The following is a 43405-nucleotide window of genomic DNA, read 5'->3' on the forward strand; positions in this document are numbered from 1 at the left end:
TGTACGGCAAGCACACCGGCAACACCCCCGACGGCCGCCGTGCGGGTGCCCCGTTCGCGCCCGGAGCCAACCCGATGAACGGCCGCGACCGGCACGGCGTGGCCGCCTCGGCCCTCTCGGTGGCCAAACTCCCCTACGAGCAGGCCCGGGACGGCATCTCGCTGACCACCACGATCACGCCCGAGGGACTGGGGCACGACCCGGCCGAGCGGTCGGGCCATCTGGTCGGCATCCTCGACGCGTACATGGCGTCCGGCGGCTTCCACATGAACGTCAACGTCCTGGACCGGGCGACGCTCCAGGACGCCATGGAGCACCCGGAGAAGTACCCGGAGCTGACGGTCCGCGTCTCCGGATACGCCGTCAACTTCGTCCGCCTGACCCGCGAGCAGCAGCTCGACGTGATCAGCCGCACCTTCCACGGAGCACTGTGAACACCACCATCGCGCCGGTCACGGGCCGCATCCACTCCTGGGACCTGTCCACGGGAGTGGACGGTCCCGGGACCCGGTTCGTGCTCTTCCTCAGCGGCTGCCCCCTGCGCTGCCTGTACTGCGCCAACCCCGACACCTGGCACATGCGCGACGGCAAGGAGGCCACCGTCGACGAGGTGACGGCCGAGATCGAGAAGTACCGGGCCTTCATCTCCACCGCCGGCGGGGGCGTGACGCTCACCGGCGGCGAGGCGCTGCTGCAGCCCGCGTTCACAGCCGGGATCTTCCGCCGCTGCAAGGAACTCGGACTGCACACCGCCCTGGACACCTCCGGCTTCCTCGGCGCCCGGGCGACCGACGAACTGCTCGCAGACACCGACCTGGTCCTGCTGGACATCAAGTCCTTCGACGTCCGGACCTACCGGAAGCTGACCGGCGGCGACCTCGCCCCGACCCTCAGCTTCGCCACCCGCCTGGACCGGCTCGGGGTCCCGGTGTGGATCCGCTATGTCCTCGTGCCCGGCTGGACCGACGACCCGGCAGCTGTGGACGGGCTCGGCGCGTTCCTGGCCGGGCTGGGCAATGTCGACCGGGTGGACGTCCTGCCGTTCCACAAGCTCGGCGCCCACAAGTACGACGCCTTGGAGATCCCCTTCCCCCTGCGCGACACACCCACGCCAAAGCCGGAGCTGACGGAGAGGGTGCGCGAGCAGTTCCGGGAGCACGGCCTGCGGGCGCTGTGAACAATGGTCCCGGGGACGAGGCATCCGTATCGAGGAGCGGACGGCGGACGGGAGGTTCGTGCTGCCGGCGGACCTTCCGGCCTCGACCCGGACGAGGAGAACAGCGTCCTGACGATCATGGTTCCGGTGCAGGAGACGAGACTGGACCTGGTCCAGGCGGTGCCGCCCCGGTTGAGAGCGGCGTAGGGGAAGAGCAGCACGCGGCCCCGGAACGGGCGATCGATGCGGCCCACGGCCGCACCCGCTCGTGTCTGGAGGTCTGTCCTGAGGCGGGCGGCGGTGGCAGCCTGGAGGTGTAAGGGTCCGGAGACGTACTCGCCCAGGGGCTCGGGGGTGCTCCAGAGGGGAGGACTCGGTGTCGACGCACACGCTCACCCGGGAGACGGTGACCGCTCTGGTCCACAACGCGACGACCGCACCGTCCGTGCACAACGCGCAGCCGTGGCGGTTCCGCTGCTTCCTCGGCACCAGCACCCTCCATCTGCGCTCGGATCCCCAGCGCGCCGTACCGCACACCGACCCTCATGGCCGTGCCCTCCACCTCGGCTGTGGCGCCGCGCTGATGAACCTGCGGGTCGCGGCCGCGCATGAGGGGTGGCATTTGGAGGCCCGGCTGCTGCCGGACCCCTGGGACTCCGAGCTGCTGGCCGCGGTGCGGCTGACAGCCTTCGGGAGCGGCAAGGAAGCCCTCGGCGCGCTGTACCCGGCCGTTCGCCGTCGGCACACGAGCCGGTATCCGTTCGAGGAGACGGAGATCCCCGAGGCCGTCCGATCTGAGCTGGCGGAAGCTGCTCGTGACGAAGGCGCCGCGCTGATCTTCCCCACCGGATGGCATCTGCAAGAAGTGGTGGAGCGGACGCAGGAGGCCGAATCCCGCAACGTCACCGATCGTGGCATCAGTGAAGATCTGAAGCAGTGGACCCACGGTGGTGTCCCCTTCGATCACACGGCCGCCGCAGGGGTGCCGGAGTACGCCTTCGGTCCGCGCAGACTCGGCGGAAGGGCGCCGATGCGTGACTTCGCCGGCGGGCGGGCGGTGTCAGGCCGTGCCGCTACCGCATTCGAGCACCATCCTCACTTGGCCCTCCTGAGCACGGCACTTGACCGTCCGGAGGACTGGTTGCGCGCCGGCCAGGCGATGGAGCGGGTCCTTCTGCTGGCCACCCTGAAGGGCCTGTCCAGCTCCTTCGCCGCCCAGGCCCTGGAATGGCCCGACCTGCGCCGGCCACTGCGCGACCCGGCGACGGGCAGCGGGCACGTGCAGATGATCCTGCGGCTCGGCTACGGCCCGCCCGGCCCCGCGACACCTCGTCGCCCTATGGGCGATGTGCTCGACATCGAGCCCTGACCAGTCACGCCGCTGCCCTCGGCCCCCTTCGGGCCCTGGGCACTACTCGCCGGATACGCCATCCGAGGCGTAGTAAGCCGCGCGCATGATCTCCTCCATGTCGTCGAGCATGGGCATTCGCGGATTGGCGGGCGCGCACTGGTCCTGATAGGCGTTCAGGGCCTGCTGGGGGAGCGCGTCGAGGAAGCTGCGCTCGTTCACGCCGAGCGCCTGGAAGGACGGCTCGATACCGACCGCGCCGCGCAGACGCTCGACGGCGTCGGCGAGGGACTCCACGCCCTCGGCCGGGGTGGTGGCGGGCAGGCCGAGGGTGCGGGCGATGTCCTGGAAGCGGTCGGGGGCGCGGTAGTTCTCGTACTTGGGCCAGCCGGTCAGCTTGGTCGGGACCGTGCCGTTGTAGCGGATGACGTGGGGGAGCAGGACGGCGTTGGTGCGGCCGTGGGCGATGTGGAAGGTGGCGCCGAGGGTGTGGGACATGGCGTGGACGATGCCGAGGAAGGCGTTGCCGAAGGCCATGCCCGCGATGGTGCCGGCGTTGTGCATCTTCTCCTGCGCGTCCGGGCGGGCCGCACGGTCGTTCACGGCCGCTTCGATGTTGTCGAAGATCAGGCGGATCGCGTGCAGGGCGAGTCCGTCGGTGAAGTCGTTGGCGTAGACGGAGACGTACGCCTCGATGGCGTGAGTGAGGGCGTCGAAGCCGCTGTCGGCGGCCAGCACCGGGGGCAGTTCGGTGGCGAGCAGCGGGTCGACGATGGCCACGCTGGGGGTGAGGGCATAGTCGGCCAGCGGGTACTTCTTGCCCGTGGCGGGGTCGGAGATGACGGCGAAGGGGGTGACCTCGGCGCCGGTGCCGGAGGTGGTGGGCACGCACACCAGGCGGGCGATCTTGCCGAGGACAGGGAAGCGGAAGGCACGCTTGCGGATGTCGGAGAACTTGTGCCGCATGTCGGCGAAGTCGATGTCCTTGCCCTCGGCCTGCTGCTCGTACAGCAACCACATCACCTTGGCCGCGTCCATGGGGGAGCCGCCGCCGAGCGCGATGATGGTGTCGGGGCGGAAGTCGCCCATGAGGCGGGCGCCGCGGCGGACGGAGTCGATGCTCGGCTCGGGCTCGACGTTGTCGATGATCTGGACGGTCACCGGCTCGCGGCGGCGCTGCAGGACGTGGGTGACGCGGTCGACGAAGCCGAGACGGGTCATGGTCGCGTCGGTGACGATCGTGACGCGGTGGATGTCCGGCATGGCCTGCAGGTAGCGGATGGCCTGCGGCTCGAAGTAGATCTTCGGCGGGACCTTGAACCACTGGAGGTTGTTGCGGCGGGTGCTCACCCGCTTGACGTTCAGCAGCTGGGGAGCGGAGACGTTGTTGGACACCGAGGTGCTGCCCCAGGAGCCGCAGCCCAGGGTCAGGGAGGGCAGCAGGTTGTTGTAGATGCCGCCGATGGCGCCTTGCGAGGAGGGCGAGTTGACGATGACCCGTACGGTCTTCATGCGCTTCCCGTACGCCTCGGCCAGTTCGCGGTCCTCGGTGTGGATGACGGAGCTGTGGCCCTGTCCGTGGAAGGCGACCATGTCGGCGGCGAGATCGAAGCCCTGCTGCTCGGAGCAGGCGCGCAGCACGGCAAGGACCGGGCAGAGCTTCTCGCGGGTCAGCGGCTCGTCCGGGCCGACCCGCTCGGCCTCGACCAGGATGACCGAGGTGTCCGCGGGCACGGTGAAACCGGCCTGTTCGGCGATCCACTGAGGGCTCTGGCCGACCGCCGCCGCGTTCACCTTGGGCTCGCAGCCCCTGTTCGAGGCGTCGGCGGGGAAGAGGAACCGCTCCAGCTTCGCCTTCTCCTCGGCGGTCGCCAGGTGGGCGTGCAGCGTGCGGAACTCGGCGAGGGCGGCGTCGTAGATCTCCTCGTCCAGGATGATGGCCTGCTCGGAGGCGCAGATCATGCCGTTGTCGAACGACTTGGACAGCACCAGGTCGTTGACGGCCCGGCGCAGCTTCGCGCTCCGGTGCAAGTACGCCGGGACGTTGCCGGCGCCCACGCCCAGGGCGGGCTTTCCGGCCGAGTAGGCGGCCTTGACCATGGCGTTGCCGCCGGTGGCGAGGATGAGGGAGACACCCGGGTGGTGCATGAGTGTCCTGGTCGCCTCGACGGACGGGGTCTCGATGAACTGGACGCAGTGCTCCGGCGCGCCGGCGGCCAGGGCGGCGTCGCGCACGATCCGGGCCGCTTCGGCGCTGCAGTGCTGGGCGGAGGGGTGGAAGGCGAAGACGACCGGGTTGCGGGTCTTCAGCGCCATCAGTGCCTTGAAGATCGTGGTGGAGGTCGGGTTGGTGACGGGCGTGATCGCGCACACCACGCCGACCGGTTCCGCGATCTCGACGATGTCCTCGATGTCGTCGCGGGCGATGACGCCGACAGTCTTCATGTGGCCCATGCTGTGCGTGACGTGCTCGCACGCGAACATGTTCTTGGCGGCCTTGTCCTCGAAGACCCCGCGTCCGGTCTCCTCCACCGCGAGCCGTGCGAGCGTGGTGTGACGGTCCAGGGCGGCGACCGATGCCTTGTTGACGATGTGGTCGACCTGCTCCTGGTCGAGCCCTTCATAGTCGGCCAGAGCCTTGAGCCCGTTCGTGACCAGCCGGTCGACGGCGACGGCGATGTCCGACGGCGCCTCGGCGGGGGCAGCGGTCGCGGTTCGGTCGGCGTGGCGGGTCATGTGTGTGCCTCCGTGGTCGAGAGGTGAGGCCGCACGGTCTGCGGCCCGTACAGGAACGGGTACTCCGGGGAAGCGGTCTGGCTCCACCAGCAGCGTCTCTCCGGCGCCGCTTCGCTGTGCAGGTCCTGCGGGTCCTGGGCGGGCGTCTGACCGGCCCTGATGACCCGGGCCGGGTGGCCCCACCGTGCCGTGCTCGCGTGGTGGGCGGAGCGGCGCGGAGCTTGCGGGAAAGAGCGTTTCCGCCGTCGGCGGACCCCGCTGCCTGTAGCCGGATACGGCGTGGTGCGGACGGGGCCACATCCCGGTCCGGGCCCAGCGGGCATCGTCGGCTGAGAAGGGCTTCCTGGGCTGGAACGGTTGGACAGGAGCTTCGGCCATCCACATCGCCCCGTTGACGGACCAGGCGGTTCAGCAGCAGGTCGGCCGCGGTGAGGGCTGCTCGCTCGCACCGCGGCCGTGGACGAGTGGCCGGCTTACTCGTGTGGGTGCCGGGCGCCCCGTCACCTGCTGTCGCTGTCCTCCGTCTCCGAGAGGGCAGCACGCCCGGCCTCCAGACGCGCGACCGGGACGCGGAACGGTGAGCAGGAGACGTAGTCGAGCCCCGCAGTGTGGAAGAAGTGCACTGACTCCGGATCTCCGCCGTGCTCGCCGCAGACGCCGATTTTCAGGTCGGGCCGTGCGGCGCGGCCCTCGGCGACGGCGATGTCGACCAGGCGCCCCACACCGTCGCGGTCGATCGTCTCGAACGGGGAGACCTTGAAGATGCCCTTGTCGAGGTAGGCGGAGAAGAACGCCGCCTCCACGTCATCGCGGGAGAAGCCCCACGTGGTCTGGGTCAGGTCGTTGGTGCCGAAGGAGAAGAACTGCGCCTCCTCGGCGATACGTCCCGCGGTGAGGGCCGCCCGGGGCAGCTCGATCATGGTGCCGACCGGGCACTCGACGGTCACCCCGGTGGCTTTGCTCACCTCGGCCAGGACCTGCTCCACCTCCTCGCGGACGAGCCGCAGCTCCTCGACCGTGTCGACCAGGGGCACCATGATCTCCGCCCGCGGATCTCCACCCGCCCGCTTACGCTCCACGGCCGCCTCGGCGATCGCCCGCACCTGCATGGCGACCAGACCCGGCGCCACCAGACCCAGGCGGACGCCGCGCAGGCCGAGCATCGGGTTGTCCTCGTGCATGCGGTTGACGGCGTCGAGCAGTTCGGCGTCGTGCGGGTCGGTCCGGTCGCCGTGGGCTTCGGCCGCGGCGATGCGTACGGCGAGTTCGGTGCGGTCGGGCAGGAACTCGTGCAGGGGCGGGTCGAGGAGGCGGATGGTGACCGGCAGGCCGTCCATCGCCTCCAGAATGCCGACGAAGTCGTGCCGTTGCAGTGGCAGCAACGCGTCGAGGGCCCGCTCGCGTTCCATGTCGGTGCGAGCCAGGATCATCGCCTCGACCAGTTGCCGGCGATCGCCGAGGAACATGTGCTCGGTGCGGCACAGGCCGATGCCCTCGGCTCCGAACCGGCGGGCGCGCGCGGCGTCCTCGGGTGTGTCCGCGTTGGCCCGGACCCCCAACCGCCGCACGCCGTCGGCATGGTGCATGGATCGGGCCACGGCGCCGCACACTCCGGCCGTGACGTCACCGGTCTCGAAGTACCGCATCACCGCGGAGTCCACCAGCGGGGCCGCGCCCGGGTAGACGGCGCCGTCGGAGCCGTCGACGGAGATGACCGTGCCCTCCTCGATGATGGTGCTGCCCACGCTGAAGCGGCGCTGCTGCGGGTCGACGGAGATCTCTTCGGCACCGCAGACGCACACCTTGCCCATGCCGCGGGCGACCACCGCCGCGTGACTGGTCTTGCCGCCGCGGCTGGTCAGCACGGCCTGGGCGGCGACCATGCCGGGCAGGTCGTCGGGGGTGGTCTCCTGCCGTACGAGGACGACCTTCTCCCCGGCGGCGGCCCGCCGGACCGCCTCGGCGGAGTCGAAGACCGCGGCGCCCACGGCGGCGCCCGGCGAGGCCGGGATACCGTGGGCCAGCGCCTCACCGACGGCGGAGGTGTCGAAGCGGGGGAACATCAGCCGGGCCAGGCCGTCGCCGCTGACCCGCGCCAGCCCCTCGTCGGGGGTGATGAGTCCCTCGTCCGTCAGCTCGGCGGCGATGGCGAACGCGGCTTCGGCGGTGCGCTTGCCGACCCGGGTCTGCAGCATCCACAGCCGGCCGCGCTCGATGGTGAACTCGATGTCGCACAGGTCGCGGTAGTGGGTCTCCAACAGCCCCATGTGGTCACGTAGTTGGACGTATGCCACGGAGTTCAGGTGCTCGAGGTCGGCCAACGGCACGGTGTTGCGGATGCCGGCGACGACGTCCTCGCCCTGGGCGTTGACCAGATAGTCGCCGTACAGACCGCGGCGGCCGGTGGCCGGGTCGCGGGTGAAGGCGACGCCGCTTCCGGAGTCGGGCCCGAGGTTACCGAAGACCATGGTCTGCACGTTGACCGCGGTGCCCAGGTCATCGGGGATGTGCTCGCGGCGCCGGTAGAGGCGGGCCCGCTCGCCGTTCCAGGACTCGAAGACGGCCAGGACCGCCCGCCGCAGTTGCTCGGCCGGGGACTGCGGGAAGTACTCGCCGGTCTCCTGGCGGATCAGCTCCTTGTACGCCTCGACCAGCTCGGCCAGATCGACCGCGTCCAGGTTCAGGTCGTCCACCGCGGCGCGGGCTTCCTTCAGGCGTGCCATGACGTTCTCGAACAGGGCGCTGTCGACGCCCATGACGGTGCTGCCGAACATCTGGACGAGGCGGCGGTAGGAGTCCCAGGCGAAGCGTTCGTTGCCGGAGGACTTCGCCAGGCCGAGGACGGATTCGTCGTTGAGGCCGATGTCGAGGATCGTCTCCATCATGCCGGGCATGGAGAAGCGGGCCCCGGAGCGGACGGAGAGCAGCAGCGGGTCGTCCGGCTGCCCCAGCAACCGCCCCGCGGCCTGCTCCAGAACGGTCAGGTGGTGGGAGATCTCGCGGGCCAGGCCCTGCGGTTCGGAGCCGGTGGCGAGGAAGGCGCGGCAGGCTTCGGTGGTGACGGTGAAGCCGTGCGGCACCGGCAGACCCATCCGGGTCATCTCGGCCAGGTTGGCGCCCTTGCCGCCGAGCAGGTCGGCCATGTCACGGCCGCCCTCGGTGAACGCGTACACGTAACGGACCATGACAGTGCTGTTCCTTCCTGCTGAGCAGGGGCAGGTATGCGCCTAGCCGCCGACCGAACTGCACCCGAGAGGTGCACGAGGCGCGGCGGCCATGCGGGAGGGTCACATCTCGAAGACGATGCGCGCCTTGATCTGGCCGTTCAGGACTTCTTCGATGGACTCGTTGACGGTCTCCAGCGGCCGGGTCTCGTAGATGACCTTGGTGCGTCCGGCGGCGTGCAGCTGGAAGACCTCGTCCAGGTCCTGGCGGGTGCCGACGATGGAGCCGATGACGGAGGTGCCGTTCAGGACGGTGTCGAAGATCGGTACCCGGATGGTGCCGCCGGCGGGCAGGGCGACCATGACCAGCTTGCCGCCGCGCCGCAGCCCGCCGTACACGGAGGCGAACGCCTGCTCGTTGACGGCCAGCGCGATCGCCGCGTGCGCGCCCCCGTGCCGCCTGAGCACCTCGGCCGGGTCCTCCTTGCGGGCGTCGATCAGGATGTCGGCGCCGAGCTCCCGGGCCAGTTCGAGCTTGTCGTCGGTGACGTCGATCGCGGCGACCGTGGCCCCGGCGATCTTCGCGTACTGCACGGCCAGGTGGCCGAGGCCGCCGACGCCGGAGATCGCCACGAGCTGGGTGGGCCGTACGTCGGCGACCTTCAGCGCCTTGTACGTGGTCACGCCGGCGCAGGTCAGCGGGGCCGCGTCGCGCGGGTCGACGCCCTCGGGGACCACAGTGGCGAAGTCGGCCGGGGCGAGCATCTTCTCGGCGTACCCGCCGTCCACGCTGTAGCCGGTGTTCTGCTGCTGCTCGCACAGGGTCTCCCAGCCGGACAGGCAGTGCTCGCACCGCCCGCAGGCCCAGCCCAGCCAGGGCACGGCCACTCGCTGGCCGACCGCCAGGTGGGTCACGCCGTCGCCGAGCGCCTCGACGACGCCGACGCCTTCGTGGCCGGGAACGAACGGCGGGGACGGCTTGACGGGCCAGTCACCGTGCGCGGCGTGGATGTCGGTGTGGCACAGCCCGGACGCCTCGACCCGGATGCGGGCCTGGCCCGGACCGGGCTCCGGATCCGGACGCTCCTCGATCACCAGCGGTTCGCCGAAGGACCGGACGACTGCTGCCTTCATGGACTCCTCCTCAGACTCTGTCGGCGCGATGCGGTTCCAGAGTCGGCCGCCGCCCGGTACTGCGGCAGGTGCTGGACGTCCTCGCGAGTGGGGCCGGTCGGCCCTGAGCCGCGCGGCAACGGACCCCTCGGTCCGGCGGAATGCGCTGCCGTGGGATGAGCCACGGCGTTCGGTGGGCGGCATGATGCAGTGCCGCCGGCCGCGCCCTCGTGTAGATCCGGCCCGCCGGGCGACACCCAGGCCGCCGGGCTGATCCGCTGCGAGTCCAGCCGTGCGGTGCCGTGATACGCGGGACGGCCACGGCGTAGCCGGCCACCCGGCCCCATCGGGAGCGGCGGGCACACGCCGCCGGAGGCGTGACCGAGCCCGACCGTCCGGACGACCGAGATGTGGAGATCCGATGGGGTACCCCGCGGGAGGACAGGGAGGTGCCAGTAGGGCCGACCGGCCCTGGCCCTTTGGCCCGGGATCGCGCAAGATCTGCGGTAGGCAAGGACCGGTCGCACTCATGGGCGAAGTCCGGTACGGGACTTAAGACGGCGCAGAACGCAGAACAAGGAGTATCTGATGGCGGACGGCGAGCAGCCCGGCCCCGACAACCCGATCCGGGTCTTCCTGCTGGACGACCACGAGGTGGTACGGCGCGGGGTGCACGATCTGCTGGACGACGAGCCGGACATCACCGTGGTCGGCGAGGCCGCCAATGCCGATCAGGCCCTGACCCGTGTGCCCGCGCTGCGCCCCCAGGTCGCGGTGCTGGATGTGCGCCTGCCGGACGGCGACGGGGTGAGCGTGTGCCGGGAGCTGCGCTCTCGGATGCCGGAACTGGCCTGCCTGATGCTGACTTCGTTCGACGACGAGGAGGCCCTGCTGGACTCGATCATGGCCGGGGCGTCCGGGTACGTACTGAAGCAGATCCAGGGCTCGGACCTGGTATCGGCCGTGCGCACGGTGGCCAAGGGCCAGTCCCTGCTCGACCCCAGCGCCACCGCCAAGCTGATGGCCCGGTTGCGTCAGGGCCAGGAGCCGGAGCCCGAGCCGGACGCCCTGCCGGGCCTGACCGACCGGGAGCGGGAGATCCTGGCCCTGATCGGTGAAGGACTGACCAACCGGCAGATCGGCCAGCGGCTCTACCTCGCCGAGAAGACGGTGAAGAACCACATCTCCCGGCTGCTGGCCAAACTCGGGGTGGAGCGCCGCATCCAGGCCGCCGTCATCGCCACCCAGGCCCAGGACCGGCTGAAGGAACAAGGCCACTGAGACCCGCGCGGCGAGCTGTGGGGCCGAACGTCCCCCGGCTCGCCCCCGTACGGCCCATGCCCGATCGCATCCCCGGCCAGCAGGCTGGCAGCGCAGACAGACGCGGATCGATCGGGAGGACGACGGACATGAGCGTGCGCGTGGGCATCAACGGCTTCGGCCGCATCGGACGCAACTACCTGCGCTGCGTGCTGCAGCGCGCGGAGACCGAGGCCGGTACGGCCGTCGAGGTCGTGGCGGTCAACGACCTCACCTCGCCGGCCGCGCTGGCCCATCTGCTGGCCTACGACTCGACGTACGGCCGCATCGGCCGCACCGTCGAGCACGACGACACCTCGATCACCGTGGACGGGCACCGCATCGCGGTGACCGCCGAACGTGACCCGGCCGCCTTGGACTGGGCCGGCCTCGGCGTCGACATCGTCATCGAGTCCACCGGCCGCTTCCGCACACGCGAGCAGGCCGGCCTGCACCTGAAGGGCGGTGCCCGCAAGGTGCTGCTGTCCGTGCCGGGCAAGGGCGTCGACGCCACCGTCGTGATGGGCATCAACGAGGACACCTACAACCCGGAGAGTGACCACGTCATCTCCAACGCCTCCTGCACCACCAACTGCGTGGCCCCGATGGTGAAGGTCCTCGATGACCGCTTCGGCCTCGTCAAGGGGCTGATGACCACCATCCACGGCTACACCAACGACCAGGTCGTCCTCGACGGCCCGCACAAGGACCTGCGGCGCGGCCGCAGCGCCGCCGTCAACATCATCCCCACCAGCACCGGCGCTGCCCGCGCCGTCGGCCTGGTCCTGCCGGAGCTGGCCGGCACCCTCGACGGCATCGCCGTACGCGTCCCGGTCGAGGACGGCTCGCTCACCGACCTGAGCGTGGTCCTCGACCGGCCGGCGACCGCCGAGGACGTCAACGCCGCGTTCCGGGAGGCCGCCGACGGGCCGCTGAAGGGCATCCTGCGCGTGTCCGACGCCCCGATCGTCTCCCGCGACGTCGTCGGCGACCCGGCATCCTGCGTCCTGGACGCCCCGCTGACCCAGGCGCACGGCGACCTGGTGAAGGTGTTCGGCTGGTACGACAACGAGTGGGGCTACACCAACCGGCTGGTCGACCTCACGGAGTACGTGGCCGACACGCTGCCTCGCAACTGACCGAGTGGTCCGGGGGCCGAGCGCTCTCACCTGGCGGGCCGGTATTGCACGACGCGCCAGGCCGCGCCGGCCTCCCCCGCATCCGTGGCATTTCGCCAGGTCTCGGCGTCGGCCCGGATCTCGTCGATCCGCAGGAGGTGCCGACTCTCTGGGGCCTGGCGGATGCTCCACGGGCTGCCGCCCGGCGCGGGCGCCGTTCCGCCGGGGACGGTGAGCCCCTCGCGGTGGCCGATCCCGGCACCCGAGCCTCATCCAATGATCGCTGCGGGACCACGGGGGTGAGAGGGACGAGCGGCCCCGGACCGGGGACGATGAGGGCCTGGCGCGTCGCGGTCGCGGTCTGTCGTGCTGCTGGGCGTGTCGTCGGCATCCACGTCCGCGCCGGCGTCCACGATTTCGGGAGACGCCCGGTGCCCCTCGGGCGGACACTGGAACTGGCTCGTCGGGCGCGGACTGATCGCGGTGGTGACCGTGGTGCCGGACCGTCCACCATGTGGCTCATCGGGGTACACGCCGAGGCAGACCCCGCGGTGTGTCCGCGACAGTGAGGAGGATTCCATGGCTTCGCGGCAGCTTGATGATGAGAAGACCGTGACGGGGCTGGTGGCCGATGCCGCTGCGGCACCGTCCATGCACAACGCGCAGCCATGGCGCTTCCGCTACCTGACCGGCGAGCGTGTCCTTCTGCTGCGCGCTGATCCCGAGCGGGCCATGCCCCGGTCCGACCCCGACAACCGCGCCCTGCACATCGGCTGCGGGGCGGCCGTGTTCAACCTGCGTGTCGCCGCCGCGCACGTGGATCTCGTCCCGGAGGTCCGGCTGCTGCCCGAGCCGCAGGACCCCCTGCTGCTCGCTGCCGTCCATCTGGCCGACGAGGCTGGGCGCCAGCGGGACGAGGACCTGGCGCGGCTGCACCCGGCGATCCGCGAGCGGCACACCAGCCGCCATCCCTTCGCCGAGAAGGAGGTCCCCGAGGACGTGCGGGCCACCCTTCAGGACGCGGCCGAACGGGAGGGGGCCGTGCTGCTCTTCCCGGGAGCCTGGCACGCCGAGACCGTGCTCGACCTGATCCACGACGCCGAGAGCCGGGACACCCTGGATGCGGAGGCGAGCGAGGACCTGGTCCGCTGGACCCGGCTCGGGCCGGAGGCGGACACGGCCGTCGACGGCGTCCCCGAATACGCGTTCGGCCCGCGCAAGCGCGACGGCAAGGCCCCGGTGCGCGACTTCGCCGGACGGCGGCCGGTCGCGGACCGCGGCACCACCACGTTCGAGCACACCCCGCACCTGGCCCTGCTGAGCACTCCCGGGGACGGACCGGCCGACTGGCTGCGCGCAGGCCAGGCCCTGGAGCGCGTCCTGCTGGAAGCGACCCTCGCCGACCTCGCCACCTCCCTGACGTCCCACGCCCTGGAGGACCGCGCGCTGCGGCTGCTGGCCCGCGACCCCGCGTCGGGCACGGGACAGGTGCAGATGGTGCTGCGCCTGGGGTACGGCCCGAAGGGTCCGGCCACGCCCCGCCGCCCGGTACGGGACGTGCTGGAGATCGTGTAAGCAGCCGTCCCCCGGGCTACCCGGCGGCGTGCTTACGCGGGCCGGTGGCCTCGGCGGGCGTTGAACTCTTCCCAGGCCCGGTCCCACTGCGCCCTGCGACGCGCATCCAGCCGTACCCGGACGGCCCACCAGACGCCTGCCACCAGGACGCACACGCCTGCCCCGGCGGCCGCTCCGAGGGCGGCTCCCTGGGCGCGGGCCTGGACGGCCGACGACGTCGACGGTCACGCCCAGGCGCACGTCCCCGCCGACGACGACCACACGGGCCGATGGCCATGCTGTGGCGGACCGTGCTGTCCGCACTCCAGGACCCCGCCGCCCCCGCCCGCGAGGAGACCATCGCCCGCGGCGCCGCCGCGCTCGCCCTCAAGCGGACCCCCGAGGCCACCATCGACGACGCGCTGGAGAACGGGCTGTACGAGTTCGGCGTCGTTATCGAGCCGCCGACTGCGGCGGCCGCGCTCGCCGCGCAGCGGGTGACCGAGTCCGCACAGGAATGTTGAACCGGCGACGACCACCGGCTCCCTCCCGGTCACACCCCCCGCTGCTGCCGGACCGAACGGCCACGGTTGGGCCCCGCCCGGTCCGGCAGCCGCCTCACATGTCGCCGTCGATCTCTGGGCGCAGGCTGTAGGTGTTGGTGAAGGATCCGACGGACACGCAGCCGGCGCGGTCGTTGAGGTTCAGGGTCTGCTCGGTGATGCCCCACTTCTTGTCCTTGGTCCAGCGGCCGTTCTTGTAGAAGTAGCCGTACCGCTTCGCCCGGCCGTTGTGACCCCGAAGGACGTTGTACGCCTCGTTGCGCCGGAAGGAGATGGCTTCGGCTTCCCGGTCTCCCTCGAAGCCGCACTGGTAGTCGGGGAACAGGTAGGCGGTGTCCGAGCCGGTGCCCGGGGCCTTCAGGTAAGCCGAGGTGGGCTGGTTCGCGGCGGCGTGGCCGCGCAGGGAGTAGTCGGTACGCGCCTGGGTGAGGGGGAAGACCCAGATCCGGGCCGTCTCGTTGTTGTTGAGATCGTTGTGCTCGTACAGGCACAGGCTCCTGTCCGGGCAGGCGTCCGACCCCTTCCCGATGAGTTCCTGTACCTGCGGGGCAGGCTCGCTGCCCTGCGCGATGCCTGGCAGTGCCAGCGCGAGAGTAGCGGCAGCGACGGCGGTGGCCATGATCCTCTTCATGATCCGCTTAACGCCACAACCCCTCGCGTGGTCACCGTGCAGCCCGGGAAGCCCGGCATGCGAGTGCGCACCTCACTTCGTGCGACCGCTGCCACTGCAAGTGGCAGAACGACTGACGTTCTTGTGGCAGACGACATGGACTTCCTGGGCACCGAGCCACTGACTGCGGCCATCGCCTCACTGGAGCGTGGTCTGGCGGGCAGGCCCGCGGGGGAAGTCGGTGACCTGGCCGCAGCCCGGGGCATCAGTCCGGAGCTGATGGTGGCGGCCCTGACCGTTCGTGACAGCCTCGGCCGGCTGAACGACCTCAACGACCCGAACCGGCCGTTCGACCTGGAGACGGACCGGCGGGTGGCCGAGTTCAAGCTCGCGCGATGGCGCGGCGCCGACGCCACACGCAAACGGCAGACGTTCAAGGACCTGGTCCTGCTTGCCGCCGACCGCACGGGCCGCCGCGCCGAGCTGTTCGTCGTCGGGCCCGAGCCCGGCCGTTTCCTGCGCACCTCACGCGCGACAGCGGCCTGGGCGCTGAACCGCACCCCGCACGCGCGCCGCGTGTTCGAGGAGTCCTTCGGCTCCCTGGACGTTTCCGTCGCGCAGTTCACGGCGCGCCACGCCGGCCATGTCCGGGTCACTGACCTGTGTGAGGTGCTGCCGCCCACGGTGGCAGCGGCGCTGGTGCGCTGAACAGGCAGGGCGCCCGGCCGCGTGTCGGTCATGCTGCGGATGGCGCTCCGGATCCGGACGGCTCCGCGGCGGGCAGCATGGTCAGCAGCATGACGCTGGGCTCGGTGGCGCGCACGCTGTGCGGCAGCCGTGCGGGCAGATGGATCCAGCTGCCCGGCGTCGCCTCGGTCTTCTCCTCGCCCAGGACGAGGTTGAGGCGGCCGGAGACGACCTGGATGACCACGGGCAGGGCGGAGGTGTGCTCGGTCAGTTCCTGGCCGGCGGCGAAGGCGAAGCCGACCACGCGCAGGCGGTCGTCGCGGTACAGGACCCGGCTGAGGGTGCCGTCCTCAGGTACGGCCAGTTCGGTGGCCAGGTTGGTGATCACGGTGGCGGGCATGGGGTGCCTCCTCAGGGCTGGGACGGGGCGGGGGTCGGGACGGCGATCAGGCTGATCGCGCCAAGGTGGGCGCTGTGGCGTCGGAAGACGCGGCGCATGTGCACCACACGGCGCAGGGCGGCCGGGTCCCGCAGCGCCCGGACGGCGATGCGCAGCGCGGGGATCAGCCCTTCGTCGTCGACGAGCCGGCGCGGTTCGAGCAGCGCCATCGGTGCGGTCTTCTGGGCGGTGACGGTGAAGCCCTCGTCGGCGAGAAGTTCACTCCAGCCGGTGGGGGTCAGGGGGCGGGCGCCGACGTGGATGGCGTCCCGCAGGTCTGCGGTGATCCGCTCGGCGAGGGCCGGGGCGAGGCCGTCGGGCAGCAGGCACAGTTCGTGGATGGCGTAGCGGCCGGTGGAGTCGTCGAGCAGGCGGCGTGCTTCCCGTACGACGCGTCGCTTGGCCGGTTCGGGTTGCATCGTCAGCATCGCCTCGCCGTACACGACGGTGGCGCCGCCGTCCGGCAGCCCGGTGGCCGCGGCGTCCGACCGTACGGCGCGTACCTCGGTGGGGCCGGGGCCGGTGAGCGTGCTCAGCGTGGCCACGGCGGCCGGGTCGCGGTCGACGGCGGTGTAGGTGGCCGGGCGGCGGGCGAGGGTCAGCCGACCGGTGGCTCCCAGGCCGGCGGCCAGCTCCACCACGCGGTCTTCCGGGTCCACCGCCAGAGCGTCCAGCATCCACCGGGTCAGCTCTACACCGCCGGGGCGCAGGACGCGCTTGCCCAGGCGCGCCAGCAGCCAGTGGCCGGGCATACGGGCGGCGTCCAGTCCGTCGCCGGGAAGGGAGATGTTCTGCTGCAGGGCCGGAGGGTCCGTCGATGCCATGGTCGTACCTCGCTCTCTGCCTGAGTCCGTGCTACTTAGGTGAACCTAACTTGGAGTGATGGTGGGGTGCGGGGGGCCGAACGTCCCGGATTTCAGGGTCCAGTGGGTCAGTTCAGCCATGGCGGGAGGACTCCGCGACGCCTCCTACTCGTCGTGGAACAGGTCCGTGCTGAGGCAGCGATCTCCGGTGTCGGGCAGGACCACGACGATCAGGGCGCCCTTGTGCTATGCGGCCCCGGGGCTGTGGTCGGCCTCATCGGCCCACCGGGCGGCGAGTTCTCCGGCGCGCCGGGCTGCGTCGGCCACCGCGTCCGGCCCGCCGCCTGCGAGGGCGAGGAGCAGGGCCCGGTCGACTTCGAGGTCGACACCCAGGTCGGCCTGTACCGCAGCCGTCCATTCCCTCAGTACGTCGTCCATGATCACCCTTCTTGGTCCGTGAGGGGGTGGTGCGCAGTGCCGTGGTCGGTCACAGGAGGCTGCTCCAGTAGGACCAGAAGCGGGTGAGCACGAGCAGGGTGATCACTCCGTACCAGGCGCCGAGGAGCATCCAGTGCGTGTCGCGGACGATGTCCAGGACACCCCGGGGCACCGGGACGATCCCCCGTTCCAGGCAGTGCAGGGTGACGTACCAGAACAGGGCGATGGTGACGACCCAGACGACGGCACAGTAGGGGCAGAGCTTGTTGAGTTCGTACAGCGACTGCGCGATCAGCCAGTGCGCGAACACCACTCCCACCAGCGCCCCGGCGTCCAGCGCGAGCCACAGCCGGCGGTGCAGACGCGCGCCGGAGAGCACGGCGACGCCCAGGGCGGTCACGGCGGCGAAGGCGCCCAGTCCGAGCAGCATGTTGGGGAAGCCGAGCAGGCTCCCTTGCGGGCTGGACATGACGCTGCCGCAGCTCACGACGGGGCTGATGTTGCAGGGCGGCTGGTAGGCGGGATCCTGCAGCAGCCGCCAGTCGTCCACGGTGAGCTGGAAGGAGGCGAGCCAGCCGACGGCGCCGGCGAGGACCATCACCCATCCCGTGCGGCGGCTGCCGCCGACTGTGGGCCGGCGCCGGACGATCGTCGCGTCCGGCGCCGGCATGGGGACGTGGCTCATGCGGCTCGCCGTGAGCCGGAGGCGGGCCGGGGCCGGCCCGCGCCCGCCGGGGCCGCGGTGGCCGTACGTGTCGTGGCTCGCCGCCGGTAGACCAGGTACGGGCGGGCCAGGTATCCGATTGGGGCGCTCCACACATGCACCAGGCGGGTGAACGGCCAGGCCGCGAAGAGGAGGAAGGCGCTCATGGCGTGCAGTTGGAAGAGGAGCGGGGCTCCGGCGATCGCCTCGGGCCGCGGCTGGAGGACGAACAGGCCGCGGAACCAGACGGAGACGGTCGAGCGGTAGTCGTAGCCGGCCCCGAACATGTTGTGGGCGGCGGTGGCGGTGATACCCAGCACGACGGTGGCGGACAGCAGCGGGAAGAGGAGTTTGTCGCTGCGGTCGGTGCCGAGGCGGATCTGGCGGGTCAGCAGGCGGCGGGCGCACAGCATGCCCAGCCCGGTGACCATGGCGACGCCCGCGACCGAGCCCGCCCACACGGCCGTGCTGTGGTAGGCGTGCTCGGAGATGCCGACGGCTTCGGTCCACGCGTCGGGAATGGCGAGCCCCACGACGTGCCCGGCGATCACCATGAGGGCGCCCAGGTGAAACAGGGGGCTGCCGAAGCGTAGCCAGCGGTGTTCGAGGAGCTGGGTGGTGCGGGAGGTCCAGCCGAACTGGTCCTGCCGGTAGCGCCAGATGTGCCCGACCACGAACACGGCGAGGCAGATGTAGGGGACGGCGACCCACAGCAGCAGGTCGGCACCGCTCGCCGAGGCGGCGGCCGAGGAGGAGAGCGAGGCGTTCATCGGGGGCCTTCCGTACTGCTGGTCGGGGCGAGTGGCACATGGGTCGGCGGGGCCTGCATGGGTGGCACGAAGGTGCCCGGCGGGGCGAACTCGCCGTCCCCGTAGGGGTCGAGACCGACCTCCTCGTTCGGCGGGCCCTCTGCGACGAGCTGGTCCACCGCCGCGCGGTCCGCGTCGGTGGGCGGCGGCAGCAGGGTGAGCAGCGCGGCCAGGACGTGCCGGTAGGGGGAGTCGGAGTCGGTCAGCGCCCGGTGGATCAGCTCCAGTCCGCGCCGGTGCTGGCGCAGCGGCGCCTCGCCGCTACCGGGGCCTGCCAGGGCGGCGAACTCAAGGACGACGGGGAGATGGTCGGGCAGTTCGCCGCCGTCGGTGTCCCAACCCGCGGCGCGATAGCGCTGGTTCAGGGTGAGCAGCGCCATGCCGCGCCGGCGGGTGTCGCCGTGCAGGTAGTAGGTGAGGTAGAGGCTGCTCTTGCGGCGCAGGTCGAACATCTCGACGTAGTGCCGCTCCAGCGCCTCGGTGTCCTGTCCGGCGAACCAGTCGGTGAACCGGGCCAGGTGCTCCGCCGCGGGCATGGCTGGCAGGGCCTCCACGACGGTCGTCAACTCAGCCCGGGCCGAGGTCAGTTCGGAGTCGGGGTACTGCAGGAGCAGCGACACGAGCCGCAGGGCCAGCGCTCGGCCCGCCGTCTCCTCGGGGGTGAGCCGGGCCGGGCGGCGTACGGCGGCCCGGACGCGGGTGCGGACGAGGGCGGGGATGGTTGCCGGCAGCGGGCTCATCGGTGGTCTCCGGCAGTGGTGTTGCGGCGCAGGGTGGGGATGCCGAGCATGATCTTGCGGGGCTCAGGGGCGCCGGACGTCTCGACCGGGCAGCGATCCTCCATCGCGGTCAGGGCGGCGGCGTCTTCCTTGTGGGCGGCCGGAACGACGTACCGGTCGGCGTACTTGGCGACGGCGAGCAGCCGGTGCAGGTCCTCCGCCTCGCGCACGCTGAGCCCGACGGCCTTGAGCACCTTCTCGTCGCCGTCCTCGCCGAGGGTGCGCTCCCGCATGTACGAGCGCAGCGCCGTGAGCTTCATCAGCACCCCGGCGACCACATCCGTGTCTCCCGCGGTGAACAGCTCCGCCAGGTACTCCAGCGGGATGCGCAGCCGGGTGACGGCCGCGAAGACATGGTCGGGGTCGTCCTGGTTGCCGCCCGCCGCGTCGACGGCGTCGAGGACGGGGGACAGCGGCGGCACGTACCAGACCATCGGCATCGTCCGGTACTCCGGGTGCAGCGGAAGCGCCACCTTGTACCGCATCACCAGGTCGTACACCGGGGAGCGGCGGGCGGCGTCCAGCCAGTCCTCGGGGATGCCGGACTCGCGTGCGGCCGCCCGCACTTCGGGGTCGTGCGGGTCGAGGAAGACCCCGCGCTGGGCGTCGAGCAGGTCGCGCTCGTCCGGGGTGGCCGCGGCCTCGCCGACGCGGTCGGCGTCGTACAGCAGCAGCCCGAGGTAGCGCAGCCGGCCGACGCAGGTCTCCGAGCAGACGGTGGGCTGGCCGGCCTCGATGCGGGGGAAGCAGAAGGTGCATTTCTCGGCCTTGCCGGTGGCGTGGTTGACGTACACCTTCTTGTACGGGCAGGCCGTCACGCACATTCGCCAGCCGCGGCACTTGTCCTGGTCGACGAGGACGATGCCGTCCTCGACGCGCTTGTACATCGCGCCGGACGGGCACGCGGAGACGCAGGCCGGGTTGAGGCAGTGCTCGCACAGCCGGGGAAGGTGGAAGAGGAAGGTCTGCTCGAACTCGAACTTCACCTTCTCCGCCCACGCCCCGCTCAGGTTGGGATCGGCACCGGCGTGCTCCGGTGCGCCGCCGAGGCCGTCCTCCCAGTTGGCACCCCAGGTGATCGCGGTGGGCTTGCCGGTGAGGACCGAGCGGGGGCGGGCGACGGGTATGTCCTGCTGGGCGGGGGCGTTGACGAGGTTGTCGTAGTCGTAGGTGACCGGCTCGTAGTAGTCCTCGATGGAAGGCAGGTCCGGGTTGGAGAACAACGACAGCAGCCGCTTGATCCGGCCGCCGGAGCGCAGGACCAGGCGCCCGCGCTTGTCGAGCATCCAGCCGCCCTTCCAGTGCTCCTGGTCCTCGTAGCGGCGCGGGTAGCCGACGCCGGGTTTGGTCTCGACGTTGTTGAACCAGGCGTACTCGACGCCGGTGCGGTTGGTCCACGTCTGCTTGCAGGTGACCGAGCAGGTGTGGCAGCCGATGCACTTGTCGAGGTTCATGACCATCGCGATCTGTGCCATCACGCGCATGTCAGTACTCCACTTCCTGGCTGCGGCGGCGGATGACGGTGACCTCGTCGCGCTGGTTGCCGGTCGGGCCGTAGTAGTTGAAGGCGTAGGTGAACTGGGCGTAGCCGCCCGCGAGATGGGTGGGCTTGAGCAGCAGCCGGGTGAGCGAGTTGTGGATGCCGCCCCGCTTGCCGCTGACCTCGGTCTTCGGCACGTTCACGTTGCGGTCCTGGGCGTGGTACATGTACACCGTGCCCTCGGGCATCCGGTGGGTGACCACAGCCCGGGCGGCGACGACACCGTTGCGGTTGTACGCCTCGATCCACTCGTTGTCCTTGACGCCGATCTTCTCGGCGTCCTCCAGGGACATCCAGATCGTGGGTCCGCCGCGGGACAGGTCGAGCATGTACTTGTTGTCCTGGTAGTTCGAGTGGATGGACCACTTCGAGTGCGGGGTCAGATAGCGGACCGTGACCTCCGCCCGGCCGTCCTCCCGCAGCTGCTCGTCGCCGTAGTGCCGTGGCGTGTTCAACGGCGGCCGGTAGACGGGCAGTTGCTCACCCATCTCCGTGATCCAGTCGTGCTGGACGAAGAAGTGCTGCCGTCCGGTGAGGGTGTGCCAGGGCTTCTGGTGCTCGGTGTTGATGACGAACGGCGAGTAGCGGCGCCCGCCGGTCTCCGAGCCGGACCACTCGTACGACGTCATCACCGACCGGGGCTGGGTGCGGGTGTCGGCGAACGTGATCCGCTCGGCCTCGCGCTCGGAGGCCAGCTCCACCAGACCCTCGCTGCCGGTCTGCCGCTCCAGTGCGCGGAAGCCCTCGGTGGCCAGGCGGCCGTTGGTGGTGCCGGACAGGGCGAGGATCGCGTCGCACATGTGGGAAGCGGTGGCGAGCGAGGGCCGTCCGGTGGCGATTCCGTCCCGGACGGTGCCGTTGCGGCGTCGGAGGTCGTCGATCTCCTGGTTCGGGTGGACGGTGACGCCCTTGGTGGTGGTCCCGAGGGTGTCCAGCAGCGGGCCGACGGCGCGCATCTTCTGTCCGATCACGGCGTAATCCCGTTCGATGACGACCAGCTTCGGCATGGTCCGCCCCGGGACCGGCTCGCACTCGCCGGTTTTCCAGTCCCGTACGGCCCCGCCCGGCTGGGCCAGTTCGTCGGGGGTGTCGTGCAGCAGCGGCACGGCCAGGACGTCGGTGCGCTTGCCCAGGTGCTCGGCGGCCAGCTCGCTGAACTTGTCGGCCATCGTCAGGAAGGTGTCGTAGTCGGTGCGGGCCTGCCAGGGCGGGGCGATGGCCGGGGTGAAGGCGTGCACGAAGGGGTGCATGTCCGTGGACGACAGGTCGTCCTTCTCGTACCAGGTCGCGGCGGGGAGGACGACGTCGGCGAGCAGGCCGGTGGAGGTCATCCGGAAGTCCATGCAGACCAGCAGGTCGAGCTTGCCCTCGGGCGCCTCGTCCCGCCACACCACGTCCTTGGGCCGGTGCTCGGCCGGGGTCTCCTCGGAGCGGACCGCCGCGTCCGTGCCCAGCAGGTGCCGCAGGAAGTACTCGTTGCCCTTGCCGGATGAGCCGAGCAGGTTCGCCCGCCACACGGTCAGCACGCGCGGGAAGTTGGCCGGGTCGTCCGGGTCCTCGGCGGCGAACCGCAGCCGCCCCGACTTCAGCTCGTCGACGATGTGCTCGGCGACGTCACGCCCTTGAGCCCTCGCCTCGTCCGTCAGGTCGAGCGGATTGCGGTTGAAGCCGGGGTGGCCGGGCGTCCAGCCCAGACGCACGGCCTGCGCCAGGCAGTCGGCGAACCCCTTGCCCGTGAACCGTCCCGCGCCGAGCGGGGAAGCCAGCTCGTCGGGCCCGAACGCCTCGTAGCGCCACTGGTCGGAGTTCAGGTACCAGTACGACGTGCCCGCCATGTGCCGGGTGGGCCGCTGCCAGTCGAAGGCGAACGACAGGTGCTGCTGACCGGTGACCGGGCGGACCTTCTCCTGGCCGACGTAGTGCGCCCAGCCGCCGCCGTTGACGCCCTGGCAGCCGGTCATCGTCGTCAGTGCCAGGAACGCTCGGTAGATGGTGTCGGAGTGGAACCAGTGGTTGGTGCCCGCGCCCAGCGCGATCATCGAACGGCCCCGGGTGCGCTCCGCGTTGCGGGCGAACTCCCGGGCGATCCGGGCGGCCTGCTCGGCCGGCACGGAGGTGATCGTCTCCTGCCAGGCCGGGGTGTACGGCTCGGACGCGTCGTCGTACGACGACGGCCAGCTGCCCGGGAGGCCGGGGCGCTGCACTCCGTACTGGGCGAGCATCAGGTCGAAGACGGTAGTGACGAGCCGTCCGCCGATCCGGCGCACCGGAACGCCCCGGACCATGACCGAACCGCCCTCGGTGCCGCCCTCGTCGAACCGGGGCAACGCGATCGCGACGCTCTCCTCGGCCCGCTCCAGCAGGCTCAACTCCGGGACGACATCGCCCAGATCGAGGTTCCAGCGGCCTCGCCCGGCCTCCCCCCACCGGAAGCCGAGCGAGCCGCCGGGGACCACCGGTTCGCCGGTGGCCCGGTCCAGAAGGACGGTCTTGAACTCCGCGTTCTCTTCGGCCTCCACGTCACGGCCGAGGTCGGCCGCGGTGAGGAACCCGTCCGGGACGAGACCGTGGTCGTGCTCGCGCAAGGTCACCAGGAACGGCGCGTCGGTGAACTTCCGCAGGTAGTCCTGGAAGTACGGAACTTCGCGGTCGACCAGGAACTCGCGCAGGACCACATGCCCCATGGCCATCGCCAGCGCGCCGTCCGTGCCGGGGTGCGGGGAGACCCATTCGTCGGCGTGCTTGACGTTGTCGGCGTAGTCGGGGCTGACCGCGACGACCTTGGTGCCGTTGTAACGGGTCTCGGTCAGGAAGTGCGCGTCGGGCGTGCGGGTGACGGGGATGTTGGAACCCCACATGATCAGATAGCCGGCGTTCCACCAGTCCGCCGCCTCCGGGACGTCGGTCTGGTCGCCGAACACCTGCGGGGAGGCGATCGGCAGGTCGGCGTACCAGTCGTAGAACGACAGCAGCGTGCCGCCGATCAGCGAGTGGAACCGCGCCCCGGCCGCGAACGACGCCATCGACATCGCCGGGATCGGCGAGAAGCCCGCGACCCGGTCGGGGCCGTACGCCTTGACGGTGTGCACTTGGGCGGCGGCGATCAGCTCGCTCACCTCGTCCCAGTCGGCACGCACCAGACCGCCCTTGCCGCGCGCCCGCTTGTAGGCGCGCGCCTTCGCAGGGTTGGAGGTGATCTCCGCCCAGGCGGCCACGGGATCGCCGAGCCGCTTGCGCGCCTCGCGCCACAGCTTCAGCAACGCGCCCCGTACATAGGGGTAGCGGACCCGGCTGGGGGAGTAGGTGTACCAGGAGAACGAGGCGCCACGCGGGCAGCCGCGCGGCTCGTACTCGGGGCAGTCCGCGCCGATCGAGGGGTAGTCGGTGGCCTGGTGCTCCCAGGTGATGATGCCGTCCTTGACGTACACCATCCACGAGCAGGAACCGGTGCAGTTCACGCCGTGCGTGGAGCGCACCACCTTGTCGTGCGACCAGCGGTCCCGGTAGTAGCCCTCCCACTTCGGGTCGCCCTCGCCGAACACGGCGCGCCCGTCGGCCGACACCTCGCGGCGGGTCAGCAACCGTCGGGCGGCCAGCGGCCAGCCCTCACCTGCGCTCGACGTCCGACGCCGTGCGTTCTGATCGTTCTCCATGGCCAGGACGCTATGCGGGGCAGGGCCTGAGCCACCTGGGGCCGGCGGGCCCTGACGGACGGCCTACCGGCCCCATGTCGCTGGACGCACCAGGGACCAATGGTCCCGGTGGCGGGTCCGGTCGGCCGGGGAGCCGGGCATGCCGGGCGATGCATGCTGGCTGTGATCGAACCGCAGATGCCCATCCGTCCGTACGACCGCATCCCGCGTCCGTTCCGGCGGCCATTCCCCCGTCCCTGGCCGCCGCAGACGCAGCGCGTACGGCGCGTGGCGCCTGGTTCGGTCGTGCGTCCGGCCGCCCCGCGCGGCCGGACGCGGCATCCGCCCTCCCCGCCGCCGGCGCCCCCGGAATGCCATTCCCCACCGCATCGGTCGGCCGATGCGGCCCCGAATTGGAGACACCGTCATGAGCGAGCTGACCCTCGCCTCGAACCCCGAGGACGCCACGGCCCTGCAATCAGCCGAGGCACACCACGCCCGCCTGGCCGGGGAACTGGCCGGACGCGTGAAGATGCTGATCACCGCCGTGGGCCACGACCCGATCGCAGCCGGGAAGATCCACGCCGGCTTGGTGGCTTTCTGCGACCGCTCGCTCCTGCCGCACGCCGCGGCCGAGGAAGCCGCGCTCTATCCCGCCGCCCACCGCATGCGCGAGGCCCGCCTGCTGATCGAGAGCCTGATCGGCGAGCACCGCTGCCTCACCACGCTCGTCGACGTCCTGCGTGCCACGCCCGCCCCGGCGGACGCGGTGGCCGACGCCCGGGCCCTGCAGGTGCTCTTCGAGGAGCACATGGCCAAGGAGAACGGCCTCGTCCTGCCGCTGCTCGCCATGACGCCCGAGGTGCGTCTGGCGGAGCTGGTGGCGGACATGCACCACCGGCTCGCGAACGACTCGTCCGTCAAGGGCGCCTCAGAAGCCCAGTACAACGAAGCAGGGCACGACGTATACGAAGGGCAGATCGAGGAGACCGGCGGCTGCGGCGGAGCGTGCGGCTGCGGTGAAGCGGAGGAGACGGACGAACCCGAACTGGACGTCCGGGACGTTCCGCATGCCCTTCGTCACGCCACGGTCTTCGGCGCGCTCGACGCCGTCCCGGCGGGCACCGCGATGGTGCTGATCGCCCACCACGACCCGCTGCCGCTCCTCGCGCAGATCGAGCAGCGCACCCCGGGGGTGTTCTCGGTGGAGTACCTGGAACGCGGCCCCGAAGCCTGGCGGCTGCGGTTCAGCCACCGCTGACCCGACCCCACTTCACTCGCGGCGGCGCGCGCCCGTCCGCCACCCGCCGCACCCTCAAGCACTCAAAGAAGGAAGACACGTCATGGACGGATCGCACCGTCGGGCCGGCACCCTGCTCGGGACGGTCGGTACAGCTCTGGTCGTCGCCGGACCGGTCATGTTGTGGCGCGGTCGCAAAGCCAGGAAGGAGATCCGTACCGAACTGGCCGCCCAGAAGATCACTTTCCCCCATCACGGGCTGCCGGCCGAACTCGCCGCCTACACAGGCCGCCGGGTGGAAACCGGGCCTGAGGCGCATGCCTACGCCGAGTTCATCAAGGGCAACCTCGCCCTTGCCACCGGAGGCCGTACCTACGCCGAGATCACCGCGGAGCTGCACGCCGGCGGAGGCGACGACGAGAAGCTCGCCAAAATGCGGCAGACCGCGTTCATGGGCCAGTCCCTGCGCGCCTCGCTGATGTCCGCCTGCCAGGCATGGCACCTCACGACCCTGGTCACGGGACTGGGCGCCGCGCTCACCGGTGTGGGCGCGGCGCTGGTGGCCACCGCGGACGCCCTGACGCCCCGCTCCTCGAACCGCTCCTGACCCTGGTCCGGGTCTGACGACCCGTCCGGCCCCTCTTACGAACGGGGACGTTCGGCCCTGCTGGAGAAGACCATCGGCCGCCGCGCCGAGCACCGCCGCCGGTGGATGCTGACGGCGACCGATCCGGAGGTATCCCGTGTACGACCACATCGACCGCATCCGAGGCCGATTCCACCGCTGCCGTTCACGGTGGGTGCCGCGCACAGTCCGGCCCGGTCATCGTCCGGCCGCCCGCCTCGTCTGCCCTGACTCCAGGGCGGCCGGACGCAGCGGCAGGGCGCTGGGAAGGACCGCACGATGAGCGCCGTCGGCCACGCCGTCCATGCCATCCGACGCCAGCGGCACGACGCGGGGGAGCGGCCGTTCATCGTCATCTGGGAGTCCACCCGGGCCTGCCCGCTGGCCTGCCTGCACTGCCGGGCCGAGGCGGTGCCCGACCGCGACCCGCGGGAGCTGGACACGGACGCGGCCAAGGACCTGCTGCGCCAGGTGGCCGCCTTCGGGCAGCCCGCCCCGCTGTTCGTGATCACCGGCGGAGACCCGTTCCAGCGCCCCGACCTCACCGAACTCATCGCCTACGGCCAGGAGGTCGGGGTCCGCGTCGCAGTCTCCCCCTCCGGCACGCCGACGCTCACCGAGCAGCGACTGCGGGAGCTGCACACGGCTGGGACGGTCGGCCTTTCGCTCAGCCTCGACGGGTCCACGGCCGAACTCCACGACGGTTTCCGCGGCGTGCCCGGCGTGTTCCGCTGGACCCTGGACGCCTGGGACGCCGCCCGCGCCCTCGGCATGAAGGTGCAGATCAACACCACGGTCGCCCGGCACAACCTGCACGACCTTCCCGACATCGTCCGCCTGGTCGCCGAGCACGGCGCCATGCTGTGGAGCGCCTTCTTCCTGGTCCCCACCGGCCGCGGCCGCAGCCTCGGCGCACTGACGCCCGGCGAGGTGGAGGACGTCCTCAACTTCGTGTACGACGTGGGCCTGACCGTGCCCGCCAAGACCACCGAGGCCCACCACTTCCGCCGCGTGGCCCTGCAGCGCCGGATCCTCGCCGACACCGGCGACGACGCCGTGACGGTGCTGGGGCTCGGCCCGCTGTACCGGGAACTGCGTGAGCGTGCCGCCGAGTTGGGCCTGAACGCAGGAACGCGCCGGGTGCGGCGCCCACCGCTGGACGTCAACGCGGGCCGCGGCTTCGTCTTCGTCTCGCACACCGGCACCGTGCACCCCAGCGGCTTTCTGCCACTGGGAGCCGGAAACGTCCGCGAGACACCGCTGACCGAGATCTACCGCTCCTCGGAGCTGTTCACCGGTCTGCGGGACGCCGACCGGCTGGGCGGCCGGTGCGGGGCGTGCGAGTTCCGTCGGGTCTGCGGCGGCTCGCGGTCCCGCGCCTACGGCGTCACCGGCGATCCGTACGCCGAGGAGCCGTGGTGCGGTTACGCCCCCGGCTCCTTCCCCTACCAGCGGGAAGTGGCCGCGCTGCTGTCCGGCGGCGCCGACGCGCAACCGCAGACTCGTCCCCGTCCGACCGCCGCCGAGGGCGGCAAGGAGCACCGTGTACAGCAAGAACGATGACCCGGCCGCGGGCGGTGGCCGCCCGCCCAGCAGGTTCAAGGCGTCCGGCCTGCGCAGCCGTCACCTGGCCGCCCACGTCCTGGTCGCGGCCTGGGTGGTGCTCGCGCTGCTGGCGGCGAGCGTCCAGCAGACGCTGCCCGCGGCCCGCTGGCTGGCCGTCCACCTGTTCCTGCTCGGCGCCGCGACGACCGCCATCGTGGTGTGGAGCGAGCACTTCGCCGTCGCCATGCTCCACGCGAAGCTGCCCGACCGGCGCTGGAGCAATACCCGGCTGGCCGGCGTCAACCTAGGCGCCGTGGGCGTCCTCACCGGCCTGTGGGCCGACCGGCCGGAGCTGACCGGCGTCGGCTGTGCGTTGCTGATCACCGCGGTCGGCGCGCACCTGGTCGTCCTCGTCCGCATGGGCCGGGGCGCGCTGGGAGGACGGCTCGCCCCGATCGCCGACTACTACCGGGCCGCCGCGGCGGCACTGATCATCGGCGCGGTCCTGGGCTGGCTGCTGGCCACCGGCAAGGCCGGCCCGCAGCACTACAGCGGCCTGAAGCTGGCCCACGTCCACGCCACGCTCCTCGGCTGGATCGGACTGCCCGTGCTGGGCACGCTGTTCATGCTGTGGCCGACTGTTCTGGGTGTGCGCATGGCCGAGCGCACGACGCGGCTGGCGCGGTGGGTGCTGTTGCTGACCGGGGGCGGCCTTGTGGCCGCCGTCGCCGGACTGTCGGCCGGGTGGCGCGCTGTCGCCGTACTGGGCGTGGCCCTGTACGCGGCAGGCGTCGCGGTCGCGGCGCAGTTGTTCGCCCGGACGGTGCGCCGGCGACCGGCCATCTCAGCGGCCGCCGCGTGGATGCTGGCCGCAGCCGTGGGATGGCTGCTCGTCGGCCTGGTCGTGGACCTGGTGCTCCTGGCCGCACGGCCGCTCGCCGAGGTACGGGACTCCGGGTCCCTGGTTCTGCTGCTGCTCGTCGGCCTCGTCGCGCAGGTCCTCATCGGTGCCCTCACCTACCTGCTGCCCATTGTGCTCGCCAGCGGTCCCAAGGAACGGGCTTCGCTGAGGGCGGTGTTGGAGTGGGGCTGGGCGCCGCGGCTGGTCCTGCTCAACCTCGGTGTGGTCCTGCTGGCGCTGCCGCTTCCCGGCTCCGCCGGCTCGGCGGGCACGCTGCTGGTCGGGGCGGCCGGGGTCGCGTTCCTCGCTCTGGTGGTGCGTGTGCTGGTGCGCAGTGGGCGGGGGCTGTTCGCGGGCGGGGACAAGGCGGGTGTCGCGCGGCGCCCCGTCCTGTGGGGGACCGCGGCGGGGGCCGTACTGATCGTGCTGGCCGTGCTCGTGGCCAACAGCGGTGGGGACACGAGCAGCCAGGTCGGCGGCGCGGGGACGGCGGGCGCGGGCGCCGGGACCACCCGCACGGTCGCCGTCACCCTGGCCGACATGCGCATCCGCCCGGCCCGGATCGAGGTCGCTGCGGGCACCTCGCTGCGGCTGAAGGTCACCAACACCGACGCCCAGCGCCACGACCTGAAGGTCGAGGACGGCCCCGCCACCCCGATGCTCGCCGAAGGGCAGACCCGCACCATCGACGTCGGACAGGTCACCAAGAGCCGTGAGGCGTGGTGCACTTTGCCGGGCCACAAGGCGGCCGGGATGACCATGGACATCGTCGTCACCGGGGACACGAGCACGTCCGGCGACACCAGTGACGCGCGAGGGCACGACGGCCACTCCACGACGACCACCGCGGGCGGCCTGGACCTGTCCGCCGACTTCTCCTCGGGCTGGCAGCCACGCGATGCCGGCCTGGCCCCCGCATCCGGCGGGACGGTCCACCAGGTCGAACTGCACGCCGCGCACACCACGGTCGAAGTGGCTCCAGGCGTGAAGCAGCAGATGTGGACCTTCGGCGGCTCCGCACCCGGCCCCACCCTGCACGGCAAGGTCGGCGACGTCTTCGAGATCACTCTCGTCAACGACGACGAAGGCATGGGCCACGGCATCGACTTCCACGCGGGCTCCCTGGCCCCCGACAAGCCGATGCGCACCATCCAGCCCGGTGAGCGCCTGGCCTACCGGTTCCGCGCAGAGAAGGCCGGAGCGTGGCTGTACCACTGCAGCACCGCACCCATGCTCCAGCACATCGGCAACGGCATGTACGGCGCCGTCGTCATCGACCCGCCCGGCCTGAAGAAGGTCGACCACGAGTACGTGCTGGTCTCCTCCGCGCTCTATCTCGGCACGCCGGGCAGCACCGCCCAGGTGGCGAAGATGACCAACGGCACCCCGGACGCCTGGGCGTTCAACGGCATCGCCTCCCAGTACGCCAAGCGGCCCCTGAAGATGAAGGCCGGCGAGCGGGCCCGCTTCTGGGTGGTCGCCGCCGGGCCGTCCGACGGCATCGCCTTCCACATCGTCGGCACCGTCTTCGACACCGTGTACAAGGAGGGCGCCTACCTGCTGGAGCCCGGTCAGCCGGGCGGCGCGCAGGTGCTGGACCTGGCCACGGCGCAGGGCGGCTTCGTGGAGACGACGTTCCCCGAGGCCGGCCACTACTCCTTCGTCGACCACGACATGCGCCACGCCGAAGCCGGCGCCCACGGCACCGTGGAGGTGAGCAGCTGATGGACACCGTCGGCTGGTGGTCCCTGCTGCGGTTCGTGCACGTGGCCGGCGCCGCTCTGTGGGTCGGCGGGCAACTCGCCCTGTCCCTGGTGATCCTGCCGCTCGCCCGCCGCATGCTGGCACCGGAGGCCAAGGACGGCTTCACCGCCGCGGCAGGCCGCCGGTTCGGAATGCTGACCGGGGCGGTGTTCCTGCCTGCCCAGCTGGCCACCGGCTGGGCCCTGGCCTGGCACAGGGGAGTCACCTGGGCCTCGCTCGCCGAACCTGGCTACGGCCGCACCCTGGCGACCAAACTCGCCCTGTTCGTGGTGGTGATGCTCGCCGCGGCGGGCCATGGCATCGCCCACGCCAAGGGCCGCGCCGACCTGGCCCGCGCCCTGGCGGTCGTCTCCCTCGCCGGCTCGCTCGGCGTGGTCCTGCTGGCCACCGCCCTGCCCGCCACATGAAACAGGAGGCATCATGCGCAGTATCCCGGTACTGGACCCGGACACCGTGGAGTCGCTGCTGACGGCGGCCGCGGCGGCCCCGTCCATCCACAACACGCAGCCCTGGCGTTTCCGCATGGACGCCGACAGCGGACTGCTGGAGGTCCATGCGGTCCGCCCCGGGAGCAGACACCCCGTACGGCATCCCCGTCACCGCCCTCGGACCACCTGACGCGGGCCGAAGGATGCCGATGCGAGACTTCACCGCCGCACTGCCCGGCCCGCGCCTGCCCGGCTGCGCGCCGGGCAGGCCCTGCAGTACGTCCTGCTCACGGCCACCGCCCACGGGCTGCGCACCTCGCTCCTGCACCAGGCCATGGAGTGGCCCGACCTGCGTGCCGCGACGGCCCTCCCGCGACACAAGCGGTGCCAGCCACACATACTGATCCGGTTCGGCTACGGCCCTGACGGCGCCCGCACCCAGCGAGCACCGGGGCACGGCGGTGTCCGTCCCGCAGCATCGCCCCCAACCGGGACCGAACTGAGCTGACGGCTGCGGTCCCTGACCAAGCATGTGCCGGCGGCCGGAGTCTCGCGTCGCGGGGCCGTTCGGCCTCTGCGGGAGACGGCCCGCTGTGGCCGTCGTGGGCCGTCTCCGCGTCGTCCTCCCCGCCGAGAAGAGGCCGTATGGCCCGTGGAACGGGGACCGGTCAACCCTCCTCTCGTACAGGCCGGCGGCGCACGGTTGACGAAACGGAGGAGAAGTAGGCGAAGGAGCCGTGATGCAGACCCGGGAAGTCGATGCCCCAGCCGTTCAGGCCCTGCTCGCCGCGGGGGTGGCGGCGCCGTCGATCCACAACACCCAGCCCTGGCGGTTCGGCCTGGACCCGGACAGCAGGTCGATCCTGGTCCATGTCGACCGGGGACGTGGACTGCCGATAGCCGATCCCCAGCGGCGCACCCAGTACCTGTCGGTGGGCGCGGCCGTCTTCAACATCCGGGTGGCCGCGGAGCACCTGGGCTGGCATCCCCTTGTCCGGCTGCTTCCCACCGCGGACGATCCGGATCTGCTGGCCACGGTGCAACTGACCAGAACAACCGCGGGCGTGCGGCCCTCCCTGCGTGTGCTGTACGAGGCGGTCGAGCGGCGCCACACGAGCCGGATGCCCTTCACCGGCCGCCCGGTGCCGGACCCGATCGTCTCCGAGATGATCAGCTCGGCCCGGGCCGAGGGCGCGCACCTGGATGTCCCCGACATCATGGCGACCCGGCGCCTGCTGCGCCTGACGGCGGCGGCCGAGGCCCGCAACGCCGCCCACCCCGCCCGCGCGGCCGAGGCCCGTACGTGGATCACCGCCCCGGGCGCGGACGCCGCCTACGGCATTCCCCTCACAGCCTTGGGCCCGCGGGACGCGTCCGGGCGGATGCCGGTGCGGGACTTCACCGGTGCGCTGCCCGTGCCGCAGCTGCCCGCCCTGCGCTTCGAACGCCATGCCCAGGCGGCCCTGCTGTGGACGTCCCACGACGGGCAGGAGGACTGGCTGCGCGCGGGGCAGGCGTTGCAGCGCGTGCTGCTGACGACGACCGTGCACGGGGTACGGACCTCGATGCTGCACCAGGCCATGGAGTGGCCGGACCTGCGGGATGCGATGGCCGGATCGAGGCAGCGGTGCCACCCGCAGCTGCTGATCCGCTTCGGGTACGGCCCGGAGGGCGCGCGTACGCCCCGCGCGCCGGCAAACCTTGAATGACTCCGCGCTGTCAGCACGCTCCAGTGTCTGCGCGGCGGGCGTTGCGGTCTGCGACAGGAGTCCCGCGGTCGCTACGGACGGTGCCTCACCGGGTGCCGGGCGTTCCCTTGAGTTCGCGTCCGGTGACCATCTCGGACTCGATCCGCACGAACACCGGGTCCTGCAGGGGCATCCAGGAGCTGGGGCCTGCCTGCGACAGCCGTTCGTGCTCGGCGGGATCGGTCACCACGGTGGCCTGTCCCGTAACGACCACGCTCCAGCCCGACCGGGAGGCCGCATCGAACTCGTCCGCCTCGAAGGCGATCACCACGCCGTCGATGGCGCGCACCAGGTCCGAGTCCGGAGAGGTGCACAGCAGGACGGAGGCGTCGGCGTCCAGGGAGAAGTTGATGGGCAGGACCGCAGGCAGGGCTTGCCGGGTGTAGACCACACGGCCGACCGGCACCTTGGCGAGCAGGCGCAGGCACTCCTGTCGGTCGAGGGCGCGAAAGGCGTCGTTCTGGAACATCAGCCCATCGTCCCCGCGACCGCAGCGAGGGGGTAGGGCCGACCGGCCCTACCCCCTGCACATGCCCGGACCGCCGTGCAGCGGCTGTTTCGCAGCGGCGGCGAGGGCAACCTGAGAGACGGGGCCGTGGGAGGGACGGCCGGGTCCGAACCCCGGGCCCGTCCGGCCCCCGGCAGGGACTGATGGCCCATGCCGTCGGCGCGTCCGCATGCGGACAGTGGTTACGGGACGCCGCCTGGCAGGCAAACAGCCTGCCAGGCGGCGTGTGATCCCGGTGGCGCAGTACCACCCATGCAGAGGAAAGGGACGGACACCATGGTCCAGCCGTTGAAGTCGAAGAGTGGCAGCTCACCGTCAGCTGCTCCGGTGCCCCGCCAGGCATGGCTGATGCTGGCGCTGGCCACGGTCGGTTTCGCCGTGAACTTCTGGGCATGGGCGCTGCTGAGCCCTCTTGGCCCCCGGTTCAAGGACAGCCTCGATCTCTCGTCGTTCGAGCAGTCACTGCTGGTGGCGGTGCCGGTCGTGGTCGGCTCACTGGGCCGCATCCCGGTCGGCGCGCTGACCGACCGGTTCGGCGGCAGGATCATGTTCCCGATCGTGTCGGCCGTCACCATCGTTCCGGTGCTCTTCCTCGGCCTGGCCGGACACTCCTCCCTCCCCGCCCTGCTGATCGGCGGCTTCTTCCTCGGCATCGGTGGAACCGCCTTCGCCGTCGGCGTTCCCCTCGTCAACGCCTGGTTCCCGCCCGAGCGGCGCGGCCTTGCCATCGGCGTGTTCGGCGCCGGCATGGGCGGCACCGCGATCAGCGCCCTGACCACAGTGAAGCTGGTCGACGCCAACAGCATGGTGACTCCCTTCCTGATCACCGCCGCGGTGCTCGCCGTGTACGCCGTGGCCGCCGCGCTGCTGCTGCGCGACGCACCCGGACGCACCGTCCCGACCGAGCCGCTGGCCCGCCGGCTGGCCGCCACCATGAAGCTGCCCATCACCTGGCAGGCGTCCGCGCTGTACGCGGTGGCCTTCGGCGGCTACGTGGCCTTCTCCGTCTACCTGCCCACCTACCTCAAGACCGGCTACGGCCTCACCCAGGCCGACGCCGCCAACCGCATGGCAGGCTTCGTGCTCCTCGCGGTGGCGATGCGGCCGATGGGCGGCTGGCTGTCCGACCGCCTCGGCCCGGTCCGTGTACTCGCCGGCTCGCTGGCCGTGGTCGTCGCCGGGGCAGTCGCGCAGTCCTTCACCCCGGCCCTGGCACCGGTCGGCACCATCGCCTTCCTCGCCATGGCCGCCGCGCTCGGCGCGGGCAGCGGAGCGACCTTCGCCCTGGTCGCCCTCCTGACCCCGGCCAACCAGGTCGGCTCCGTCACCGGCGTCGTCGGCGCCGCGGGCGGCCTCGGCGGCTTCCTCCCGCCGCTGGTCATGGGCTCCCTGTACGGGACGTACGGGACGTACGCGGCGGGCCTCGCCCTGCTCGCGATCGTGGCCGCCGCCGCGCTGGCCTTCACCCTCACCGGTGTCCGCACCGCAGTCCAGGGTGACGACCGGGCTCCGCGCACCGGCCGTGGACGCCGGCACCGCACCGCCCAGACCACCGTGTGACACCACGCAGCCGAGAACCACAGACCGAACAGGAAGGGAGGGGCAGCGGTGTGCGAGTACTGCGGATGCCAGGCGCTGGAAACCATCGACGAACTGACCCAGGAGCACGACAGGGTCGTCACCCTCATCAGCCAGGTACGCGACGCCCGGCGTGACGGCGCGATCGCCCGGATGGCCGAGCTCGCCCGCGAGATCACCTCCGTGCTCGGCCCCCACACCCGGGTGGAGGAGCACGGACTGTTCCCGGCCCTGGCCGGGGACTTCCCCGAGCAGATCGCCGCGCTGGAGGACGAGCACCGCCGCATCGAAGCGGTGCTGGCCGAGGCGGACGGCCCGTTCCTGACCGACCCCACCTGGCCGGACCGGCTCATCGAGACCCTCGCTCTGCTGCGCGAGCACATCCTCAAGGAGCAGGACGGCGTCTTCCCGGCCGCGCTCGCCAACCTCGACACCGAACAGTGGGAAGCGGTCGAGAAGGCACGCGCAGAGGCAGGCAGCACCCTGTCCCGGCCAGCTGCCTGACGGTTTCCCCCACTCCCCACCCGCAGCGGACCAGCCGCTGCACCCGGCCCGTCCGAGCTCATGTGCCCGGACGGGCGGTCCGGGTTTGACGTGTCTCAGGCGTGGTCGTTCGGAACGCGGGTAGCCGCTTCGGCGCGCAGACGATCTCCACCGGTCGTGCTTTGCACGATCGAAGGCGTGGCTGTTGACCACTCGGGGGACGGCAGTCGTATGGTCGTTGCGGCCGGACTCGATCACGACTCGAACGGGCCAGCATGCCCGGGGCGGAGTGGCACCGTGAGCACGGAAACCAGCAAGGCACGAGCGGGCATGGACGGCGAGTTGGCGGAGGCGCTGGTACGCAGCCGCCGCTTCTTCACCAAAGCCGGAGTCTCTGAAGACCTCCGCTCGCTGCACAAGCGGGGCGGCCGGCAGGCGGACGAGTTCTACCGGGACCGCTGGTCGCACGACAAGGTGGTCCGCTCCACACATGGCGTGAACTGCACCGGCTCGTGCTCGTGGAAGGTGTACGTCAAGGACGGCATCATCACCTGGGAGGCCCAGCAGACCGACTACCCGTCGGTTGGCCCGGACCGTCCCGAGTACGAGCCGCGCGGCTGCCCGCGCGGAGCGGCGTTCTCCTGGTACACGTACTCACCCACCCGGGTGCGCTACCCGTACGTGCGGGGCGTGCTGCTGCAGATGTACCGGGAGGCCAAGCAGAGGCTGGGCGATCCGGTGGCGGCCTGGGCGGACATCGTCTCCGACCCCGAGCGCGCCCGCCGCTACAAGAAGGCGCGCGGCAAGGGCGGCCTGGTGCGGGCAAGCTGGGACGAGGCGATCGAGATGGTCGCCGCCGCCCACGTGCACACGATCAAGGAGTACGGGCCGGACCGCCTCGCAGGCTTTTCCCCGATCCCGGCGATGTCGATGGTCTCGCACGCGGCCGGCGCCCGCTTCTACTCGCTGCTGGGCGGGGCGATGCTGTCGTTCTACGACTGGTACGCCGACCTGCCGGTGGCCTCCCCGCAGATGTTCGGCGACCAGACCGACGTACCGGAGTCGGGGGACTGGTGGGACGCCGGCTATCTGATCATGTGGGGCTCGAACCTGCCGGTTACCCGTACCCCGGACGCGCACTGGATGGCGGAGGCCCGTTACCGTGGCCAGAAGGTCGTCGCCGTGTCGCCCGACTACGCGGACAACGTGAAGTTCGCCGACGAGTGGCTCGCCGCCCAGCCCGGCACCGACGGAGCCCTGGCGATGGCCATGGGGCACGTGATCCTCAAGGAGTTCTTCGTCGACCGGGCCACGCCGTACTTCACCGACTACGTCAAGCAGTACACCGACCTGCCCTTCCTGGTCACCCTCGACGAGGTGGAGCGGGAGCCGGGCACGTACCGGCCGGGCAAGTTCCTGACCGCCGCCGATCTCGGGGGCGAGCACGCCACGGCCGAGCATGCGGAGTTCCGGACCGTGCTGCTGGACGCGGCCACGGGGCAGCCGGTGGTGCCGAACGGCACGCTCGGCGACCGCTACGGCGAGGCGGGTGCCGGGAAGTGGAACCTGGACCTCGGCGACACCCGGCCCCTGCTGTCCGCCGAGGGCGGTGAGGAGGTGCCGGTCGCCGTCGAACTGCCCCGCTTCGACGCCCCTGACGGCAGCGCGGGAACGTTGCGGCGCGGCGTCCCCGTGCACCGGGTCGCCGGGCGCCTCGTGACGACCGTCTATGACCTGCTGCTGGCCCAGTACGGGGTGGCCCGCGACGGTCTGCCCGGCCAGTGGCCCACCGGCTACGACGACGCGACCGAGCCGTACACCCCGGCCTGGCAGGCGGCGATCACCGGAGTGGACGCGGGCAAGGCGGCCCGGATCGCGCGGGAGTTCGCGGCCAACGCCGAGGAGTCCCGCGGCCGCTCGATGATCATCATGGGGGCCGGGACCAACCACTGGTTCCACTCCGACACGATCTACCGCGCGTTTCTCACCCTGACGACGCTGACCGGCTGTCAAGGCGTCAACGGCGGCGGCTGGGCCCATTACGTGGGTCAGGAGAAGGTCCGCCCGATCACCGGCTACTCGGCGATCGCGACCGCCGCGGACTGGAACCGTCCGGCCCGGCTGATGATCCAGACCGCCTACTGGTACCTGCACAGCGGCCAGTTCCGCTACGACCCGTTCTCCGCCGACACCCTCGCGGCGGCCGGCGCGGGAGGCCCCTTCGCCGGGAAGTCCACGGCGGACGTGATCGCGCAGTCGGCGCGGATGGGCTGGATGCCGTCCTATCCGACGTTCAACCGCAACCCGCTGGACCTGGCCGACGAGGCAGAGGCAGGGGGCCGCCCGGTAGCCGAGCACATCGTCGACGAACTCAAGGCGGGGCGGCTGGCGTTCGCGGGTGAGGACCCGGACGCGCCCGAGAACTTCCCGCGGGTACTGACCGTGTGGCGGGCCAACCTGCTGGGCTCCTCCGCCAAGGGCAACGAGTACTTCCTCAAGCACCTGCTGGGCACCGACTCCTCCGTCCGCGCCACCGAGGCCCCGCCGGACGCCCGACCGAGGGATGTGGTGTGGCGGGAGGAGGCCCCGGAGGGCAAGCTCGACCTGCTGCTGACCCTGGACTTCCGGATGACCAGCACCACGGTCTTCTCCGATGTGGTGCTGCCGGCCGCGACCTGGTACGAGAAGCACGACCTGTCGAGTACGGACATGCACCCGTTCGTGCATGCCTTCAATCCGGCGATCGCGCCGCCGTGGCAGACCCGCACCGACTGGGACGCCTTCCACACCCTGGCCAAGGAGTTCAGCCGCCAGGCCGTCGGCCATCTCGGCGTCCGCAAGGATGTGGTGGCGGCCCCGCTGCTGCACGACACCCCGGACGAGCTGGCTACTCCGCACGGCCGGGTGCGCGACTGGAAGGCGGGGGAGTGCGAGCCGGTGCCCGGCCGCACCATGCCCAAGCTGATCACCGTTGAACGCGACTACGGTGCCGTGGCCGAGAAGATGGCCGCGCTCGGCCCGCTGCTGGACAGCCTGGGCGCCACCACCAAGGGCGTCACGTTCAAGGTGGAGCGCGAGCTGGAGTACCTGCGGCACAAGAACGGCACCGTGCGCGGAGGCGTTGCGGACGGACGGCCCTCGATCGCCAGGGACGTGCACGCCTGCGAGGCGATCCTCGCCATGTCCGGCACTACCAACGGCCATCTGGCCACGCAGGGCTTCCACGCCCTCGAAGCCCGTACCGGTCGGCAGTTGGCGGACCTGGCCGCCGAGCACGAGGGCAAACAGATCACCTTCGCCGACACGCAGGCCGCCCCCGTACCCGTCATCACCAGCCCCGAGTGGTCCGGCTCGGAGACAGGCGGCCGTCGCTACTCGCCGTTCACCGTCAACGTCGAGCGCCTCAAGCCCTGGCACACCCTCACCGGCCGCCAGCACTTCTACCTCGACCACGACTGGATGACCGCGCTCGGCGAGCAACTCCCGGTCTACCGGCCCCCATTGAACATGGACGCACTGTTCGACGAACCGCGCCTGGGGGAGGTCGGAGAACTGGGCGTGACAGTCCGCTATCTCACCCCGCACAACAAGTGGTCCATCCACTCCGAGTACCAGGACAACCTGTTCATGCTCTCCCTGTCCCGGGGCGGGCCGACGATCTGGATGAGCACGCAGGACGCGGCCAAGGTCGGTGTCAAGGACAACGACTGGGTCGAGGCGGTGAACCGCAACGGCGTGGTCGCCGCCCGCGCGGTCGTCTCGCACCGGATGCCGGAGGGCACCGTCTACATGCACCACGCCCAGGACCGTCTCATCGACGTCCCCCGCACCGAGACCTCCGGCCGGCGCGGCGGAATCCACAACTCCCTGACCCGCCTGCTGATCAAGCCCAGCCACCTCATCGGCGGCTACGCCCAGTTGTCGTACGCCTTCAATTACCTCGGCCCGACCGGCAACCAGCGCGACGAGGTCACCGTCATCCGCCGCCGCGCGAACCAGGAGGTGACGTACTGATGCGCGTGATGGCCCAGATGGCGATGGTGATGAACCTCGACAAGTGCATCGGCTGCCACACCTGCTCGGTCACCTGCAAACAGGCGTGGACCAACCGCACCGGCGTCGAATATGTCTGGTTCAACAACGTCGAGACCCGCCCCGGGCAGGGCTATCCGCGCCGCTACGAGGACCAGGAGACGTGGCGCGGCGGCTGGGAGCTGAACAAGCGGGGCAACCTCGCGCTGAAGGCCGGTGGCCGGTTCAAGAAGCTGATCCAGATCTTCTCCAACCCGGTGCTGCCGTCCCTCGACGACTACTACGAGCCCTGGACCTACGACTACGAGACCCTGACGAACGCCCCGCTGCAGGACCACACCCCGGTCGCCCGCCCCAAGTCCCTGATCTCGGGGAAGGACATGAAGATCTCCTGGTCGGCGAACTGGGACGACGACCTCGGCGGATCGGCCGCGACGAGCGAGCGGGACGTCCTGCTGAACGAGGTCTCCGAGAAGATCAAGTTCGAGTTCGAGCAGACCTTCATGTTCTACCTGCCGCGCATCTGCGAGCACTGCCTCAACCCGTCCTGCGCGGCCTCCTGCCCATCCGGCGCGATCTACAAGCGCGAGGAGGACGGCATCGTCCTCGTCGACCAGGACCGCTGCCGCGGCTGGCGGATGTGCGTGACCGGATGCCCGTACAAGAAGGTCTACTTCAACCACCGCACCGGCAAGGCCGAGAAGTGCACCTTCTGCTTCCCGCGGGTCGAGGTCGGTCTGCCCACCGTCTGCTCCGAGACCTGCGTCGGACGGCTGCGCTACATCGGCCTCGTCCTCTACGACGCCGACAAGGTGCTGGAAGCGGCCTCCACCCCCGACGACACCGGCTTGTACGAGGCCCAGCGGCAGGTCTTCCTCGACCCGGACGATCCCGCCGTCGTACGGGAGGCGGAGCGGGCGGGCATCCCACGGGACTGGATCGAAGCGGCGCAGCGTTCCCCGATCCACGCCCTGATCAACACCTACAAGGTGGCCCTGCCGCTGCACCCGGAGTACCGGACGATGCCCATGGTCTGGTACATCCCGCCGCTGTCCCCGGTCGTCGACGCGGTCCGCGACACCGGCCAGGACGCCGAGGACCACCACAACCTCTTCGCCGCCGTCGACGCCCTGCGCATCCCCGTCGACTACCTCGCCCAGCTGTTCACCGCGGGCGACCCCGCCCCGGTCGACCGCGTGCTGCGGCGGCTGGCCGCGATGCGCTCGTACATGCGGGACATCAACCTCGGCCGGGAACCGAACGACACCATCCCCAAGTCGGTCGGCATGTCCGGCGAGCAGCTCTACGACATGTACCGGCTGCTGGCGCTGGCCAAGTACGACGAGCGGTACGTCATCCCGCCCGCCCATGCCGAACAGGCGCACAAGCTGGAGGAGCTGGCCACGGAGTGCAGCCTGAACTACGAGGGCGGCCCCGGCATGGGCGGCTCCGGACCGTTCGGGGAGACCTCCGGCGGCGCGGCGCCCATCGCGGTGGAGAACTTCCACGCCCTGCGCGACCGGCAAACCTCTGACACCCCGGCCACGCCGGACGACAAGGCCACTCGCGTCAACCTCCTCAACTGGGACGGCAAGGGCTCCCCGCCCGGCCTGTTCCCGGAGAAACCGTCAGCCAACGGCGACGGCAGCATCGACCGTGGTGGGGAGGTCGAGCCGAAGCCATGAACATCCTCAAGAAAAAGGCCGCACGTACGGCCGGTACCGAGCCCTGGCATCCCTACGCCTGGCAGGCCCAGTCCCTGCTGCTCGCCTACCCCGACGAGCAGTTCGCCCAGCGCCTGGCCCTGGCCGGCCATGTTGCTTCCACCCTGCCGGAACCGGTCGCCCACCCCCTGCTCCGCTTCACCACACACGCCGAGCAGACCACGCCCGCCGACCTGGCCACTGCCTACGTCGCCACCTTCGACCACCGCAAACGCTGCTGCCCGTACCTGACGTACTACGCGCACGGCGACACCCGCAAGCGCGGCCTCGGCCTGCTGCGGCTGAAGCAGACCTACACCGCGGCGGGCTGGCGTCTGGCCGACGACGAGCTGCCCGATCACCTCGCCGTCGTCCTCGAGTTCGCCGCCACCGACCCGGGCGCGGGGGCGCGGCTGCTCACTGAACACCGGGCCGGCCTGGAGCTGTTGCGCCTGGCTCTGAACGACGACGGCTCACCCTGGGCCCTTGTGCTGGACTCCGTCTCGGCCACCCTTCCCGCCCTCGCGGGCGACGACCGCGAAGCCGTCGCCCGCCTCGCCGCCCAGGGGCCGCCCGAGGAACAGGTCGGTCTCGACCCGTACGCATCCCCTGTGTTCCTGCCCGACCCCGTCGTAGGAGGTCCCCGATGACCGCGCCGGCACAGCCCCTGACCCTGGCGGCGGAGGCCGGCACCGGGGGCATCCTGCTGTGGGTCGCCCTGCCCTACGTGTGCCTCGCCGTCTTCGTCCTGGGCCACGTCTGGCGTTACCGCTATGACAAATTCGGCTGGACCACCCGCTCCTCCCAGCTGTACGAGAACCGGCTGCTGCGCATCGGCAGCCCGCTGTTCCACTTCGGCATCCTCGTCGTCCTCATCGGCCACATCGGCGGCCTGGTCATCCCCAAGAGCTGGACCGAGGCAGCCGGGATCAGCGAGCACACGTACCACATCGGCGCGGTCGTCCTCGGCACCATCGCGGGCGCCGCCACGCTCGGCGGGCTGGCCATCCTGATCTACCGGCGCCGCACCGTCGGCCCGGTGTTCTCCGCCACCACCCGCAACGACAAGGCCATGTACGTCTCCCTGACCGTGACCATCGTGCTCGGCCTGGCCGCCACGGTGGCTGCGAACGTCGTCGGCGGCGGCTACGACTACCGCGAGACCATCTCCCCGTGGTTCCGCTCCATCTTCTACTTCCAGCCCGACCCGGATCTGATGACCGGCGCCCCGGTGCTGTTCCAGCTCCACGCGATCAGTGCCCTGCTGCTGTTCGCCGCCTGGCCGTTCACGCGACTCGTGCACATGCTCACCGCACCGCTGGGCTACCTGACCCGCCCCTACATCGTCTACCGCAGCCGGGATACCCGCCTCGGTGCCCGCCCACCGCGCCGCGGCTGGGAACGCGTGGGGTGACGAGCGGCCGGTCCCACCACCGCCGACGGGACTTTAGGGGATCTCCGGCTCTCTGACCGGGGAGCGGGAACTGACCGCCCATGGCCATGCCGACGGCCCGGCTGCTGAGCCGGGCCGTGCGGATGACAGGTTCGGGGTCGGGCCCTACCAGTGGCCGAGGACCTTCAGCCACAGGGCGCCCACGCCCATCCAGATGACGATGTTGGCGAGCGCAGTGGCCAGGCGGGTGCGCCACCATTCGGCGAGGGTGACGTAGCCGGCGCCGAAGTGGAGGGGGGCCGGGCCGGAGGCGTAGCTGGTGAGGCCGCCGTACAGGGAGCTGATGAAGCCCAGCACGAGGGCGGCCATCACCGGAGGCGCCCCGGTGGCGACGGCGGCTGCGGGGAAGGCGGCGTACATCGCGGCCCCGTGCGCGGTGTTGGAGGCGAACAGGTAGTAGTTTCATCGCCCACTCTCTGGACAGGGCTCGACCCCGCTCCCCGCGCGCTGCGGCGCCGGAAGGGGGCGAGCGTTCCCCTCCACGGTCGGGGACACAAGTGGTGCGTGGGATCGGGCGTTCGGCCTCAGGAGTTAGGCCCACCGGCCCCATTGGCAGGGCCGGTACAGCCCCCGGGCACACCCACCGCCCGCGCGGCGCCTGTCCGTTCGGCACGGGACCCGGTCTGTCCGTCCTCGGTCGCCGCCGCGGGCTGCCTTCCTGAGCGCCCTGACTGCCCCACCACGAGGCTCAGACATCCGCCTGCGCGGGGAGGGGGACCGTCCATTCCACGATGGTGCCGGTGGGATCGTTCGGCGTGAGGGTGCAGCTGCCGCCGAGGTCGGTGGCGCGCCGGCGGAGGTTGTCCAGGCCGCTGCGGCGGGTGACGGCCGGGTCGATGCCCCTGCCGTTGTCGGCGACGCGCAGGTGGAGCCGTGTGCCGTCCGTCTCGGCGGTGACCTCGACGG

The 43405-nt window shown here is 71.2% G+C and carries 36 protein-coding genes; 21 read left to right on the top strand and 15 right to left on the bottom strand.

Going from position 1 to position 43405, the window contains the following annotated elements; all coding sequences use genetic code 11:
- The 3 genes from N4P33_RS07380 to N4P33_RS07390 all read left to right on the top strand — a co-directional run.
- A partial coding sequence (locus N4P33_RS07380) for a glycine radical domain-containing protein (RefSeq protein WP_313904465.1) occupies nucleotides 1-434 on the top strand: 434 nt, incomplete at its 5' end.
- Nucleotides 431-1177 (top strand): pyruvate formate-lyase-activating protein, encoded by a 747-nt coding sequence (gene pflA / locus N4P33_RS07385; RefSeq protein WP_260825493.1) that lies wholly within the window; start codon nucleotides 431-433, stop codon nucleotides 1175-1177. The genes N4P33_RS07380 and pflA, both read left to right, overlap by 4 nt.
- Nucleotides 1178-1532: 355 nt before the next feature.
- Entirely contained in the window at nucleotides 1533-2525 is a 993-nt protein-coding gene (locus tag N4P33_RS07390; protein ID WP_260825495.1) for an Acg family FMN-binding oxidoreductase, read from the top strand.
- Between the two features lie 42 nt (nucleotides 2526-2567).
- Here the strand turns inward: N4P33_RS07390 and adhE are convergent, their stop codons facing one another.
- From adhE to adhP, 3 genes are all read right to left on the bottom strand, one after another.
- Nucleotides 2568-5240, bottom strand: a complete 2673-nt coding sequence (adhE, locus tag N4P33_RS07395; protein WP_260825496.1) for a bifunctional acetaldehyde-CoA/alcohol dehydrogenase — start codon at nucleotides 5238-5240, stop codon at nucleotides 2568-2570.
- A 500-nt stretch (nucleotides 5241-5740) separates the two neighbouring features.
- A complete protein-coding gene (gene ppdK / locus N4P33_RS07400) occupies nucleotides 5741-8425 on the bottom strand; it encodes a pyruvate, phosphate dikinase (protein ID WP_260825497.1) in 2685 nt (894 codons plus the stop codon).
- A gap of 102 nt (nucleotides 8426-8527) precedes the next feature.
- The gene (gene adhP, locus N4P33_RS07405) at nucleotides 8528-9538 is read right to left on the bottom strand and encodes an alcohol dehydrogenase AdhP (protein WP_260825498.1); all 1011 of its coding nucleotides are present in this window, start codon (nucleotides 9536-9538) and stop codon (nucleotides 8528-8530) included.
- Nucleotides 9539-10105: 567 nt separating this feature from the next.
- On the opposite strand from adhP, the gene N4P33_RS07410 reads away from it, so the two are divergent.
- The 4 genes from N4P33_RS07410 to N4P33_RS07425 all read left to right on the top strand — a co-directional run bounded on the left by N4P33_RS07410 (nucleotide 10106) and on the right by N4P33_RS07425 (nucleotide 14012).
- Nucleotides 10106-10798: a response regulator transcription factor gene (locus tag N4P33_RS07410; protein WP_260825499.1), complete on the top strand. Its 693-nt coding sequence runs from the start codon at nucleotides 10106-10108 to the stop codon at nucleotides 10796-10798.
- A gap of 128 nt (nucleotides 10799-10926) precedes the next feature.
- Entirely contained in the window at nucleotides 10927-11955 is a 1029-nt protein-coding gene (gene gap / locus N4P33_RS07415) for a type I glyceraldehyde-3-phosphate dehydrogenase (RefSeq protein ID WP_260825500.1), read from the top strand.
- A 558-nt stretch (nucleotides 11956-12513) separates the two neighbouring features.
- Nucleotides 12514-13509: an Acg family FMN-binding oxidoreductase gene (locus N4P33_RS07420; RefSeq protein WP_260825501.1), complete on the top strand. Its 996-nt coding sequence runs from the start codon at nucleotides 12514-12516 to the stop codon at nucleotides 13507-13509.
- A 269-nt stretch (nucleotides 13510-13778) separates the two neighbouring features.
- Nucleotides 13779-14012 (top strand): hypothetical protein, encoded by a 234-nt coding sequence (locus N4P33_RS07425; protein WP_260825502.1) that lies wholly within the window; start codon nucleotides 13779-13781, stop codon nucleotides 14010-14012.
- A gap of 94 nt (nucleotides 14013-14106) precedes the next feature.
- Here the strand turns inward: N4P33_RS07425 and N4P33_RS07430 are convergent, their stop codons facing one another.
- Complete coding sequence (locus N4P33_RS07430; protein WP_260825503.1) at nucleotides 14107-14670, bottom strand: hypothetical protein; 564 nt, start codon at nucleotides 14668-14670, stop codon at nucleotides 14107-14109.
- Between the two features lie 135 nt (nucleotides 14671-14805).
- Here N4P33_RS07430 and N4P33_RS07435 point away from each other — a divergent pair, with 135 nt between their 5' ends.
- Nucleotides 14806-15369 (top strand): PE-PGRS family protein, encoded by a 564-nt coding sequence (locus N4P33_RS07435; protein WP_260825504.1) that lies wholly within the window; start codon nucleotides 14806-14808, stop codon nucleotides 15367-15369.
- Between the two features lie 28 nt (nucleotides 15370-15397).
- On the opposite strand, the gene N4P33_RS07440 is transcribed toward N4P33_RS07435, so the two are convergent.
- The 8 genes from N4P33_RS07440 to N4P33_RS07475 all read right to left on the bottom strand — a co-directional run bounded on the left by N4P33_RS07440 (nucleotide 15398) and on the right by N4P33_RS07475 (nucleotide 24512).
- Nucleotides 15398-15748, bottom strand: a complete 351-nt coding sequence (locus N4P33_RS07440; protein ID WP_260825505.1) for a cupin domain-containing protein — start codon at nucleotides 15746-15748, stop codon at nucleotides 15398-15400.
- 11 nt (nucleotides 15749-15759) lie between these two features.
- A complete protein-coding gene (locus N4P33_RS07445; RefSeq protein ID WP_260825506.1) occupies nucleotides 15760-16611 on the bottom strand; it encodes a class I SAM-dependent methyltransferase in 852 nt (283 codons plus the stop codon).
- Nucleotides 16612-16836: 225 nt separating this feature from the next.
- A complete protein-coding gene (locus tag N4P33_RS07450) occupies nucleotides 16837-17028 on the bottom strand; it encodes a hypothetical protein (RefSeq protein ID WP_399028908.1) in 192 nt (63 codons plus the stop codon).
- Between the two features lie 49 nt (nucleotides 17029-17077).
- On the bottom strand, nucleotides 17078-17713 hold the full coding sequence (locus N4P33_RS07455; protein WP_260825507.1) for a vitamin K epoxide reductase family protein: 636 nt from the start codon (nucleotides 17711-17713) through the stop codon (nucleotides 17078-17080).
- Nucleotides 17710-18501 carry a respiratory nitrate reductase subunit gamma gene (gene narI / locus N4P33_RS07460; RefSeq protein ID WP_260825508.1) on the bottom strand — a complete coding sequence of 264 codons (792 nt, stop codon included), beginning with the start codon at nucleotides 18499-18501 and terminating at the stop codon, nucleotides 17710-17712. Before narI (N4P33_RS07460) ends, N4P33_RS07455 begins: the two co-directional genes overlap by 4 nt.
- Nucleotides 18498-19280: a nitrate reductase molybdenum cofactor assembly chaperone gene (narJ, locus tag N4P33_RS07465; protein ID WP_260825509.1), complete on the bottom strand. Its 783-nt coding sequence runs from the start codon at nucleotides 19278-19280 to the stop codon at nucleotides 18498-18500. Before narJ (N4P33_RS07465) ends, narI (N4P33_RS07460) begins: the two co-directional genes overlap by 4 nt.
- Nucleotides 19277-20803 carry a nitrate reductase subunit beta gene (gene narH / locus N4P33_RS07470; RefSeq protein ID WP_260825510.1) on the bottom strand — a complete coding sequence of 509 codons (1527 nt, stop codon included), beginning with the start codon at nucleotides 20801-20803 and terminating at the stop codon, nucleotides 19277-19279. Before narH (N4P33_RS07470) ends, narJ (N4P33_RS07465) begins: the two co-directional genes overlap by 4 nt.
- Before the next feature lies 1 nt (nucleotide 20804).
- Nucleotides 20805-24512, bottom strand: a complete 3708-nt coding sequence (locus tag N4P33_RS07475) for a nitrate reductase subunit alpha (RefSeq protein ID WP_260825511.1) — start codon at nucleotides 24510-24512, stop codon at nucleotides 20805-20807.
- A gap of 406 nt (nucleotides 24513-24918) precedes the next feature.
- Here N4P33_RS07475 and N4P33_RS07480 point away from each other — a divergent pair, with 406 nt between their 5' ends.
- The 7 genes from N4P33_RS07480 (at nucleotide 24919) to N4P33_RS07515 (ending at nucleotide 32703) form a co-directional block, all read left to right on the top strand.
- Nucleotides 24919-25752, top strand: coding sequence for a DUF2249 domain-containing protein (locus N4P33_RS07480; protein WP_260825512.1), 834 nt, complete (start codon nucleotides 24919-24921; stop codon nucleotides 25750-25752).
- A gap of 82 nt (nucleotides 25753-25834) precedes the next feature.
- Complete coding sequence (locus N4P33_RS07485) at nucleotides 25835-26338, top strand: hypothetical protein (RefSeq protein WP_260825513.1); 504 nt, start codon at nucleotides 25835-25837, stop codon at nucleotides 26336-26338.
- A 297-nt stretch (nucleotides 26339-26635) separates the two neighbouring features.
- Nucleotides 26636-27919, top strand: a complete 1284-nt coding sequence (locus N4P33_RS07490; protein ID WP_260825514.1) for a TIGR04053 family radical SAM/SPASM domain-containing protein — start codon at nucleotides 26636-26638, stop codon at nucleotides 27917-27919.
- Nucleotides 27900-30527 (top strand): multicopper oxidase domain-containing protein, encoded by a 2628-nt coding sequence (locus N4P33_RS07495; RefSeq protein WP_260825515.1) that lies wholly within the window; start codon nucleotides 27900-27902, stop codon nucleotides 30525-30527. The genes N4P33_RS07490 and N4P33_RS07495 overlap by 20 nt, the downstream gene beginning before the upstream one ends.
- Nucleotides 30527-30973: a hypothetical protein gene (locus tag N4P33_RS07500; protein WP_260825516.1), complete on the top strand. Its 447-nt coding sequence runs from the start codon at nucleotides 30527-30529 to the stop codon at nucleotides 30971-30973. Before N4P33_RS07495 ends, N4P33_RS07500 begins: the two co-directional genes overlap by 1 nt.
- 13 nt (nucleotides 30974-30986) lie before the next feature.
- A complete protein-coding gene (locus N4P33_RS07505; protein WP_260825517.1) occupies nucleotides 30987-31184 on the top strand; it encodes a nitroreductase family protein in 198 nt (65 codons plus the stop codon).
- Between the two features lie 550 nt (nucleotides 31185-31734).
- A complete protein-coding gene (locus N4P33_RS07515) occupies nucleotides 31735-32703 on the top strand; it encodes an Acg family FMN-binding oxidoreductase (RefSeq protein WP_260825518.1) in 969 nt (322 codons plus the stop codon).
- 85 nt (nucleotides 32704-32788) lie between these two features.
- Here the strand turns inward: N4P33_RS07515 and N4P33_RS07520 are convergent, their stop codons facing one another.
- Complete coding sequence (locus N4P33_RS07520; RefSeq protein ID WP_260825519.1) at nucleotides 32789-33211, bottom strand: pyridoxamine 5'-phosphate oxidase family protein; 423 nt, start codon at nucleotides 33209-33211, stop codon at nucleotides 32789-32791.
- Between the two features lie 387 nt (nucleotides 33212-33598).
- Between N4P33_RS07520 and N4P33_RS07525 the strand changes: the two genes are divergently transcribed.
- The 6 genes from N4P33_RS07525 (at nucleotide 33599) to narI (N4P33_RS07550) (ending at nucleotide 42460) form a co-directional block, all read left to right on the top strand.
- Complete coding sequence (locus N4P33_RS07525; protein ID WP_260825524.1) at nucleotides 33599-34810, top strand: MFS transporter; 1212 nt, start codon at nucleotides 33599-33601, stop codon at nucleotides 34808-34810.
- Nucleotides 34811-34858: 48 nt separating this feature from the next.
- On the top strand, nucleotides 34859-35332 hold the full coding sequence (locus tag N4P33_RS07530; RefSeq protein ID WP_260825520.1) for a hemerythrin domain-containing protein: 474 nt from the start codon (nucleotides 34859-34861) through the stop codon (nucleotides 35330-35332).
- A gap of 309 nt (nucleotides 35333-35641) precedes the next feature.
- On the top strand, nucleotides 35642-39325 hold the full coding sequence (locus N4P33_RS07535) for a nitrate reductase subunit alpha (protein WP_260825525.1): 3684 nt from the start codon (nucleotides 35642-35644) through the stop codon (nucleotides 39323-39325).
- Nucleotides 39325-41028 carry a nitrate reductase subunit beta gene (narH, locus tag N4P33_RS07540; protein ID WP_260825521.1) on the top strand — a complete coding sequence of 568 codons (1704 nt, stop codon included), beginning with the start codon at nucleotides 39325-39327 and terminating at the stop codon, nucleotides 41026-41028. The genes N4P33_RS07535 and narH (N4P33_RS07540) overlap by 1 nt, the downstream gene beginning before the upstream one ends.
- Complete coding sequence (gene narJ, locus N4P33_RS07545; protein WP_260825522.1) at nucleotides 41025-41696, top strand: nitrate reductase molybdenum cofactor assembly chaperone; 672 nt, start codon at nucleotides 41025-41027, stop codon at nucleotides 41694-41696. The genes narH (N4P33_RS07540) and narJ (N4P33_RS07545) overlap by 4 nt, the downstream gene beginning before the upstream one ends.
- Nucleotides 41693-42460 carry a respiratory nitrate reductase subunit gamma gene (narI, locus tag N4P33_RS07550; RefSeq protein WP_260825523.1) on the top strand — a complete coding sequence of 256 codons (768 nt, stop codon included), beginning with the start codon at nucleotides 41693-41695 and terminating at the stop codon, nucleotides 42458-42460. The genes narJ (N4P33_RS07545) and narI (N4P33_RS07550) overlap by 4 nt, the downstream gene beginning before the upstream one ends.
- 144 nt (nucleotides 42461-42604) lie before the next feature.
- Here the strand turns inward: narI (N4P33_RS07550) and N4P33_RS07555 are convergent, their stop codons facing one another.
- Nucleotides 42605-42892 carry an anion permease gene (locus N4P33_RS07555; protein WP_260825526.1) on the bottom strand — a complete coding sequence of 96 codons (288 nt, stop codon included), beginning with the start codon at nucleotides 42890-42892 and terminating at the stop codon, nucleotides 42605-42607.
- 295 nt (nucleotides 42893-43187) lie between these two features.
- Nucleotides 43188-43405, bottom strand: a 218-nt coding sequence (locus N4P33_RS07560) for an ATP-binding protein (protein WP_399028920.1), incomplete at its 5' end; no start/stop codon positions are given.

Source organism: Streptomyces sp. 15-116A, from assembly GCF_025290915.1.
In the GTDB taxonomy this organism is placed as follows: Bacteria; Actinomycetota; Actinomycetes; order Streptomycetales; family Streptomycetaceae; genus Streptomyces.

Excerpts from the sequence above, each read along its gene's own strand:
- adhE (WP_260825496.1), bottom strand. The coding sequence starts at position 5,240 with ATGACCCGCCACGCCGACCGAACCGCGACCGCTGCCCCCGCCGAGGCG.
- ppdK (WP_260825497.1), bottom strand. The coding sequence starts at position 8,425 with ATGGTCCGTTACGTGTACGCGTTCACCGAGGGCGGCCGTGACATGGCC.
- adhP (WP_260825498.1), bottom strand. The coding sequence starts at position 9,538 with ATGAAGGCAGCAGTCGTCCGGTCCTTCGGCGAACCGCTGGTGATCGAG.
- N4P33_RS07410 (WP_260825499.1), top strand. The coding sequence starts at position 10,106 with ATGGCGGACGGCGAGCAGCCCGGCCCCGACAACCCGATCCGGGTCTTC.
- gap (WP_260825500.1), top strand. The coding sequence starts at position 10,927 with ATGAGCGTGCGCGTGGGCATCAACGGCTTCGGCCGCATCGGACGCAAC.
- N4P33_RS07420 (WP_260825501.1), top strand. The coding sequence starts at position 12,514 with ATGGCTTCGCGGCAGCTTGATGATGAGAAGACCGTGACGGGGCTGGTG.
- N4P33_RS07425 (WP_260825502.1), top strand. The coding sequence starts at position 13,779 with ATGGCCATGCTGTGGCGGACCGTGCTGTCCGCACTCCAGGACCCCGCC.
- N4P33_RS07430 (WP_260825503.1), bottom strand. The coding sequence starts at position 14,670 with ATGGCCACCGCCGTCGCTGCCGCTACTCTCGCGCTGGCACTGCCAGGC.
- N4P33_RS07440 (WP_260825505.1), bottom strand. The coding sequence starts at position 15,748 with ATGCCCGCCACCGTGATCACCAACCTGGCCACCGAACTGGCCGTACCT.
- N4P33_RS07445 (WP_260825506.1), bottom strand. The coding sequence starts at position 16,611 with ATGGCATCGACGGACCCTCCGGCCCTGCAGCAGAACATCTCCCTTCCC.
- N4P33_RS07450 (WP_399028908.1), bottom strand. The coding sequence starts at position 17,028 with ATGGACGACGTACTGAGGGAATGGACGGCTGCGGTACAGGCCGACCTG.
- N4P33_RS07455 (WP_260825507.1), bottom strand. The coding sequence starts at position 17,713 with ATGAGCCACGTCCCCATGCCGGCGCCGGACGCGACGATCGTCCGGCGC.
- narI (WP_260825508.1), bottom strand. The coding sequence starts at position 18,501 with ATGAACGCCTCGCTCTCCTCCTCGGCCGCCGCCTCGGCGAGCGGTGCC.
- narJ (WP_260825509.1), bottom strand. The coding sequence starts at position 19,280 with ATGAGCCCGCTGCCGGCAACCATCCCCGCCCTCGTCCGCACCCGCGTC.
- narH (WP_260825510.1), bottom strand. The coding sequence starts at position 20,803 with ATGCGCGTGATGGCACAGATCGCGATGGTCATGAACCTCGACAAGTGC.
- N4P33_RS07475 (WP_260825511.1), bottom strand. The coding sequence starts at position 24,512 with ATGGAGAACGATCAGAACGCACGGCGTCGGACGTCGAGCGCAGGTGAG.
- N4P33_RS07480 (WP_260825512.1), top strand. The coding sequence starts at position 24,919 with ATGAGCGAGCTGACCCTCGCCTCGAACCCCGAGGACGCCACGGCCCTG.
- N4P33_RS07485 (WP_260825513.1), top strand. The coding sequence starts at position 25,835 with ATGGACGGATCGCACCGTCGGGCCGGCACCCTGCTCGGGACGGTCGGT.
- N4P33_RS07490 (WP_260825514.1), top strand. The coding sequence starts at position 26,636 with ATGAGCGCCGTCGGCCACGCCGTCCATGCCATCCGACGCCAGCGGCAC.
- N4P33_RS07500 (WP_260825516.1), top strand. The coding sequence starts at position 30,527 with ATGGACACCGTCGGCTGGTGGTCCCTGCTGCGGTTCGTGCACGTGGCC.
- N4P33_RS07505 (WP_260825517.1), top strand. The coding sequence starts at position 30,987 with ATGCGCAGTATCCCGGTACTGGACCCGGACACCGTGGAGTCGCTGCTG.
- N4P33_RS07515 (WP_260825518.1), top strand. The coding sequence starts at position 31,735 with ATGCAGACCCGGGAAGTCGATGCCCCAGCCGTTCAGGCCCTGCTCGCC.
- N4P33_RS07520 (WP_260825519.1), bottom strand. The coding sequence starts at position 33,211 with ATGTTCCAGAACGACGCCTTTCGCGCCCTCGACCGACAGGAGTGCCTG.
- N4P33_RS07525 (WP_260825524.1), top strand. The coding sequence starts at position 33,599 with ATGCTGGCGCTGGCCACGGTCGGTTTCGCCGTGAACTTCTGGGCATGG.
- N4P33_RS07535 (WP_260825525.1), top strand. The coding sequence starts at position 35,642 with ATGGACGGCGAGTTGGCGGAGGCGCTGGTACGCAGCCGCCGCTTCTTC.
- narH (WP_260825521.1), top strand. The coding sequence starts at position 39,325 with ATGCGCGTGATGGCCCAGATGGCGATGGTGATGAACCTCGACAAGTGC.
- narJ (WP_260825522.1), top strand. The coding sequence starts at position 41,025 with ATGAACATCCTCAAGAAAAAGGCCGCACGTACGGCCGGTACCGAGCCC.
- narI (WP_260825523.1), top strand. The coding sequence starts at position 41,693 with ATGACCGCGCCGGCACAGCCCCTGACCCTGGCGGCGGAGGCCGGCACC.